Consider the following 57,671-nt stretch of genomic DNA (forward strand, 5'->3'; position numbering starts at 1 on the left):
TGTTTTCACAAAATATGCGGATTTATTTGCGGAGCTGGACATTAATCCTAATAATGGTTTGCAGGATCTGTTCGACAAGATTGCAGGTAAAGAACAGGAAGCCGAGATCAAATCTGAAATAGAAAACATCATCGCGAACGGACCGGCAATAGCCATGGTGAATTCCGATAAAGGTATCACGAATTTCCATGTGCCGTCTGACATTATTGTGGACGCCTCGATGGCAGCTCTTATCCGCGGTGGCGGTAAGATGTGGAACAAAGCGGGTCAGGAAGAAGATACCATCGCGATGATTCCAGACCGCAACTATGCCGGCTTTTATCAGGCTGCGATTGATGACATGAAGAAAAATGGTGCATTGGATCCCCGTACGATGGGTTCTGTGCCGAATGTGGGGCTGATGGCGCAAAAAGCCGAAGAGTACGGTTCGCATGATAAGACTTTCCAGGTGACTGCTGACGGTACAGTGCGTGTAACCGATGCAGACGGAAATATCTTCATGGAACAAACTGTGGAAAAAGGGGATATTTTCAGAATGTGCCAAACGAAAGATGCTCCAATTCAGGATTGGGTAAAGCTGGCGGTAAACCGCGCAAGACTTTCAGCTACACCGGCGATTTTCTGGTTAGATGAAAAGCGTGCCCACGATAATGAAATGATCAAGAAAGTAGAAAAATACCTTAGAGATCACGATAATGAAGGTCTGGACATCCGAATTTTGAATATTGAGGACGCGATGACCTTGACGCTCGAAAGAATCCGCCAGGGACTTGATACGATTTCGGTATCCGGAAACGTACTGCGGGATTATCTTACCGACCTCTTCCCTATCCTTGAGCTCGGAACTTCTGCAAAGATGCTTTCCATCGTTCCTTTGATGAATGGCGGCGGTCTATTCGAAACCGGAGCCGGAGGATCTGCACCGAAACATATTGAGCAGTTCATTGAGGAAGGTTACCTGCGTTGGGATTCTTTGGGTGAATTCATGGCACTGCAGGCGAGCCTTGAGCATGTTGCACAGACTCAGGACAACAGTAAAGCGCAAATTTTGGCTGACGCGTTAGATTCTGCCAACGAAAAGTTTCTGGCTGAAGACAAATCGCCGGCAAGAAAAGTGGGCTTTATTGATAACCGTGGTTCGCACTTCTATCTTGCGATGTATTGGGCAGAAGCCTTGGCAAACCAAACACAGGATCAGGGCATTGCTGGAACTTTCAAACCTGTAGCGGACGCAATGATGCAAAATGAATCAAAAATCAATGAGGAACTTATTGGTGCACAGGGCAAAGCACAGGAAATTGGCGGATATTATCACCCCGATTCTTCTAAAACTTACGCTGCAATGCGTCCGTCCGGAACATTGAACCAAATCATCGATTCTATTTGATGCTTTCAAAAAGATAAACAGCAAACTTCCTGCATACCGCAGGAAGTTTTTTTGTACATTTCCTGCAAATAATTTACACAAATCATGAGAACCTTAACTCTTCTTACTGTGCTGTTTTTAGTGTGTTCATGCAGTTCAGCGCAAAATTTAAAAATTGAAAATGCGTGGCACGAAGTGAGTTTGGGAGGCGTTCGCGGTGCAAGAGCTGAGCGTTTTACAATTATCGTGAAAGAAAACGGAACGGTGAAGCCGCTACATTTAATGATTGATAATATTAAAATCCCTTTGAACAGGTCAAAACACGACGGTAATTGGGTATTGACGGGCGCTTATTTCCCCGAAACCCATCCCACAGTAACTGAAAGCGGAACAACTGTGCATACGGACGATAATTTTGATGTGAATGCTGCCTATTTGGTCTCCGAAAATATCACTTCAAAAACTGAGATACGCCAGAAAATCATCTTTAAAAATAAATCAAATGGCGCCTCTTCACCGGAAAACGAGGACGTCCCTGAATAAAGAACAGCGATTTTGAAACTTCCTTAGAAATAACATCGCGGAAACATTAAAAAAACATTAAAAACATCAACGTTATACACTTATATTTGCAAAAATTAAATCCAAATACCATGAAATTTAAATTTATTCTAGGAATTGGGCTCACAGTAGCCTCTCTGCACCTCAATGCGCAGGTTTCGCCCATAAACGCTGCACGAAATAATAAGGTAAATAAAAAATACCTTAAACACGTCCGCGAAATCATTAATTCTTATCAAAAAAGTGTCGCTTATGCGAAAGAGCATAACCAAAAACCACCTGACGAGTACTTCCTGCACGATTATATCGCAACCATGGACCCCGAAACCGGCGCGGTACGAAACCAAAATTATGTAGCACTGGAGCAGGCAGTTGCTGCCGGGAAATATACACCCAAACAGTCACTTAAAATGTTTGGGGGCGTAAAAGACATGAATGCCAAAGACGGAATTTCGAACCAATGGGTTGAACGTGGCCCTTATTCGGTGGGTGGACGTGTACGCGGCATCATGTTCGACCCAAATGACGCGAGCGGTAAAAAGGTTTGGGCTGGAGGTGTTTCCGGCGGATTGTGGTACAACAATGATATCACCAATGCCAACTCGGAATGGACACTTGTAGATGCCTTTTGGTCTAACACTACCGTTTCCTGTATTACATCGGACCCAAATAACCCGATGATTTTCTATGTAGGTACGGGTGAAGTGGAAACCGGAGACTTCAGCGGTCTCGGAATCTGGAAAACTAGCGATGGTGGCGCAACCTGGCAGCAGGTCTTCACCCTGGAGAACGGATATAATGGTAATGTAAAACGAGGAATGTATAACATTCCAACCATTAAAGTATTGAACAACAACGGTGCATCAATCGTACTTGCCGGCGTTGCCGGAACTTATTTCGGTGATGCGCAAACTTTTGCCGGACTTTACGAAGCGGGCCTTTATAAGTCAACTGACGGTACTAACTTTACCTTAATGCCAAGTTTGATGGCCACCAGCACTCGTGGCTACGATATTCAGGACATTGAGATCGGCGCAGACAATGCCATCTGGGTAGCCACGCGAAGAAGCTATTTTTCCGGTAGTAACTCCGGCGGGAAAATCTTTAAATCAACTGATAACGGTACCACATTTACAAACGTATATGATGTAGGGAACGCCAGTTCAAGAGTGATGGTGGAAGTTTCAGAAACCAATCCGCTGAAAGCGTACGCGCTGATGCAGGGCGCCAATACGAGTTCCGAACCGATCCGGATGGCGAAAACCATTGATGGTGGGGTAACCTGGAGCTCCACAAATGTTCCGCTTTCTGGGATTACCTTGCCAAACCCTATTGACACAGGCCAACCGGACAATGACTTCACGCGCGGCCAGGCTTTTTACGATCTGGTGATTGAAACAGATCCTACCAACGACCAGATAGTTTACGCCGGTGGCGTTGATTCTTATAAAAGTATCGACGGAGGTCTTACCTGGGCGCAGATTACGAAATGGAGCAATAACAACCTGATGGCTGCCGCTCCAATCTCACTGGTACATGCCGATCAGCATGCATTGGTTTTCAACCCAAAAAATACCGATCAGTTTGTAATGGGAAATGACGGCGGGATCTTCTTCGCCGCAAACAAAAACAGCCTTGCAAGTACTTCAGCAATCGCAATGCGAAACCGAAGATTCAATATCACCCAGTTTTATCACGGTACACTGAATCCAACTGCCACTACAGCAAATGAGCAAATGATTTTGGGAGCTCAGGATAACGGTACGCAGGAACTGTCAGGTTCTGCACTATCAAACGCTTTCTACAATTCATCCGTAGTATATGGTGGTGACGGAGCGTACACAGCCTTTGACGACCAGGACAAATATTTGATTGCTTCTTACGTTTACAATTTCCACTATTTGTTTAACAGTCAGGGGATGTATGCACTGATTAATAATTCAACACAACAAAATGCAGGTCAGTTCATCAATCCGTTAGCTGTGGACCGAAATCTTGATATCGCCTACACCAACGCCACAGGAAGCGGCACTTCCGTAATCCTGCACAGAATCAAAGGGCTCGATACATTGCCTTTTTCACCAACCCGTTCGCAGCTCAATATAGCTACGGTGACCAGTGGCGAACTGATTTCGGATATTTTGGTTTCGCCCTATTCCACCACAAGTTCTACATTGTTTGTAGGTCTGTCGTCCGGAAAACTGTTTAAAGTTACCAATGCAGATACAACGCCTGTGACAAGCCTGTTCGCTTTAAATTTTGGCGGTTACATTTCAGATGTCAAACTTGGGGCGTCGGAAAATGAAATTATGGTGACGGTTTCCAATTTTAACAAAACCAGCGTATTTTACAGTACCGATGGCGGTGTAAACTTCGTTTCAAAAGAAGGAAACCTACCTGATATCCCTGTAAAAGCGATCTTCATGAACCCTGAAGATAATAATGAAGTGATTCTTGGAACTTATTACGGTGTTTGGGGAACATCCACCTTCCAGAGTGAGACTCCGCAGTGGGCACTGTATTCTGACGGTTTAGGTAAATTTAAAGTAAACCATTTTGATTATAGACCTTCGGATAAGACCATCCTGGCAGTAACGTATGGCCGGGGAGCGTTCACTACAAAGATAGACCGTACGCTTGCCACATCAGACGGGCAGCACAGTTTACTTTCGAACGTAGTATATCCGAATCCTACGCGCGGTCCGATACAGTTGAAATTTGACACGAAAGGCGGTAACACTGCAGATATTGAAGTGTTCGACGCGGCTGGAAGACTGGTTTTCACGAAGAAAAATATAAAATCAAATGAAGAATTCAGCATCGAAAGCCTTAGCAAAGGAAGTTATGTGCTGAAAGCCAGCCAAAACGGTACGATGATTTACTCTTCTGTCGTGATAAGAAAATAGATATAATCAAAACTATATAAAAAGGTAAGGCTGTGCTTTACCTTTTTTTTCGGTTTAAGATTTAAATAATTAAAATATGCTTAAAAATTATATTCTTGCGGCAGCATTGCTTTCTGTGGTCGCAATTAAAGGACAGGAGGGTACGGAGAATATTGAAACGGTGAATATCCACGCCCGAAAGAAAGTACAGAAAGAACGTGATGAGTTCAAGCGTCACGCACAGGCCACCGAGGTAGTTTCGGAATACGAAATTAACAGAAACAACCCTGCATTTATAGAACAGAGCCTGAATACGATGGCTGGCGTGCAGGTAGAAAAGCGCACGCAGCTCGGCGGCCAGCGCATCATCCTTCGCGGATATGGAAACGATCAGAAATTCAACAGCTGGGGCGTCAAGATGTATCTCAACAACGTACCGCTTACAGGCGCAGACGGCGTAACGGTGTTAGACGACGTAAACTTTGCCACGGTCAATCAAATCGAGGTGATAAAAGGTCCGGCGGCAACGCTTTATGGTGGCGGGTCTGGTGGTGCGGTAAGATTTTACGTTCGGCCTGAAACCAAAATGGGAACTTCCGTTTCTGAACAGTTTACTACCGGTTCGTTTGGGCTTTTCCAGTCATTGACGGCCTTAAACAACGTGGGTGCAAACCATTCGGTAACGGCAAATTATGGCCACATCGGAAGTGACGGTTACAGACCAAACGGTAAAACAATCAAAAATTTTTATAATCTGACGGGCGAAGTCAAGCTGAATCCTTCCCAAAAAATAACGTGGCTTGCTACACACGGCAATTCTTTGGAGCAGGTATCCGGACAAATCTCATACGACGATTATTATAATGGTATTGATAACGGAAACTTCGCCTACATCCGTCGCGGCGCGAAAACCAAATTCATCACCAGTCGCGTAGGTTTAGGACACACTTGGGATATCACAGGGGACTTGCGGAATAACACCACCTTTTTTTACAGCGGGACAACAAGTGACCGGATCGCAGCGGGCGCCAACGAAACCTCTTCTACGCCAAACTATGGCTTACGTTCGGTTTTTAATTTTGAAAAAGACTGGGAAGAATTCAGCAGCCAAACCGAGTTTGGAGTGGAAATGCAGCAATCACGACCGTTGGTTACAAATTATCGGTACAAAGGCGTAAAAAGCACAGAACCGCCGGTCTTGAGACCGATCTATGAGGGATCTTACTTTAAGAATGAAAACAATCAGTCAAATTTTTTCATTGTCGAAAAAGTGACATACAAACCTTGGGGCCTGCTGCTTTTAGGTGGCGTAAGTTTAAATAAAATCAGTTACCACCGCGAGGATCTGCTTGCGCTGCCTGGACTCTTCGTGGTTAATGGAAAAGACCTCTATAACAAAAATCTTTCGTTCGGGAAAAGTTTTGACCTTGTGGCTACTCCACATTTTGCACTCCAAAAAAGCTTTAACAGACACATCTTTAACCTTAGCTACAGCGAGGGATATAATGCGCCGACGTCAGCCACGGCTTTTATTGCCGGACTTAATCAGACCAACGACAATCTGACTCCCGAAAAGGCCAAAATGTGGGATTTCAGTGTGCACGGACTTTTTGCGGACACGTCAGTAGATTACCAGTTTTCAGTTTTTCAAATTGATATTAACGACAAACTTACCCAATTGCGCGGGCAAATTCCGGATAACCTTACGACGGCCTATACCTATTGGGCCAACACCGGAAACCAGCGGAACCGCGGTCTGGAATTCAGTATCGGCTACCTGCTGCAACCCGTGAAATCAATTGTGAAAAACTTTCAACCATTTGCAAGTGTTACGTACAGTGATTTTAAATATTCTGATTTTAAAACTTATTTAAAAGAGAGCGGCAGTCCTGCAGCGGTGATGAATTATGACGGGAAAAACGTGCCCGGAATTCCCAAATACAAGTATTCCATCGGTTTCGATATCGAGACGAACCCTGGATTGTACTGGCAGAATACATTGAATTACATGGGAAGCGTGTTCACCGATTTTGCAAACAGCAATGAGGTTCGGAGTTTCAGTCTTTTGAATTCAAAGATCGGCTACAAACACAGCTTCAACAAAATAGATGCAGATATCTTCGTGGTCGGCAACAACCTGTTGAACCAAATCAATTACACGTTTTTGTTTTATGGAAACAGCATCAATGATACCGATGCAGACAACCAATACAACGATCCAAATGTTTTCACGGACGTGAATCCGGGGCCTGGCAAGGCTTATTTCTTTACAGGACTTAACTTAAAATACCATTTCTAAATAAAAACTTCCCGCAGACAGTCTGCGGGAAGTTTTGGTGTATTTTAATAAATGACTACATCATCTTAAGATTATTCACTTCCAAATCGGTAAGGATCCGCCAGTGTCCGCGTTTGATGTTTTTCTTCGTCAGACCTGCAAACATCACACGGTCCAGCGCTTCCACTTCATAACCTAATTTCTGGAAAATTCTGCGTACCACACGGTTCCAGCCGATGTGAATTTCAATACCGATCTCGTTTTTTGGTTTTCCTTCGATGTATGAAATGCTGTCAACTTCGGCGATACCTTCTTCAAGACGGATGCCTTCTGCAATCGTGTTGAGATCAGCACGGTCAAGTTTTCTGTCCAAAGTGACATGGTAGATTTTCTTCATGTTAAATGAAGGGTGCGTGAGTTTCTTGGTCATGTGACCATCATTGGTCAGCAAGATGACACCTGTCGTAGAACGGTCAAGCCTTCCGACCGGGAAAACTCGGTACGGGGACGCGTTCGCCACCAGATCCATCACTGTTTTTCTGGCTTTTTCGTCTTTCGTAGTGGAAATGTAACCTTTAGGTTTATTCAGCAGTACATAAACCGGCTTCTCAGGTGTGATTCCCTGCCCGTCAAACACCACTTTATCGGTTTTTTGCACCTGGTAACCCATCTCTGTCACAACCTGGCCATTTACCGTTACCAAACCTTGCGTGATGAGTTCATCAGCTTCGCGACGTGAGCAAATGCCGGAATTGGCGATGTACTTGTTAAGGCGGATTGACTCTTTCGGCGTTTCTTTCGCTAGCTTATCAAATCGTCTTTTTTGCACAAAAGAGCGTGTTCTTTCGCCTTCATCTTTCCTGTCGAAAGGTTTGAATGGCTTTTTAGGTCCTGACTTACTGTCGCCTTTTTCGTATTTGTCGCGTGTATCGAAAGATTTTCCGGTGCGTTTACCGGCAGGTTTCCGCGAGGCAGGTCTGTTTATGTTTTTCTCGTAAGACCTTGCTTCAGATTCGGACATCAGTTTTGGTTCACGGGCTTTCTCGGAGCGTGCAGTCTTTTTGGCTTCGGGCTCGTCGCTTTTCTTTGGAGCTCTGGCGCGCGATGCAGCGGGGCGTGAACTACCGGAATTTGAAATTTTGGAAATTCGTGGTCGTTTCGGTTTATCGTTGCTGTTTCGGTCTCGGCTCATTATATTTAAAAATTTAGGGCAAAGATAAAACTTTATCGCTGATAATCTGCTACCTGTTGCAATTGGCTGCGCAGGATTAAAATATTAAAGTATAATTATTAACGGCTAGAACTGGGTATAAATTCCGTCCAGAAGCATCGCAATGATGCCCGCAAAAATCCAAATCCTCAGCATATTCAGCGCATAAAAATTCGATTTTTTGAAAGACTGCAGTGACAGAAAGATGACTGCGACAATCACCAATAATCCACTGGCGAAATAAATATCCATAATACTGTGAATTCCATTCAGTCTGATGATCAGTGCCGAGCAGAGCATGAGTGAAAGACTAAGGAAAATAATGACTGCACGGCTGACTTTATTTCCAAAAAAATTAGGAATGGTGCTGTAACCGAACATTTTATCGGCGTTTTTGGTGAGTGTATCTTTGAGGATGTCTATCAGCAGCAGAATTACGAAGATAAAAAGCGCCATCAGGAAAACATTTAGCGAGAAGGTCCGGTAATAAACCATCATCCCGAAAAAGGGGTAAAGTGTAAGACTTACGAATGTCAAATTGTTCACAATCAACACCTTGCTAAGTTTATGGCTATAAAACCACATAAAAAACTGGTAGATTATAAAAAAGAAAAAGACGCGTGGTGAGATAAGAAATGAGAACAGTAACGAAGCCACCAGCAATGTAAGATAGGCGTACAGGAAGTATTTTTGCTTTAAGAAGCTTTGTATTTTTGTGCGGAAAGGTTTGGTGAGCTGGTCCTTTTCAAGGTCATAAAACTGATTGATGATCCCACCGGCCAAAATGCTCAGAACGGTGCAAAAAATAATGCCGTGGACGCGGAAATCAAACACAAAATCGGCCAGACTTTCCTCCTGGTTAAAGAGGAAAAAGGTGGACACATACAGCGCGAAAGTGAGCAGCAATGCCACGAAAATCCGTGCGCCAAGCAAAAAACCTACGAGTTGTGAAAAACGGTAAAATAAAGGGTTTTTCATTCGAAAAAAACCGAAATCAATTATGAAAATTAGTTCGCGACCGAATGATTAAAATCTGTAAATAACTTCTTTTTCAAAGCCCGCAAGCATCTTTTCAGCTTTTCCGTAATCTCTGGTAAATCCCAAAATATAGCCACCGCCACCGCTACCACAGAGTTTAAGGTAGTAAGCATTGGTATCAAGACCTTTTTTCCAGGCGTTGTACAGGCTTTCAGGAATCATTGGTTTGAAATGTTCATATGCCCATACCGAAAGGTTTTTAAGATTCCTGAACAGCGGCGTCATTTCTTTTTTAAGGAAAGCGTCGATACATGCATTATTGTAGCGTATGAATTCTTCTTTTAGTGTCTTGCGGAAGCCTTCGGTCTTCATTTTTTCAAAGAAAATCTGCACCATCGGACCGGTTTCGCCGGTCATACCAGAATCGATAAGAAAAATCGCTCCTTTTCCCGCTTCACCTTGGGGAATAGAAACCCGGTCAACGTTTTCGCGGTTTTCGATAAGGATCGGAAGATTCATGTAGCAGATCAGCGGATCGATACCCGAACTCTTGCCGTGAAAGTAGCTTTCGAGTAATCCAAAAACTTGTTTAAGTTCCTTTAGCTCGTCTTTTGAAATACTTTCAGGCTGATAATCTAGAACCGAATATCTTTCAAAGATCGCGGCCACCAAAGCGCCGGAGCTCCCTACACCATAGCCTTGAGGAATATTAGAATCGAAAAACAGACCTTTAGCAATGTCTGCTTTGAAGGCGCTTACATCAAGTTCAAACTTTTCGGGAAGCGTAATATCTGTGAGATAATCAGCATATTTGTCAAGGGAAGTATTCGATTTTTTTTCGAAGTCGGTATTTAAATCTGAGAACTTAAGCGTGCCTTTATAAAAACTGTAGGGAAGCGTAAGTCCTTGAGAATCCTCAATGATACCGTATTCACCGAAAAGGAGGATTTTAGCGTAAAATAGAGGATTTGTCATTAGCTCAAAGAATTGATTTTCAAATGCAAAGATACGAATTTGTTTGCTAAACTCTTACTACCAAAAATGCAGCCAAAACGGCACTTTGATTCTTATCCCTTAGGTTTAAAGATTGAAAGTTTCACAAACCGGATTAATATTAAACCAACCGCGAAAAACAGTGACATCGAAAGCGCTGAATACCGCATATTGTGGTATTTATCAATCATTGTCGCGAAAATAAAGGTTCCGAGAATGATCGCCAGTTTCTCGAGCACGTCATAAAAGCTGAAAAATGTGGTGTTATCCATTGAATCTTCAGGCAGCAGTTTCGAATACGTGGAACGCGACATCGCCTGCAAACCGCCCATTACCAGGCCGATAATGGCTGCGATTCCGTAAAACTTATACTCCACGTACGGATTCTCTTTGTTTAGAAAATATGCAGACAGACACGCAACGATCCAAAGGATGATCGCGATTGAAATCACATTCTTGTTCCCGATGACGCGTGAAAGTCTTGAAAAGATAATCGCTCCGATGATGGCTTCTATCTGGATCACCAAAAGTGTCAGGATAAGTTTATCCTGCGCCAGATTGATCTCACTTTTCCCAAACAGTGTCGCCATAAGGAAAATGGTCTGCATCCCCACACTGTAAAAAAAGAAACTCGAAAGGAAAAATTTCAGGTTTCGGTCAGCAAAAAGCTTACGTCCTACTTTGAAAAGTTCATGAAAACTCTCGTTTACTACATCTTTATAGAAACTGATATTATCTTTCAGAACCATCCAAAATCCGCCCTGTTCCTTATGTTGTTTAAAAATGTTCTTATAGTTGAGCAGCACTAAATCTTTTGGCAACTGGGAATGTACTGCGCCAAATTGAGGCAAATGCTTGAAAGTGTACTGCGAGAAACCAAACCACCACGCACCCGTCAGCAGAAACGAAATCCGGGTATAAAGTTTGGCGTCTTCCGGTGTTTTGGCGAAAACCTGAATCAATATCAAACAGATCACAACCAACACCACAGACCCGATGTAGCCATAAACATAGCCTTTCGCGGAAAGCGCATCCTGCTTGTCGCGCGATGCAATATCGGGCAGGAAAGAGTTGTAAAAAACCAAACTACCCCAAAATCCTACACTGGCGGTTATGCTGAAAAGCAAACCCAGAAACACATTCTGCATCCCTGTGAACATAGCTAAACCCATGCACGAAGTGGCTCCCAAATAACAGAAAAACTGCAAAAACGACTTCTTATTCCCGATTGTATCGGCCAGCGAAGATAATATCGGCGACAGCAAAACAACGATTAAAAATGAGATCGTGAGTGAATAACCATAGATTGCGTCCGGCTGATAATCTTTTCCGAATATCGTAATCATATGACGCACCGGCACTTTGATCCACTGTCCGGTCTCCTTCACATACTCTGCTTTTTCTGAAGCAGTGGTAAGAATTGAATAATAGATCGGGAAAATGGTGGACGTTATTACCAGCGAATACACCGAATTTGCCCAGTCATAATATGCCCAAGCCCGCATGATTTTCGGGTTATTTTTGATTTGAGACGTGGGCAATTGGTCGTTTTCAGGCATGGTTGAAGAAATTAGTAGCGCAAAAATAAAAAAACCATTAAGAATCAGATGAAAACTTCATGCATATTACTTAATGGTTTCGGGCTGTAAATCGTGTTTATTATATATTTTCAATCACTATTGCGGAAGCACCACCACCGCCGTTGCAAATGGCGGCTGCGCCATACTTTCCGTTGTTTTGTTTTAAAACATTGATCAGTGTAACGATAATTCTTGAGCCTGAACTTCCCAGCGGATGTCCCAAGGAAACTGCACCGCCGTTCACATTTACCTTTGCGGCATCAAGTCCTAATAATTTGTTGTTGGCAAGTCCGACAACGGAGAACGCCTCATTAAATTCAAAATAATCGATATCTGAAACCTTAAGATTGGCCTTTTTCAAAGCGATTGGTAATGCTTTTGCAGGTGCGGTAGTGAACCATTCAGGCTCGTGTGCAGCATCGGCGTATGAAATGATTTTGGCTAATGGTTTCAAGCCAAGTTCTTCCATTTTCTCTTTAGACATTAAGACCAAAGCAGACGCACCGTCATTCAAGGTTGAAGCGTTTGCAGCCGTTACCGTACCGTTTTCTTTCTGGAAAACCGTAGGTAAAGTCGGGAAACGGTCGAATTTGGCAGTTTTATACTCTTCATCTTCAGCGAAAATTATTGGGTCTCCTTTTCGCTGTGGAATTTCTACAGGAACCACTTCATCTTTAAATTTACCTCCTTCCCAAGCTGCAGCTGAACGTTTGTAGGATTCTATCGCAAAATTATCCTGGTCTTCACGCGAAAACTGATGTTCTGCCGCACATTTCTCAGCGCAGACACCCATGTGAACTTTTCCGTAAACATCAGTGAGGCCGTCAAGCAGCATTCCGTCCTGCATTTTCACGTCGCCCAGTTTTGTAGCATTCCGTGCATTAAAATAATGCGGAACCAAAGACATGTTTTCCATACCGCCGGCAACAATAACGTCCTGATCACCGGCTTTAATAGCCTGTGCAGCCATCATCACCGCTTTCATTCCGGACGCACATACTTTATTGATGGTAGTTGATGGCGTATTATTTGACAGGCCAGCTCGCAACGCAGCCTGACGGGCAGGTGCCTGGCCCTCGCCTGCCTGCAGCACATTGCCCATATATACTTCCTGCACCTGCTCCGGAGCCAGGTTTATTTTTTCTAATGCACCTTTGATGGCTGCTGAACCTAATTTTGTGGCCGGAACACCGGACAAACTTCCCATAAAACTTCCTATCGGTGTTCGCACGGCTGATACGATGAATACTTCTTGCATAATATTTTTAAATGGTTTTTTATGAATGGCAAATTACAAAAAAAACACACGCCGTAGGGAATGTGTTTTTAAAATAATATCAGCGTATTTTCTTAATGTTTAATTTGTGCCATCCTGGCCGGATCATGCTTGTGCTTGAACATCAAAGCAAAAGCGAGAGCCACAATCAGCGCATAAACTGCGAAAACCAGCCAGATATCCGGCCACATCTTGCCGCCGTCCACCGTGGTGTAATAGGTGCTGATCAGCCAGCCACTTGCCGCACTTCCCAATATTGCACCGAAACCATTGGTCATCATCATGAACAGCCCCTGCGCTGAGGATCTGATTTTGCTGTCTGTAGTACTTTCAACGAAGAGTGAACCCGAAATATTAAAGAAATCGAAGGCCATACCATAGATAATATTACTGAAGATAATAAGCACCAAACCAAAACCTTCAGGTCCACCCAATGAGAAAAAGCCAAAACGCAATACCCACGCAAACATCGAAATAAGCATCACTTTCTTTATACCGAATTTGTAAAGGAAAAACGGGATCGCAAGGATGAAAAGAGTTTCAGAAATCTGCGAAATCGAGATGATCATCGTTGAGTACTGCACCACCGCAGAATCTTTAAATGCCGCTACATTTCCAAAATCTTTAAGGAAAGTGTCGCCATACATATTGGTAAGTTGCAACGCCGCTCCCAGAAACATCGAGAAAATGAAAAACAAAGCCATCTTCTTCTCTTTGAACAGCTTGAACGCATCAAGACCTAATTTTTGAGCCAAAGTAGACTCCTTGCCCATCAAACGTGGTGGCGGACATTTCGGAAGAAAGAATGCAAAGATTCCCAGGACCACGGCAAAAATTCCGGCAAAATAAAACTGGTTCGCATTTAGTGAATTGCCAAAAATATTGGCAAATGTGTTACCGATGCTTATACCGGTTTCCGAAAATGAGCGTTCGTCACTGAAGATATTAGTACACCACATCGCGGCAATAAACCCAATGGTTCCCCATACACGGATCTTCGGAAAAACTTTCACTACATCGTAATGACTGTCTTTGAGAAGTTTATAAGATACTGAGTTTGAAAGCGATAAGGTTGGCATATAGAAACACATACCAATGAGCAAGATCCAGAAGAATGTGGTTGGATCATCGGTTCGGGCCAGAAGGAAAAGTGTAATACCGTAGAGGATGTGTAGTGTACCGTAAAGTTTTTCTGCGTTCACCCATTTATCGGCGATGATTCCCATCAATGCGGGCATGAATATCGATGCGATGCCGAGGGTGGAAAATACGGCGCCAAATTCGGCACCACTCCATTGTTTATAAGAAAATCCGTAGGTTCCAAGGGTTGTGAGCCACGCACCCCAAACAAAGAACTGCAGAAAGCTTAGAAAAGTAAGACGTAATTTTAAGTTCATAGTTTATTTATAACGTTATTCTATTTTGCGGTTTCTGCGCTTTATTTCTTTCTGAAGCTCCAGCGCGGCATCAAAATCTTCATCCTTCACAGCTTCATCCAGCAATTTCTGTAATCCTTCAAGCGGAACCATCGCAAGATCACCTTCCATCACAGCATCAATATCTTCCTGCGCAGGTGTTGGCTCTTCCAGTTCGAGCAAAATACCGGCTTCACTGAGCACCTGAGGCGTGGTGAAAATGGGCGCATCAAACCGCACTGCCATTGCAACGGCATCGGAAGTTCGTGCATCCAGAATCAGTTCGTCCCCGGTCTCGTTATTTTTGAAATTCAGATTAGAAAAAAAGACGCCGTCGAGGATCTGATAGATGATCACTGAGGCGAGTGAATAATTCGCAGACCGTACAAATTTTGCAAACAGGTCGTGCGTGAGCGGTCTTGGTGGATGAATATCTTTTTCGAGGCCTAAAGATATGGCCTGCGCTTCAAAGTTGCCGATCACAACAGGAAGTTTTACGTTCGTTTCTTCATGCTCCAAAAGCAGCGCGTAAGCACCGGATTGAGTCTGGCTGTAAGAAATTCCGCGAATCGTTAATCGTTGGTAATCCATGGTTACAAATATAATTGTTTTTTTAGATTTCGGATTTAAATAAAAGCATATTAAATGAAAAACCTGCTTTAAAACAGGTTAATCACGGGCTTTTGTGAAGAACTGATATTTTGGTGTCTTAAAAAAATATTCAGTGCAACGAAACTTTTTTTTAAATCTTTAAACAAAAAAAGACCGAAAAAATTTTCCGGTCTTCAACTATTAAACTACAATGTTGGCTTATCCTTTCAAAGCCTTGATTTTCTGAGTCAATTCAGGAATGATCTGGAAAGCATCACCCACCACTCCATAATCTGCTGATTTATAGAATGGCGCTTCCGCATCACTGTTTATCACCACAATGGTTTTAGAGGAGTTAACTCCCGCCAAGTGCTGGATCGCACCTGAAATTCCAACCGCAATGTAAAGGTTCGGAGCGATTGCTTTTCCGGTCTGGCCCACGTGCTCGGAATGTGGTCTCCAACCGATATCTGAAACCGGTTTCGAGCAAGCTGTGGCTGCGCCCAGAACTTCTGCAAGTTCTTCGATCATGCCCCAGTTTTCCGGACCTTTCATACCGCGACCCGCCGAAACTACTACTTCAGCTTCCTTCAGATCCAGTTTTCCGGTGCTTTGTTCATGCGAAAGTACTTTTGTATCCTCATTGCTGACGGTAAGATCCTTTATTTCTTCGCTACCTGCCGCAGGATTTTCCTTTATACCAAATGCATTTTGCGAAACTGTAAATATCGCACCCTGAGCCTCAGCTTTTGCATGCATAAATCCTTTACCGGAAAATGCTCTTCTTTTCACCTGGAAAGGCTGTGTGCTTTCCGGAGCTTCCAAAACATTGGTGATCAATGCAAAATCTTTCATCACAGCCAGCATCGGCGCTACTGACGAAGCGTCTGTAGTGTGTGGAAAAACGAAAACATTGCCGTCAGATACTTCTGCTAACGCCTGAGCGTAAGCTTTCGCACTAAAGTTTTTAAGGCCTTCATCTTTAATATTCAGGACTTTATCAGCGCCATATTTATAAAGAAAGTCTGATGAATCTGTCGGGTTTATTGCAACTGCCGTCACGGTATCGCCTGTCTGGCCTGCAACAGCCTTTGCGTAAGAAACCGCCTCGAATGCTGCTTTTTTGTAAACACCGTTTATATTTTCTGCATATACGAATACTGCCATTTTATGCTTTTTTAAGTTTTTTGAATTTGTATTAAATTACTTTTGCCTCTTCATGGAGCAATCTCACAAGCTCATCCAGATTATCCGGTGAAACCATCTTTACAGATGCACGCGGCGGCACAGCGTCATAAGAGACACCCTGAACTTTCACATCTGAAGCTGTAGCTTCCTGCAAGTGAAGTGGTTTCGTACGTGCAGACATGATTCCGCGCATGTTTGGAATAATCAGATCTTTTTCATCTACCAAACCTTTCTGTCCTGCGATAACCGCCGGAAGTTTTACCGAAATGGTTTCTTTTCCACCTTCGATCTCACGGATAGCCGTAGCTTCCGCCCCATTTACTTCAAGACCTACACAAGCGTTCACGAAAGGCTGGTTAAGAATTTGTGCCACCATTCCCGGAACAGCGCCACCATTATAATCAATTGATTCTTTACCGCATAAAATTAAATCGTATCCGCCTGCTTTCGCCACATTAGCGATTTCGGTGGCTACAGAAAAACTGTCTTTAGGCTCCGTATTCACACGGATTCCTTCAGAAGCACCTATTGCCAACGCTTTGCGGATTACCGGTTCGGTCGTAGCTTCTCCGATATTCAAAACAGTAACTGTCGCGCCCTGCGTTTCCTGCAGTTTCACTGCTTTGGTAAGCGCAAACTCGTCAAGCGGGTTGATCACCCACTGAATTCCGGTTTTATCCAGCGCAGTTTTATCTGCCGTAAAATTAATTTTGGAAGTGGTGTCTGGAACACTACTGATGCAAACTAATATTTTCATCTTAAAGTTTAAATTTATTTTTTGTTTAAAACTGTCTAATACGTTCAGGCTAAGATAACATTAAAATATTATGCATGCATAGCATCGCCTGCATTTTTAATATTTCATACATAATTTTAGCTGTTTGGTTTTGTAGGTCTGATCTCTATTTTGCTCGTCAACGCCCGCGGATTCATGTTGAAAACATTCATTATCACGTCGCCAAGGTCTTCCGGCTGAATTTTCCAGGCGTCTTTTTCAGAAGGTTCATTCCCGTTAAAATGAGTAGAAACTGAGCCTGGCATGATCGTCACTGCTTTGATGTTGTATTTCCGCAAATCGATCATTGCCGCCTGTGTGAAACCTACTGCACCAAACTTCGACGCGTTGTAGCCTGCTCCACTTTCGAAAAAGTTGGTTCCGGCCAAACTGGAAATTGAGATATAATAACCTTCAGATTTTTTAAGTTCTTCTACAAACGCCTTCAGTGTGTGAAAAATACCGGTAAGATTGGTATCAATCATGCTGTTCCAGTCGTCAAGCGATAGCTGGTCAACCGGTTTGAACACACCAAGTCCCGCATTTGCGATAACACTGTCTACCCGTCCGAATTTCTCTACTGTTTTCTTAGCAGCGTTTACTTCATCCTCAAAGTTTTTCACATCTGAAACCACACCCAAAACGTCCTCAGAGATCTGAGACAACTGCTCTTCAGCACGCTTCACATCTTCTTCTTTTCTTCCGCTGAATGCTACCGCGTAGCCGTTTTTCAGCAATATTTCAGCTACTCCGTAACCGATTCCTTTAGTTCCGCCTGTAATGTAGATTGTTTTCTTATCTGTCATTTTTAAAAGTACTTATTCTGTAAAATTAACATATTTATCGTGATCAGACGCTTTATATTAGATTTTTAAATGGAAAAAGACGATATTATTAGCGCAAAATTTCGCGATTTAGAGGAAATTTTTAAACATAAAAAAAGCCCGCAACAGTTTGCGGGCAATCTTAGCAACTGAATTAAAATCAGTTTCCGTTCGTATAATTTTCAAAGAAAAGCGGGATACTCTCGATTCCTTTATAGAAATTGAATAGACCGTAATGCTCATTCGGTGAGTGAATCGCATCGGAATCCAATCCAAAGCCCATCAATACAGATTTTGCGCCCAAAACCTGCTCGAACATCGCAGTAATCGGAATGGAACCACCACTTCGGTATGGCAAAACTTCTTTTCCGAAAGCAGTTTCCATCGCCTTTTTTGCAGCTCTGAATTCTTTTGTATCACTCGGCAAAACGTAAGGCATTCCACCATGGTGCGGCCGCACGGTCACTTTCACATTATCCGGCGCGATTTTATTGAAATATTTTGTGAACTTCTCCGTAATCTCGTCCGGCGTTTGATAAGGCACGAGACGCATCGAAATCTTTGCAAATGCTTTACTTGGAATCACCGTTTTCGCTCCTTCGCCTGTGTAGCCACCCCAGATTCCGTTGCAGTCAAGTGTTGGGCGTATGGATGTGCGTTCCAGCGTGGTATAATCTTTTTCACCTTCGGTGCCTTTCAGACCGATGGAGTTTTTGAAAGCTTCAGGATCATCTTTCAGCTTGTTCATTTCTGCGCGGTCTTCGGCAGAAACCACTTCTACGTTGTCATAAAATCCGTCAATTGTGATGTGTCCGTCATCATCAATAAGCTTCGCGATCATGCGAGAAAGCACGTGAATAGGGTTTGGCACCGCGCCGCCGTAAAGGCCTGAGTGCAGGTCACGGTTCGGACCTTCCACCTCTACTTCCACGTAACTCAGGCCACGCAGACCAGTTGTCACAGTCGGCTGCTCATTAGAATAGATGTGCGTATCTGAAATGAGGATCGTGTCGCAACTCAGTTTTTCGGTGTTTTGTTTCACGAACGCTTCCAGGCTTTTTGAACCGACTTCCTCTTCACCTTCAATTAAAAATTTAATATTGCAAGCAAGAGAATTTGTTTTCATCATCGCCTCAAATGCTTTCACATGCATAAAAAACTGCCCTTTGTCGTCCGCTGCTCCGCGCGCAAAAATGGCACCCTCGGGATGCAGCGCAGTTTTTTCAATGTAAGGCTCGAAGGGTGGCTTGCTCCACAAATCAAGCGGATCCGGCGGCTGCACGTCATAATGCCCATAAACCAGTACTGTAGGTAAATCAGCGGATATGATTTTCTCACCGTAAACAATCGGGTAACCTTCAGTTTTGCAAACTTCTACTTTGTCAGCACCGGCATTGGTAAGATGTTTTGCTACTTCATCGGCGCAGCGCAGCACTTCCGCACTGTAAGCGGGATCTGCCGAAATAGATGCAATCTTCAAAAGATCAAAAAGTTCATCTACGAAGCGCTGTTTATTCTGCTGAATGTAATTGAGGGTTTCTTGCATTATATTTTATTTAAATAATTAAAAAATTCGAATCTTGTAAAAATAAAAAAAATGTCCTGCATCAGCAAGACATCGTGTTTTTATTATAGAAGGCTTATTACTTTACGTCAGCCTGTCCGGAGGTTGGCTGCTCTGTAGAAATCTTCGTGCCCTGAACTTCAGTTGTAGCGGTAGAATCGAGTTTTACGCCTATTGCAGGTGTTTCTGCGGCTACGGGTTTTGCGAGTTGTTTCTCTCTTTCACCCTGAGCATCTGCGCTGTACGGGAAACCTTCGTGCGAAACATTGTTCATGCGGAGAACAGATTTGTTGGAACCTTCCTGAACCTTGTGGCAGCTCATTAGCAAACCTAAAAATGACAGCGATAAAAGTATTTTTTTCATATGAAATTTTTGATGGGTCAAAAGTAAGAAATATTATGAGTTTTGGCAAAATGAACGCGTGTTTATGCGAAAGATTTTAAAATCACTTTACCCGAGTTGGTTTGCGTGAAAATAAGATATTGCCCGCCGCCATCACTTATCTTATATTTTGATTTGATCTGGTCTGGTGAAAGCGGATGATTTTTAGAGATGATGTTGAATTTCTCTTTTTTCCTGATTTCTTTTGCTTCAATTTGTTCAACTTTCAAAACGCGTCCCGGAAAGCTTTCGATTAAGCGGTCAGAAGTGTACAAATGCGAGTTCGGATGCAGTTTATTAAGTGCAAAAACACTGCTTATCAGGGAAAAGGCACCGGCTTTAAGCACAGCAGAGTTCGGGATGCAGAGGTATTGCTGAACTTCCGAGTACGTCGCCGCGGCCGATTTTTCATCTTTAAATTTAAAGCTAAAGACCGAATCTGCACTTTCCAGATTTACGCATTGGATCTGAACGTCACTTGAAGTAGAATTCGGCAAGATGGTCAACACCAACTCTTTAACCTCATTCCGGACAGCAATAATCTGAATCCTCTCAAGATCTGAAATTATAGAAATCAAATACGAAATATCAATCAGCGGGGATAGTTTCACCATTATTTTGGCCGAAATCTGCCGAAGTTGAGGCAGGATTTCGAGCAGGTTCGGGGAAAGGTCTTCAAGCAGAAATTTTTTGTTTTTGTTCACGTCGCGTCGTGCCGGATCGAGATAAATAAGATCAAAAAAGACCGAATTTTTGGCCAAAAAGGCTTCCAGATTGTCCACAATGAAGTTCGCCTGCTGATTGAGGTTAACCCAGTTATGCTCCACCGTTTCAGCTAATTGTGCATTTTGTTCAACCAGGAAAACTTCTTCGAAATTCCTGCTTAGAAAATAAGCGTCAATTCCGAAACCGCAGGTAAGGTCAACAAATCTTTTACCGGAGAGTCCCTGCGTTTTAAACTCTGCGGTGGTTTGTGATGAAGCCTGTTCCAGATTGAGGTTTGGCGGAAAAACAATTCCGCGTTTTTGCAGAAAGGGAAATTTCTTGGCGGCAACCTTGCGGCCTTTAATCTGTTGCGCAATTTCATTCATTGCCACATCCGCAAATGGCGAACGCTTTAGCAGAAGTGCATGCAGATCAGCATTTAAGTTTTTTTCGATGAAATTCTGTACGTCATCTGAAAGCAGGTGCCGGTTCATGCCTGAAAACAATTTATTCAAACATTTCGGCGAGGCGTACAGCTTTTATACGTGATGAATCGTATAACTGTTCGATGCTTTTTGTAGCTTCTTTTGCCGGATAAAGATTGACGCCGATCAGTTTTATTTTTCCTTCTGCAACCCAACGCTGTTCTTCCGTAGCCTGATCATAGACCATTTTTTGGATTTTACCAGTCGATATAGCAGTGATAAATCCACCATCAGCCTCTAAATCCAGAAATAATTTCCACGCCTTCTCAGCAAATTGCCGCGTGATTTCTTCCACATAATAACTTCCGTTCGCCGCGTCTTCGAAGACGTTTACAATGCTTTCGTAAGCCAGTACAATCTGCTGTTTAAAGGAAATTTCGCGCGAGAGACTGTTTGCATTTTCTATTCTAAAATCATGACTGTAAACCGCGTCTGCACCGCCAATCATAGCAGCAGAAATCTCAAGCGTAGAGCGGATCAGGTTGTTTTCGGGGTCACTTATCGATTTGTTCCGTTTGGAAGTTTCTGCAAAAATATAGGGCCATAGATCAAGACCGAATTCTTTCGAGAACTCATTAAATAAAAGTTTAAACGCGCGGATTTTAGCAATTTCAAAGAAATAATTAGCGCCCACAGCAAACCTGAACGAAAGTTTTGACAACACTTCGGAACCAAATTTTTCGGTAAGCTCTTTAGCTTTAGCCAAAGCAAATGCCAACTGCTGCACGATAGATGCGCCCGCGTTTTGGTGAAGCGATACATCAATACAGATGTTGCGTTCGAAGTTTTTAGCCAAAAGTTCCCTGGTCAGTTGTTCATCCAATCCAGCATGTTGATTATCTTCAATCGGGTCTACCAGCGAGATATACCGGTTGTTCTCTTCAACCAGGATGTGTTCCGCAAGGTCTTTATTGTTGATAAAGACTAGCTTTTCAGACAGATTTTCAACGTTTTCATCGAGCAAAAAAGCAAATACTTCACTTTCAAGATTTTCATCATAGTAAGAAACCAATTGCGTGGACTCTTCTATTTTAGGCAAAACCGGCAACGAAGCTCCTCCGGCTCCATAATAAGGTTTTACGCTGATGCCTTCTAGGTTTTCTTTCTGCAGCACGGCATAAATATCATCGGTTTTCCGCTGTTTCTGAACCAGATTTTCCCAATCTTTAAGCGTTGTTTTTTCGAACATCTTTACTGCGTTTTATTGACGTTTGTACTGTCCACCACCAGAATGAAGATTTCTTCATTGGGTTTCTTCATGAAATAGTTTTCGCGCGCAAATTTTTCCTTCTCCTGCTTATCATTCATTAATTTCTTGTAGAAATCGTCGTTTTTCTTGTACTCATCTTTGTAGTACGCAAGTTGTTTTTCGTATTTGCGTATCTCGCCATTCATCTCATTGATTACCAGGAACGATGTACTGTCAAAAAAAACCATCCAGCAAAGGAAAAGCGCAATGGTAATCGCATATTTATTGAGCATATATTTGCGAAACCAGCGCAGCGCGGGCGACTTGGGCTTTATTTCTTTAATTAGTGTTTTCATGGAGCGTCTGCTTTTTCAGCGTATTATTGATGACAGTGGAGAGAAAATCAATGGCCACCGTATTTTGCTTCATATTGGGAACGATAAGATCTGCCTCATTTTTCGAAGGCTCGATGAATTCCTGATGCATAGGTTTCAGCGTTGTCTGATAGCGGTGAAGTACCTCCTGCAGATCACGTCCTCTTTCCTGTGTATCGCGACGAATACGCCGGATTAGCCTTTCATCGGAATCTGCGTGTACGAAAACCTTTAAATTATATTCTTTAAGCAGCTCGGCATTGGTGAGAACTAAAATACCTTCTACAATAAGTACATTTTTCGGCTCGATGAGCAGGTGGTCGCCCGTGCGGGAGTGCGTTACGAATGAGTACAGCGGCTGTTCGATAGACTCACCGCGTTTGAGTGCTTTTACATGCTGGATCAGCAGGTCAAAATCGATTGATTTTGGATGATCATAGTTCAGTACCTCGCGCTCTGATAATGTAAGCTGCTGATTATCATGATAATAATTATCCTGAGAAAGCACATTTACACCTTCAGTATTCAGTTGTTGAAGAATTTTATTCACCACCGTGGTTTTTCCGGAGCCAGTTCCGCCTGCGATTCCTATTACGAGCATATCCTTTTTTGTTTGTGCAAATATAATACTATGCGCGGTTTCTATCCGAATCTTTGGCAAATAAACAGCGTCGCTACCCTTTTCGCTCGATCCCGAAAATGTAGTAAATCACCGCTACCACGCGTGCCAGAAACTCCCGCGATTGGTTTCTGTAATAACTTCTGTTCGCCAGCACGTCCTGCGCATCAAAGCCAAGGGCATTCATATTATTGTTACGTGCATAAAAAAGCGCGCGCAAATTGTGAAATCCCTGCGAAACAATGATGATATCGTTCTTTTGGAAGACGCGTTTGCAGTTTTGGATGCTGGCCTGCGTCTTGAAGCCTTTTGGGTCTTCCGTAATGATGCTTTCCGGCACGCCCTCCTGGTACACAAGATAGTTCTTCATCGCGTAAGGTTCATCATAACCCGGACTTTTCTCGCCACTGACAATGATTTTTTTTATTTTTCCGTGATGATAAAGCAATGCGGTGGCATCCATCCGCGCAGTGAAATACGGATTCGAAGCACCGGATTTCATTCGGGGTGAAGTTCCTAAAACCAGCGCAGTTTCACGCGGCGGAATTTTGGAGATTTTGGTGAAAGTACGTCCATTCGTGAGGGCATATACCCAGATATTAGCAAGAATCATCAGCAATACCGCGATCTCAACCAGCGTAAAAAAAGTTCTGAATATGTCTAAAATCTTTTTTACCACGGCAGCTGGATTTAAGCAACATCAAAATTTACTTTCACCTTTTCACTTAAGACGACTGACATACACGCAAGAATCTTTCCGGCCGATTCTTCTTTTTCGGTCAGATATTCGTTTTCAAGCAGTTCCACGTCCCCTTCCACAAGCTTACATTCGCAAATACCACAAATCCCGGATTTACACGAATACGGAACTGGAAAGCCTTGTGCCAGTAGCTGCTGCAGCAATCTTGCCTTATTATTTGGAAGCGTAGAATGATAATCTCTATTAAAAAGTTTAAAGTCAACCGCTATATTTTGCACGAGCGGAAACTCCTTTTCTACAGGGTAGATATCTTCATTAAATGTTTCAAAAAGTTCAAAATGAATGTTCTTTTTTGGAATCCCGTTGTTATAGCAGGCGTTAGCGAGTGAGCGGATCATCTCACCTTTGCCGCAGATCAGCACTTCATCTACGGCATCCCAAATGGTGCTTTCTTCATCAGTATCATCCAAATGCAGGATCTGATTGATGATAAGATGAAGTTTCTTTTCATCCAGGCGACCCTGAAAAAGATGGTCAGGTGTGTTTTCGCGCGAAAAGAAATAGTAAACCTGAAGTCTTTCACTATACTTTTCAGTTAACTCGTCTAGATCTTTTTTAAAGGCGATTTCTTCCGTCCGGCGGTTTCCGTAAAACAGAAAAAGCCTTGTGCGCGGCTCAGAATGCAGAATATTTTTGAAATGGCTAAGCAACGGCGTAATCCCGATTCCGCCCGCAAAACCAATTATTGTGCGGAATTCATGCGGTTTTGAGGTGATCGTAAATCGCCCTCTAGGTTCGGAAACTTCCAGAACATCACCCACTTTGTAATCATTAAACAAAACATTTGCAGAACTGTCATCCGACGAAATCTTGATGCCAAGTGTTATTTTCTGCTCGAATGGCGCCGAAGTCATCGAATAATCGTTTTGGAAAACGGTATCGCCGGCCTGATATTTCACTGTGACGTACTGACCCGCCTCAAACTGAAAATTGCTCTTCAAATGCGCCGGTATTTCAAATTCGAGCATGAAGGTGTTTTTGTTCAGCTGCTCTTTTTTTGCTACTTTTAGCGGATGAAATACGGCCTGACGCGGCTTTGTAGAAAGTGTTTCCATATCAATACTGTTTCAAAAATACTAAAAATAAAATGAAAAATTTACTCCTGGTTTTAATGCTCGTCGGCGCACTTTCGTCTTGTAAAAAAGAACATACTACACTGGACAGCAGCACAGAAACCGAAACTTTAAATACCGATTCCTCGTCTGCACATGCGACGCCGGAAAACTTCACGCCCTTCAGACAAATAGAGCTCTCACCCGACCAGGCATCCGCTTTACTTGCAAAAAAAGACAATGACACGCTGTACATCACCAACTTTTTCGCCACATGGTGCGGACCGTGCATGCGCGAAATTCCGCACTTCAAGGAAAAGATGCAGGAAGTGAAAGGTCAGCCGGTAAAATTCACCTTCGTGGGCATAGATGCTAGAGAAGACTGGCCAACGAAAGTAAAAGATTTCGCTGAAGAGAATAATTTGTCTAAGAACATCTTGCTTGTAGATCCGGAAAAGCTCTCCCTTGAGTTTTTCCCCAAAAATTTTGATCAGTGGGACGGCGGCAGCATTCCGTTTACGCTGATGCGCAAAGGCGAAAAGTCTGATGAAACCATCGGTATGATGACGAAGGAGATTTTGGATGAGAAAATAAGTTCATTCAAATAATCCTGGTTTTCAAGAGTTTAGAAACGATACCGAATGGACAGGAAATTTAAAATTCTTTGTGCCGCCATTTCGCTTGCGATCATAACGGTAATCGCCATCAACCTGAATATTGGGTTTTCAGATTTAAATTTCCGCGATTTTTTCACGGATACAGCAAATTCACAGATAGCAGGCCTTCGCATCAACCGTGTCGTAGCGGTCGTTCTGGCGGGATTGGCAATTCCTACATCCGGATTTTTACTGCAGGAGTATTTCCAAAATCCGCTCGCCGGGCCGTCTGTACTTGGAATCACGTCTGTGGCGAGCCTGAGCGTGGCTTTTTATCTTTTCTTTTCGCAGTACATCGTTCTGCCGGAGATTTTGCAGGACAGCTTTATAAGCGTTTCGGCAATCGGTGGAAGCCTTGTCCTGATGTTGCTGCTTCTGGCATTTTCGCGCAGATTTAGCGACAGAGCATCGATCATCATCTTCGGATTTCTTGTTTCGGCGCTGGCCGGCGCGGTAGTTTCGGTGCTGCAGTTTTACGCGGAAAGCCAAAGTTTAAAAAACTATGTTCTGTGGAGTTTCGGAGCAAACAACCAGGCTTCCGGACGGCAGTTGTGGATTTTAGGAATAATTGTACTTGGAGGACTTTTCGCAGCCTTCAAAAGTATTAAACCTTTGCTTGGCAGCGCTTTAGGCAGCGCATATGCGCAGAGTTTGGGTGTGGATCTGCATAGGCTCAAAATGCTCATCATCATTTCGTCTTCGGTTTTAGCGGCGTCGGTAACGGCCTTTTTAGGACCGATTCTGTTTGTCGGAATCGTGGTTCCGCACTTCTGCAGACTAATCTATAACCCCGCAAAACTTTGGCATCAGTGGATTTTGAACCTTTTCTTGGGTACTTTTATAATGCTGTTTTTTTCGGTCATTTCAGAACTCACGCTGTTTCCATTAAATGTGATTACCTCTGTTTTTGGCGTTCCTGTAATTCTGGCAATGATGCTCAACAGCCGGAAAGCAAATTTTTAATTGTAAACTTGAATCAGCCCAGGTTTAAATACACGGAATTATGTTTTTAAATATAAATAAAGCAGCCTTTGGATACCGGAAACCGTTGATTAAGAACGCAGATACCGCATTGCACACCGGTGAAATCTGCCTCATCATCGGTAATAATGGCGTGGGAAAAACCACTTTGCTAAAAACTTTGTTAAAACAGATCCCAACGTTAAGCGGTGACATCTTCCTGAACAATCAAAATCTAAAAGCTCTTTCCCACGAACAGATTGCGGAACAGATTGCGGTCGTTTTCTCAAAATCCGAAATTCCGGCACACTTCAAACTTCGTGACCTGATTTCCTTAGGCAAATACATCCACTATCCGTATTATTTCGAATTAAATAACCACGATAAACTTCACGTTTCGAAAATCATCGATGATCTCGGTCTGCAGCAATACGCGGATTTCCCGCTGCGCAACCTCTCAGACGGTAATCTGCAGAAAGCCTTCATCGGGCGCGCCCTCGCACAAAACTCGCCGATGATAATCCTGGATGAACCTACGACGCATTTGGATGAAAAAAATAAGATTACGATTCTGAAGATACTTCGGAATCTAGCGAAAAAGCACCAAAAACTCATCCTGTTCAGCTCTCATGACTGGCGCCTGGCAAAAGAATTCGCCGATAAAATCTGGCTCTTGCACGACGGAAAACTTGATACCGGGATTGCGGAAGAGATCTTAATGAAACATCACGAACTGCTTAATCCACAACTTTTTAACCTCGAGAAAGGTTTTGTAGCTCCACAAATTGACGCTCCGGCTTTACAAAAGGAAATGCTGTATTCTTTGCTGCAAAAAAATTACGCTTTCGATATCTCTGCAACGAAATTCTCTTACTCTCGTGATATTTGGACCGTAAAAACTGAAAATGAAGTTTTTGAATGCAAATCATTTGAAGAAATAGTAAAAATATTAAATAATATCTACTAAAAATTTAAAATAGATTAAGATATAATAATAAGGTGCACTTTTACGGTATGTTTTGCATACTATTTAATTGACTGAAAACCAACACATTATTACACTTTCATCCAGATACTATGCATGCATAGTATTTTTTTGTTATATTTGGTTTGAAGAAGATTAAGGGCTATGAAAAACAAAATGAACGAGAAAGTAGATAATATAGATCTGGTACTGAAATCTACGTGGCTTGCCGTTTCGAAGATGTACTCTGATTTGGCGCAGGATTATGATGCTACTGCGGTACAGGCACTTACACTCCTTAAAATTGATCCGAAAGACGGTACGCGCAGCACAAATCTGGGTCCCAAAATGGCGATAGAACCTACGTCGCTCACGCGGATCATCAAGCTGCTCGAAGACAACGGCTATATCTATAAGGAGAAAACCACAAATGACAAGCGCGAGGTGATCATTAAACTTACAGACAAGGGCCTGAACAGCCGTAATCTTTCGAAGGAAGTGGTGCTCAATTTCAATAAGACCGTCATGGAAAAAATTCCAAACGAAAAACTTGAAATTTTCAAAGAAGTGATGGGCGAAATCCTGCAGATTGCCAATCAGCTCAATAACAAAAAATAGTGCAACGAAGGTTGACACTGTTATCAAAATAGTAATCAAAAAATTAATAATGAAAAGAAGAATCAAACACGTTACGGTTCTCGGTTCAGGAATAATGGGTTCGGGTATTGCAGCACACTTTGCCAATATCGGCGTGCAGGTGCTCTTACTCGACATCGTTCCATTTGAGCTAACTGAAGCGGAACAGAAAAAAGGCCTCACGCTCGACGACAAGAACGTGCGCAACAGGATTGCAGCAGAAAATTTTGCGAAACTGAAAAAAGCCAGTCCTGCCCTGCTCTACACACCAAAATTTGCCGAAAGGATTACCGTAGGAAATTTTGATGACGACCTGAAACAGATTAAAAATACCGACTGGATCATTGAAGTGGTAGTTGAAAGACTCGACATAAAGAAATCTGTTTACGAAAAAATTGAACAGTTCCGTAAACCGGGAACTTTAATCTCTTCCAATACTTCTGGTATTCCAATCCATCATTTGGTGGAAGGCAGAAGCGAGGATTTCAAAAAGCACTTTGCGGGAACCCACTTTTTCAATCCGGTAAGATACCTTCCTTTGCTGGAAGTTATTCCTACTTCAGATACCGATCCCGAAATCGTGAAGTTTTACATGGATTACGGTTCTAAATTCCTCGGAAAAACCACCGTTCTTGCCAAGGACACACCCGCCTTTATCGCAAACAGGATCGGTGTCTTCTCCATGATGAACCTTCTTCACGAGGTAAAAGGTTTAGGCCTGAATGTGACGGATATCGACAAACTGACAGGACCGGTAATTGGCAGGCCAAAATCCGCTACCTTCAGAACCGCGGATGTAGTAGGTCTGGACACGCTTGTGATGGTAGCCAACGGTGTGAGCGCAAGCGGTACCGAAGCTTCCAATTCTAACGACGTATTCAAGCTTCCCGAGTATATCCAGAAAATGGTAGATAATAACTGGTTAGGCTCCAAATCGCAGCAGGGTTTTTACAAAAAAATCAAGAATGCCGAAGGCAAATCTGAGATTCATGGTCTGAATCTGGAAACAATGGAGTACGAACTTCAGGAAAAAACCAGTTTCCCTACGCTTGAGCTTACCAAAAACATTGATAAGCCTATTGACCGTTTCAAAGTTTTAATTGAAGGAAAGGACAAAGCGGGTGAACTGTACAGAAAATCACTCGGAGCGCTGTTCGGATACGTTTCGCATAAAGTTCCTGAGATTTCCGATGAAGTTTATAAAATAGACGACGCTATGCGTGCTGGTTTTGGCTGGGAAAACGGTCCGTTTGAAATCTGGGATGCGGTAGGCGTACAGAAAGGAATCGAGCTCGCTGCTGCTGCGGGTTATGAAGTATCCGATTGGGTGAAAAAAGTAGACACTTTCTATAAAGTTAATGAAGAAGGTCAATCCACCTATTTCGACAAAAATTCCGGAAACTATCTGAATACTCCCGGAAAAGAATCGTTTATCATCCTCGACAATATCAGAAAAAACAAAACCCTTTGGAGCAACTCTGGATCTGCAATTCAGGATTTGGGTGACGGTATCATCAACTTCGAGATCCGTTCCAAGATGAATTCGCTTGGCGGTGAAGTTTTAGATGGTTTAAACAGAGCCATCGACCTTGCCGAAAAGGAATACGACGGTCTTGTAATCGGTAACCAAGGTGCCAACTTTTCGGTCGGTGCCAACCTGGCTATGATCCTGATGATGGCGATTGAGCAGGATTGGGACGACCTGAATATGGCGATTGCTTATTTCCAGAAATCGATGATGCGGGTACGATACTCTTCAATTCCTGTCGTTGTCGCACCTCACGGAATGACACTCGGCGGAGGTTGCGAAATGACCATGCATGCAGATCGCGTAGTTGCGGCTGCCGAAACTTATATCGGACTGGTTGAAACCGGCGTTGGTGTAATTCCTGGCGGTGGCGGAACGAAAGAATTTGCACTACGTACCTCGCGAGAATTCCAGAAAGATGATGTAAAAAACAACAGACTTCGGGATATGTTTATGAATATCGCGATGGGTAAAGTAGCCACTTCAGCCTATGAAGCTTATGACATGGGCATTTTGGAACAGCACAAGGACATCGTAGTTGTCGACAAAAACCGCCAGATAAAAACCGCAAAAATGCTAGCATTAAGTTTAGCGGAACACGGATATACCCAACCTATCGAACAGCACGTAAAAGTATTAGGCAAAGATGCTCTCGGAATGTTCTTAGTAGGAACTGATCAAATGCTTACCGGAAAGTACATTTCTGAACACGACAAACTGATCGCCGATAAACTTGCGAACGTGCTTGTTGGCGGAAACCTCTCAGAACCTACAGTTGTAACAGAACAGTATTTACTGAACCTTGAAAGGGAAACCTTCCTTCAGCTTTGCGGCGAAAGAAAAACCCTCGAGAGAATACAGTACATGTTGCAGAAGGGGAAACCGCTGAGGAACTAGAATGGAGAATGTGAGACTGGAGACACGAGATTTTTAAAGTAGAAAAACCATAGAACCATGCATAATATTAAGAAACTAAAAATATGGAACGAGTCGATTGAACTGTGCGTGGAGGTTTATAAAGCCTTAGCAAATATGCCTGCGGATGAAAAGTACGGATTATCATCTCAGATCAAAAGATCTTCGGTATCCATTCCTTCAAACATCGCTGAGGGCGCAGGACGACAAAGTGAAAAGAATTTTATCATTTCTTGAATATTGCATATGGTTCGGCGTACGAATTACAAACCCAACTTATTATCTCTGAAAGGTTAGAATTTGTTTCTTATGAAATCAACCGGCCCCTTTTAGAGAAGTTGGAAGAGATTCAGAAAATGATCTATGTCTTCAAGGAAAACATTAAAAACAAATAATTAACCGCAAGAGTCTCATATCTCTTGTCTTATAATCTAAAATCTAAAATGAAAACAGCATACATAATAAAAGGTTTCAGAACGGCTGTGGGCAAGGCGCCGAAAGGCTCGCTTCGTTTCACCCGTCCTGATGTGATGGCCGCAACGGTTATTGAAAAACTGATGGCCGCGGTACCGCAACTCAATAAGAACCGGATTGACGACCTTATCGTCGGTAACGCAATGCCGGAGGCCGAGCAAGGCCTGAACGTGGCACGGTTAATTTCTCTCATGGGCCTTCATACCGACAAAGTTCCCGGGGTAACGGTAAACAGATACTGTGCGTCCGGCTCAGAGGCGATCGCGATTGCCTCCGCGAAAATTCAGGCCGGTATGGCCGACTGTATTATCGCCGGCGGTACGGAATCCATGAGTTATATCCCGATGGGAGGTTACAAACCGGTGCCTGAAACCGATATTGCTAAAACCAACCCGGATTACTACTGGGGAATGGGCTATACAGCAGAAGAGGTGGCTAATCAGTATAAGATTTCACGTGAAGAGCAGGACCGGTTTGCTTATGAATCTCACATGAAGGCATTGAAAGCCAACGAAGAAGGCAGATTTAAAAATCAGATTGTGCCAATTCCCGTGGAATACAACTTTCTGGACGAAAACCAGAAGATGCAGACCAAAAAATTCGATTTCTCAGTGGATGAAGGTCCGAGAAAAGATACTTCACTGGAAGGCTTAGCCAAACTGCGCCCGGTGTTTGCCAACGGAGGTTCTGTAACTGCCGGAAATTCTTCTCAGATGTCAGACGGCGCGGCATTCGTGATCGTGATGAGCGAAGAAATGGTGAAGGAATTAGGCCTGGAACCTGAAGCAAGATTGGTTTCCTACGCAGCGGCCGGCCTGGAACCCCGAATCATGGGCATGGGACCGGTATATGCTATCCCAAAAGCGCTGAAGCAGGCAGGTCTGGAACTGAAAGACATCGAACTGATCGAATTGAATGAAGCATTCGCCTCCCAGTCGGTGGCAATTCAGAAAGAACTGGATCTGAATCCGGAAATACTGAACGTAAATGGCGGCGCCATCGCGCTTGGTCACCCCTTAGGCTGTACCGGTACCAAACTCACCGTTCAGCTTCTTGACGAAATGCGCAGGCGCGGCAATAAATACGGAATGGTCACCATGTGCGTAGGTACGGGACAGGGAGCCGCTTCGGTATTCGAATTATTGTAACCAAAAAATGTACAATGTACCATGTACAAAGTACGATGACAACTTAACAAATTTTAATCAACCTCATGTACATTGTACTTTGTACATCGTACACAAATACAACAAAAGCTATGAGCGATACAACTCAAAAAACCCTAATCGGCGGTGATTTCCTTATCAAGGAAACACCTGCTGCGGAGATTTTCACTTTAGAAGATCTTTCTGACGAGCAAAAGATGATGCGCGATTCTGCAAAAGAATTTATCGACCGCGAAATCGTACCGCATCACGAGAGATTCGAAAATAAAGATTACGCTTTGACGGAAGAAAGCATGCGCAAACTGGGCGAGATGGGCTTCCTGGGCGTTACCGTACCGGAACAGTACGGCGGTCTCGGGATGGGCTTCGTAACTACGATGCTTGCCTGCGACTATCTTTCCGGCGGTAACGGATCTTTGGCTACAGCTTTCGGTGCACACACCGGAATCGGAACTTTACCAATCCTTCTTTACGGTACTGAAGAGCAAAAAAACAAATATCTGCCCGACTTAGCTACAGGCACTAAATTCGGGGCTTACTGTTTGACAGAGCCGGATGCAGGTTCAGATGCAAACTCTGGTAAAACCAAAGCAAGACTTTCTGAAGACGGCAAACATTACATCATCAACGGCCAGAAAATGTGGATTTCAAATGCAGGTTTTGCTGAAATTTTCATTGTTTTCGCTAAAATTGATGACGATAAAAACATCACGGCTTTCATCGTAGAAAAAGAAGGTACAGAAGGACTTTCTTTCGGCGAGGAAGAACACAAATTGGGCATCCGCTCCTCTTCTACCCGCCAGGTTTTCTTCAACGACATGAAGGTGCCGGTTGAAAATCTTTTAGGTGAAAGAAACAATGGTTTCAAGATCGCCTTGAACGCACTTAACGTAGGCCGTATCAAGCTTGCTGCAGCCAACCTCGACGGACAGCGCAGAATTATGGCCCACGCTGTGAAATATGCAAACGAAAGAAAACAGTTTGGTGTTTCCATTTCAACATTTGGTGCAGTTCGCAAGAAAATCGCGGAAATGGCAACCGGAATTTTCGTTTCGGAAGCCGGATCTTACCGTGCAGCAAAAGATGTTCAGGATAAAATTGACGAACTGGTTGCAGGCGGCATGGATCACCAGCAGGCAGAACTGAAAGGCGTGGAAGAATTCGCAGTGGAAGCTTCTATCCTTAAAGTTTTTGTTTCCGATCTTACGCAGCAAACTGCCGACGAAGGTTTACAGATTTACGGAGGTATGGGCTTCAGCGAAGATGCCCCTATGGAAGCGGCCTGGAGAGATGCACGTATCGGCCGAATTTACGAAGGAACCAACGAAATCAACCGTCTTCTTGCGGTAGGAATGTTGATTAAGCGCGCCATGAAAGGTCAGCCAGACCTGATGTCACCGGCAATGGCTATCGGCAAGGAACTGGTGGGAATCCCGTCTTTCGAAGTGCCTGATTATTCTGAATTGTTAAGCGAAGAAAAAGCCGTAATCGCGAATCTTAAGAAAGTGTTCTTAATGGTTTCCGGTGCTGCCCTGCAGAAATACATGATGGATATCGAGAAACAGCAGCATTTGTTGTTGAACGCGTCTGAAATTCTGAACCAGGTTTACATGGCAGAATCTGCCATTTTAAGAGCAGAGAAACATTTCGCGGCAGACTCAGTGGAAGTGGCCATGGCTCAGCTCAACCTGTACAAAGCCGCAGAAAAAATTATCGCCGCTGCCAAGGAAGGCATCATATCATTTGCAGAAGGTGATGAGCAGCGTATGATGCTTTCAGGCTTGAGAAGATTCACCAAATACACCAACCAACCGAATGTAGTAGCACTTACCGAAAGAATTGCCGCGCATTTTGTGGAGAAAGGTCATTACTAAAACAGTTTTAAATTAACTGTTCAAACGCCTCGGGAAACCGGGGCGTTTTTTATGTATCCGTACTGAAAAGCAGATCAATAAAATGATGACGGGAATAAAAGAATTGGGAAAGAATTGATGCTGCTGGAGATTGCTTAAGCTTTAGCTGCTTAAATTATCAAATAAAATATTCCATCCTTCATAATGTCTAGGTAATTTAAATGGCAAATCTAAATTACTCCCGTCGAAGGGATATTCTCTTTTATTTTTTATCACTACCAGGATCCATCTTCCATCTTTCTGTAATACTTTAAAATGACTGTCTGAGTTTTTCAACTCATACACTTCATCCTTTTTGGTGATTTCAAAAAGATAGTTTTTCCCCTTTACGAAACCTTTCGCGTGCATCTACCTCGTCAACAGCCCCCTCAAAATCTCCAGCTCCTTCTCCATCTATGCAATTCGCGGATCTTTTTTTACCGGAAAATTTTCCGGGTAACAGGCAACCAGATCCGAAAGCAGATCATAATTCATCGCCATCGAAAGTTTCCAGAGAATGCCAAACTGAAGAGAAGGCTGCTGAAAATAACCGCGGACAGTTGCCGAAGTTACGCCAAGCTGCCGCGCAACTTCGGGCGAAGCCAGATGCAGCTTATACATTTTTCGGCGTACAAATTCACCAATATGTGGGTAAGGATGGCTACCCTACTTTAGATAAGTGTGGGTGGAATGCATAATTCGATCATTTTGTGTACGTTAAAGTTACACCAGAATTTGCTTAAATACACTGTGCGAGGTTTAAAACTCCAACTTTGAGGTTTTAAACCCCACTTTTGTTATCTTAGAACACAACCGTGAAATCTTAGCAACCGGTTGCGATGTCTAAGCATACGGGATTGCTGTCTAAGTTTACTCAGGTGCTGTTTTAAACAGCGGCCTTAGGGTCTTAGACTGCAAAAAATGGGTGCCACACAAAAACAGCGCGCTGTTGCTGTAAAAATTTAAAAAAAATAAATCCTTTGAAAAACTGATGCATTTCCTTATTTTTGGGAAAATACACTGTTAAACAATAATGGGACACTTACCGAAGTTAATTGAAGATTTAGCCTTAATACTGATTGTTGCCGCTTTTGTGGTTCTTCTTTTCCGTAAAATCAAGCAGCCGCTCGTACTTGGTTATATTATTGCCGGATTTCTGGTAAGTCCGAACCTCAATATTTTCCCGTCAGTGGTAGACAGCGCGAACATCAAGACGCTGGCCGAAATCGGGGTGATATTCCTGCTTTTCAGCCTCGGGCTCGAGTTCAGTTTCAAGAAACTGATGAATGTCGGCGGTTCCGCCTCCATCACCGCCTTTGTAGAGATCATTTTCATCACCATCGCGGGTTACTATACCGGGCGCTGGCTCGGCTGGAGTGTGATGGACAGCATGTTCCTCGGCGGGATGCTCGCCAGTTCGTCCACAACCATCATTATCAGAGCGTTTGACGAGTTGGGCGTGAAGACGAGAAACTTTGCAAAGACCGTTTTTGGCGTCCTCGTGGTAGAGGATATCGTGGTGATCTTGCTGATGGTTTTACTTTCAACTATAGCCGTTACCAAAGAGTTTGAAGGCACCCAAATCCTGTTTACCGTCGCAAAATTGCTCTTCTTCCTCATTCTGTGGTTCCTGCTGGGTATTTTCCTGATTCCTACTTTACTGAAGAAAATAAAGCCTTTGGTTGACGACGAGATCCTGCTCATCGTCTCCATCGGACTGTGTTTGGGAATGGTACTGATTGCAGTGAATGTGGGGTTCTCAGCGGAACTTGGGGCGTTTGTAATGGGTTCCATCATCGCCGAAACCACCGTGGCTGAAAAGGTGGAACACACACTGAAATCGGTGAAAGATCTGTTTGCGGCCGTATTTTTCGTATCCGTCGGGATGATGATTGATTACCAGGAAATGATGGTTTACGCCTGGCCGATCTTCATTGTGACAATACTTACCATTTTCGGAAAACTGTTCAGTTCTGCACTTGGCGCACTGCTCTCGGGGCAGCCGCTCAAACAGTCGATACAGGTCGGCATGTCTATGGCGCAGATCGGTGAATTCGCGTTCATCGTGGCGACACTGGGACTTTCGTTGGGCGTAATCTCGGACTTTCTGTTTCCGGTTGCAGTAGGTGTTTCAGCCATTACCACGTTCACGACGCCGTATCTGATCAAACTTTCAGAACCATTCTACAACTGGCTGGTAAAGGTGGTTCCGCCTAAATATATTAAACGAATCAACCAATATTCATCGAATACGCAGAACATTCAGGCTGAATCTACCTGGAAAACCATACTCACGCTTTATGCCCGCATTCTTTTGATCAATGGGATCATCATTCTGGCGATTTATCTGATGTTCTCGAATTTCATCATTCCGGCCATCAACGAAAATCTGGACAGTAATGATATCAAAAACATCATTGGGAATGCACTTCCGGTGCTTTTCATCCTGCCATTCCTTTGGGCGCTGATGGTAAAACGCCCCGGAACTGTAGCTTACAAAGAACTGTGGACAAAAACAAAATACAACCGCGGACCGCTGCTCATCATCGAGATTACCCGAATCATCCTCGGAATTGTGATCCTTGGTTTTTTCCTCGACAGGTTTGCGTCGACCACCGTATCATTTTTTATCACAATTCCGGTGGCGATCGTCTTCATGTTCATGTTTTCAAAAAGACTCAATAAATTTTACGACAGACTTGAAAAAAGGTTTATCACGAACCTTAATGACCGGGCTACCAACTCTGATGATGCTGCACTGACGAGGCTGACCGGAAACACGGAAGTAATCAGCAATCTTGCTGCGTGGGATGTACACATCGTAGAGCATCAGGTGAAACCTTTGGCTGAATTTGTAGGCAAAACCTTGCTTGAGCTGCAGTGGCGCGAGAAGTTCGGCATCAATATCGGCTATATCAAACGTGGCGCGAAACTCATTCACACACCGGACCGTAACGAGGTGCTGATGCCATACGACAAAGTGGGAATCATTGGTACTGATGAGCAGTTCCAGGTATTTCGTCCGGTTTTCGACAGCGAAGAAGTGGTGCCGGAAGAAAACGCCGATCATATTAAACTCGGAAAGATCCTAATCAATCACCACTCGGTGAAAAAAGGCCTTACGATACGCGAGTCGGGAATCCGGGACAAAACTGACGGTCTTGTGATTGCGATCCGGCGTGGAAATGAGCGGATATTAAATCCGGAATCATCCGAAGTGCTTCAACTTGATGACATTGTGTGGGTGGTAGGTAACCGTAAGAAAATCGAGAAACTGAATGTAGAGATTTAATAGAAAAACGGTGGATGATTAGTCCACCGTTTTTTCTGAATCTTGAAGAAGTGCGTTGAGTTCGGCCAGTTCTTGCGCCGTTAAATCGCGCCACTTGCCGATGGGTAAATCGAGTTTAATGTTCATGATGCGGATACGTTTCAGTTTTTTCACTTCATAGCCGAGATACTCGCACATGCGGCGGATCTGCCGGTTGAGACCCTGCGTAAGGACAATTCTGAATGAGAGTGTATCGATCTGTTCCACTTCACATTTATTGGTGACAGTACCTAAAATCGGAATTCCGTTGCGCATTTTGTGCAGGAACTGTGGCGTAATGGGTTTGTTTACGCGTACAATGTATTCTTTCCCGTGATTGTTTCTGGCGCGAAGAATTTTGTTGACAATGTCGCCATCTGAGGTCAGCAGAATAAGACCTTCGCTCGGTTTATCGAGGCGCCCGATCGGGAAAATCCGTTTCGGATGATTGACGAATTCAACGATATTGTCCCGCTCGCGTTTGGTGTCGGTGGTACAGACGATGCCAACAGGCTTATTGAGGGCAATGTAAACGTGCTCTTCCTCAACTTTCCGTACTGAAACACCATCGACCAGGATCTCATCCGCGTCTGAAACTTTTGTGCCGAGTTCGGGAATTTTGCCGTTCACGGTAATTCGGCCATGCTCGAGCATTTTATCGGCTTCGCGGCGGGAGCAAAAGCCTATTTCAGACAGATATTTGTTGATGCGCGTTTCCACGTAAATATTTTTAAATGTTTAATCCTCCGCATTGAAGCGGAAATCATTTTCAAGATAAGCAGAAGATGCATCTTCCACTGAAAATTCACCGATCTTCGTACGTCTCAGGTTGGTGAGGTACGCTCCCACTGCCAATTTCTGCCCAATATCGTGCGCCAGGCTGCGGATGTAAGTGCCTTTCGAGCAACCCACTGTAAAACGCACGAATGGCAATTCGATCTCGATATCATTAATATAGTGAATCGTGGTTTTACGCGATTTCATTTCCACTTCCTCGCCTTTTCGGGCTAAGTCGTAGGCGCGCTTTCCGTCAATCTTTATGGCTGAAAAAACCGGTGGCGTCTGATCGATCTCGCCTACAAATGTATTTAAAGTTTCGCAGATGGCTTCTTCTGTAATGTTTGAATAGTCGCAGTGTAGGATCTCCGGTTTTTCTGTATCATACGATTCGGTTTGTACCCCGATCTTTATCTCGGTGAGGTATTCTTTAGGTGCGTCCTGAATGGCCGGGATATTCTTGGTGAATTTGCCTGTACAAACAATCAAAAGCCCGGTTGCGCGCGGATCCAGCGTTCCGGCATGACCGATCTTAAACTTTTTTGGGAGGTTGAATTCGTTCTTAAGTTTGTATTTCAACTTATTCACAGCCTGAAAGCTAGTCCAGTCCAGCGGTTTGTCGAGTAAAATGATCTGTCCTTCTAGGATGTCCTGGTCTGTCATTGTGATAAGCTAAATTTGAAAGGTGCGGAACCTGCAGCCCGACCTGAGTGGAGCTCTTTTTGCTGAAACGCAGTGAAAGCAGAAAAGCGGGAACGGAGGGCGGAAAAGCTGCCCAAATAAAACACTAATTAAACTGCGTGAAATAGATTAACAACACGATTCCCACGATGATTCTGTACCATCCCCACGGCTTGAAACCATATTTTGTAAGCACGCCGATGAAGAATTTGATGGCCACCACCGCAACTACAAATGCGACGATGTTCCCAACGATAAAAAGCATCAGGTTGTCGCCCTGCATCAACATTTCGAAGCCTTTTTGTTCTACGCCTTTGTAGTTCCAGTCTTTCACGAAAATCGAATACACAGTGACCGCGAGCATCGTAGGAACCGCCAGGAAGAACGAAAATTCGGCCGCCGCCTTGCGCGTAAGTTTCTGCTGCATACCTCCGATGATGGACGCGGCGCTCCGACTGGTGCCCGGCATCATTGCAAGACACTGCCAAAAGCCGATCATCAGCGCACTTTTGTACGAAATATCTTTTTCGTCATCGATGGTACTTACCTTGAAAAGCCTGTCGATGAACAGCAACACCACGCCACCGAGGATTAATACAACGGCAATTGGCACCGGGTCTCCAAGCACGGCTTCAATCTTGTCATCAAACAGTTTTCCGAGCACAAGTGCCGGAATGACGGCCACGGCGAGTTTCAGATAAAAATTGACATTTTTGAAATCAAAAAACTTCTTCCAGTACAGAAAAACTACCGCCAGAATGGCACCGAACTGTATGGAAACCTGAAACATCTTTACAAACTCATCTTCCTGAATCCCGAAAACGGAGCTTGTGAAGATCATATGAGCGGTGGAAGAAACGGGCAGATATTCGGTTAAACCTTCGATGATAGCAATGAGAATTGCTTTGAATAGATCCATCTAAATAAATAATGGGTGATGATTAATTGGTAATGTTTGGGCCTTAGTCCTGCTTCGGATTCCGTTTTAGGATCGCGTACACTTCTATAACGAAACCGGCAATCACAAGCAGTGGTGCGATGCGGATGCGGCGGATGGAAAAAATATCTTCATTCCAGGCATTTGGATCATATTTGCCATCCACAGTGTTCGCACCGGCTCCCATCATCAGCAGAAAACCTACCACGATAAACGCGAGGCCGATCAACATCAGTCTGTAGTTTTGCGGACCGAAATAAAACGGCTTCTTCGCCACAACATCTGCATCCTTGGTACCGATGGAATCGGCGGAAAATTTCTTATATTTTTTGGACATTTGTTAAGAATAATAGAGGTCATCTACATTTGAACGAAGGAAACGCCACGTTGCGAATATAGTGGAGAACACGGTAATCAGCACTCCGAGCAAAAAGATACCAACCACCAAAATGATCAGTTTGTCGTTATCCTGTGCGAATGGCGTCCCGATCTGCGTAATGAAATAATACCACGCTCCGAAAAGCACCGCCAGTCCGAGCACCGCGCCGATAACTCCGAGAATTACGGCTTCTTTGATGAAAGGCTTGAGGATAAATCTGCGCTTTGCTCCTACGAGTTGCATCGTCTTGATAATGAAACGTTTGGAGAATATTTTTAAACGTATTGAGTTGTTGATCAGCACCACAGCCAGGATGAGGAACAGTACAGAGAAACCAAGGATCCACTTCAGCAGATTTTCGAGGTTGTTGTACACTTCCACCATCAGCGTACTATTGTTTTTTACGTCCACAATGCCGGGTGTAGCCTCGATTTGTTTAATGGCTTCATCTATCTTTGTCGGATCCACAAATTCGGGTTTCAAGGCAACTTCTACAGATGAAGGGAAAATGTTTTCTTCGAAAAGCGCGCTGCTTTCGATGCCCATACTTTTTTTAGCTTCGGCCGCAGCCATCTCGCGCGAGATATAGGTAGCACGCTTCACGGGTGCCAGGGCCTGGATTTTTTTAAATGTTTCCGCCTCCATCTTCACCGTTTTAGCGGAATCTTTGGCATCAAAATTCTCATCAAAATAAGCATTCACCACGAGCTGCTCTTTTATGTAATCTGAATATTTTTGGGCATTAATCAATATCAAACCCATCAATCCGAGCAGAAACAATACGAGCGCGATACTCACCACCACCGTAATATTGCTGGAGCGCAGGCGTCTCTTGTTAAAATCTTCAGCTGTCTTTGCCATTAAATAAAAAATTTCTGCTAAAATAGATAAAATCTTCCGTAATTTGCGGCCAAACCCTTATAAATAGCTGTTAAAAAAAATCTAAAAAGCCGGCCGGCACGCTGGATTTTTTCTGATAACTTACTAATTCTGCCACCGTAAACCATGAGCGTAAAAGCCAAAAAACACCTCGGCCAACATTTCCTTACCGACGAAAATATCGCCGCGAAAATTGTTGACAGCCTGTCGTTTGAAAACTATTCACAAGTACTCGAAGTAGGTCCCGGAATGGGTGTCCTGACCAAATATCTGCTCGACAAAGACACGGAAACTTTCGTGGCTGAAATAGACACCGAATCCATCGACTATCTTAAGCAGCATTATCCCAAAATGCAGGACGGGCATTTTGTCGGCGACTTCCTGAAAGCCGATATTGCCGCGATGTTCAGCGGTCAGGTGGCCGTAATTGGAAATTTTCCGTACAACATTTCGTCGCAGATTTTATTTAAAATCATCGATTTTTACGATCAGATTCCGGAAATGGTGGGAATGTTTCAGAAAGAAGTTGCGGAAAGGACAGCAGCCGTGCCGCGAACCAAAGATTACGGCATTCTGTCGGTTTTGGTGCAGGCACTTTATGACGTTACCTACCTGTTCACAGTACATGAGAATGTTTTCAATCCGCCACCAAAGGTGAAATCCGGCGTAATTAAACTGACCAGAAATCCAAAAGAAGGTCTGGCGGGCAACGAGGTTCTGTTTAAAAAAATCGTGAAGGCAGGCTTCGGACAGCGTCGCAAGAAACTTTCGAATTCGCTCAAAGCCATTGAAATTCCGGAAGCAGTGCAAAACCATCCGTTTCTGGATAAGCGTGCAGAGGAACTTTCAGTACAGGATTTTATAGCATTTACGAACGAATGGAAAAACGCTTAGGAAGGCGCTTTTTCGTCTGACGACTCGTCTTCAGTTTTAAGGTTTTCAAGCTGTTTCTGCAGGTTTTCAATGACTTCCCGCAATGCTTTGATCTCGTTTTTATTGGAAGAAACATTGCTTTTCAGCATCACATTGCGCGCGCGTTCGCTGTGGTCTTCTTCATCTTCTTCGTCGGCGATATCTTCGATATCTTCCTGAATATCATCAATATCTTCGGAAATCTCCTCGATATCTTCACTGATTTCTTCGATGTCGTCCTGAATCTCCTCGATATCTTCACGTATATCTTCGATATGTTCCTGGCTGCGGTTTACGGACATCTGAATGAAAATGGCGAGGTAAATGGCTTCAAGCGAAAGAACGGTGGTGAGCACGAGCAGCATTTTATCCACCGAAACCAAACCGAAAACCGGCAGCAAAAATGCCGTAAGAAAAACCACGGAATGCACGATGAGCGATGGTATAGAACCCATCCACCACATGATACTGTCTGTAACCTTCGTAAGAAACTGGATTTTCTTTTCGCGGTCTTCGCTTCGTCCCATCTGCTTATTTTCGGCAAATTTACTTAAAATCCCCGGACACGCCGAGCCCAAACAGCGCAAAATCGTAGACTGCAGGGTCTTGCGGATTCAGTTTTCGTAATACAAGATCCATTTCTTCTACGGTTTTCCAGTCGTTTTGTTTCCGTTGTATGATGTTCAGTTTACGCGAAATATTTCCGGTATGCACATCGAGCGGAATTGACAGATTTGCCGGATTAATTCGTTGCCAAATCCCAAAGTCCACACCTTTATTATCACGCCGCACCATCCAGCGCAGAAACATCATCAGCCTTTTTGCAGACGAATTCTTGTACGTTGAACTTACATGTTTATGGCTTCTGTGCATGTTTTCACCTAAAAATGCCTGGCGGAACCGCGCCAATGAATGGTAGAAATTCTGTTCACCGTCCTGTAGCAGAAAAAAGTCTTCGAGACTTTCGTGAGATGTATATAGCCGTTGCAGATTGCGCAGAAATTCAGCAAAATCTTCGCCCGAAAAGGTACGGTGAATGCTTTTGTTATCTAAAGTTTTTAAATCATTCTCTTCAAAGTTCTTTACGAAAGCGAAAGGCTCACCTTCCATGAAATCAAGCATCTTTTCAGCATCTTTGATGATTGCCTTCCGGTTTCCCCACGAAATGGTCGCTGCCAGAAAGCCCGAAATTTCGATGTCCTGTTTAAGTGAAAAACGGTGCGGAATCTGAATCGGGTCGTTTTCTATGAATGATTTTGAATTGTATAGTTCAGCTTTCTCATCGAGAAAATCTTTAAGGTCGTCAGTGGTCATTTTAAATTAAAAAAAAGAAAAATATCAGCCAATTTTTACTGCCTCAAGTGCTTTCGGCAAATAAGAATTCGGGAAAACCTGCCGCGCTTCGTCGGTGAAAACATTCAGGTCATTGTAACGGTTGGAGAAATGACCCAAGATGAGTTTCCCTACATTGGCTTTTCTAGCGATCCGCGCCGCTTCCAGAGCTGTGGTGTGTCCGGTATAATCTGCCATTTCCTTCAGATCGTGCAGGAAAGTGGATTCATGGTAAAGCACATCTACATTTTCAATGATCGGAACTACGGTTTCGAAATAGCGCGTATCGCTGCAGAATGCGTAGGAAACAGACTTAGATGGCTCAGTAGTTAAAAGTTCGTTCTTCAAAACGTAACCATCGCTCAAAACGAAATCTTTGCCGAGTTTGATGTTGTGATAATCGCAGGTTTCAATCTCGGCATATTTCGAGATTTCAGCCATATTGAGGTGACGCTCTTTCGGTTTTTCACGGAAAAGATAGCCGTTGCAGTAGATACGGTGGTTCAGTGGTATCGTGTACACTTCTACTCTTTTGTCTTCGAATATTTTCTCCGACTTCTTGCTTTCGAGTTCATGATAAACAAGTTCGAAACCACGGTGCGTCTCCGTGATCCTGAAAATAGTTTCGAGCATTTCCCTGATGCCTTTCGGACCATAGATGTGCAGCGGTGTCTCACGGCCCAGCAAGCGAAACGAGGCGATAAGTCCCGGCAAACCGAAACAGTGGTCGCCGTGCAGATGTGAGATGAAAATATGGTTGATTTTCGAAAAACGCGCTTTGGCTTTGCGCAGCTGAACCTGGGTTCCCTCACCACAATCGATGAGAAAATGGCGTTCTTCCATCTCCAGAAACTGCGCGGTCGGCGAAGAGTTCACCGTCGGAATTGCCGAATTAAAGCCAAGAATAGTAATATATGTGCTCAAATTTGTTGGTCAAAATGTTAACGTGCTGCAAATCTAATGATTATTTGGAGCTTATGCCTGCATCCGATCCTTTTAAACCCAAAGCCAAAAGTATTTAATCAAAAAAAATCCCGGTTAAAAAAACCGGGAATCTTATGTGATTTTACTTTTTGGTAATCGCTTTCAGTCTGAAATAAGACACGGCTGCAAGTGTAAGCATCCCTGCACTGCCGATATACACCCAGGCCGGAACCGGTATCGGATCGCCCGCCGCGTAGGAATGAAGTCCGCTCAGGTAATAATTCACACCGAAGTATGTCATCACGATCGTTGAAATAGAGAACAGCGCCGCAACGTGGAATGGCCAGCGGCCACGCAAACCTGGAACCAATCGCATGTGAAGAACGAACGCATAGATCATTACAGAAATGAACGCCCAGGTTTCTTTCGGGTCCCAACTCCAGTATCTTCCCCACGACTCGTTTGCCCAGATACCGCCGAGGAATGTGCCTACCACAAGCGCGTATAGGCCTATCGTAAGTGACATTTCAGACACAATCGTGAGTTCTTTGATGGTGGTGTCATTATGAATTTTAAAAATTCTTTTGTTTGCGAAAATGTAAAACATCAGCACGATGATCGCAATCACCATCGACAGGCCAAAGAAACCGTAACTCGCGGTAATGATCGCCACGTGAATAATTAGCCAGTAGGATTTAAGAACCGGAACAAGCGGTGTAATTTGCGGATCCAGCGCCGAACCGCCGTGCGCAAAGCCCATCATGATCACGGCCACCATAAAGCCGGCTGCGGGAATGAGCGCATTTGAATTTCGGTAAAGTAAGAGTCCGGCCGTAATACCAACCCACGAAATGAAAATGATCGCTTCGTAACCGTTACTCCACGGTGCGTGACCCGAAATATACCAGCGTGCCACCAATCCCAGGAACTGGAAAACATAACCGATAAGTCCGATTAAAATTAACCCACGGATTATTTTGTTTAATATCCTGTTCGGTTTGAACAGTTCGATGAAACCTAATACCAAGAGCAAACCGCCAATGATTGTGTAGAAAATCAGCAAATGGAAGTTGATGTTCACTTTGTTCATGAAAACTTCCAGATCAACTTTCGACTTGGCCGGAACTACGTTTTTCCCCCAGGTTTGCTGATAATCTGATAGTTTTTTAAGCTCTTCGTCAGCTTTGCTCCAGTTTCCGGATTTCTGCGCAGCTAAAACTTCGGAGAAATAAGGTCCCATCACTTTCTGCGCTTCCATATCCGGCTCGAAACTTTGGTCGAGCCAGGAATGCCACGTGTTGTTTGGATCATTCTGTACAGGTACAATGCGCATAAACTGGCCGCTGAAGAATTCATTGAAGGCCTGTACGCGGTCATTTACATTGATTACTTCCTTGTCGTAATTAGATTGCTCTGCCGGTTTTTTACGGAAGGCTTCCTGATAATCTTCCTCTAATACATAATGCAGATTTCCCTGTGCATCGGCGGGGAAAAGCGACATCAGCGAGGTGTAGCCGTCTTCGTTGGCTTTGGTTTTCTTCTTTAATTCTTCGCCTCCTTTAGTACCAACTTTGATAATTGGCACCATCGTCCAGCTGGCCGTATCGGTGTTGATTGAAAGAAACCACTGGTTTGCCGTAAGGTGTTTACCACCGGTTCCGCGGAAGGCGTCTTTCTTGTACAGTTTCCGAAGCACATCCAGCGCCTGGGTGTTCATCGGAACAATACGTCCTTCATAGTTCTGCACCAGCAGATACGCGAATTTATCAGCGTGTTCTTTACTGATGGTGTTTCTTGCGATGATTTCGTCAGCGGTAATAGGTTTTGGTGAACGCAAAGCCAGCGAATTCTGCTGTTTTTTAGGCGCAGGTTCTTCTATAAGTAAATCTGCTTCACTTCCGTGCCCGTGTCCGTCATCTGCAGAATGGCTCTGTTGCGAAGTTTTCGGCGCTCCGTCGGTCCCGTGCGTATCAATCTTTTGTGCGCTTAAATTTAAACTCAAAAGAATAAGCAGCACTGAAACAACGCGCTTGCGGTTAACGTCTTTAAGCATCTTGTTCAGTTTCCAGAAATGTGTTCCTTTCCAGAAGAATATCACAAACATCCCGATGAACAGGAAAGCATAACCAATATAAGTGATCAAGGTTCCCCAGAAATCATGGTTTACCGACAGAACAGTTCCCTGTCTGTCCGGGTCAAAACTCGCCTGGAAAAAGCGGTAACCGCCGTGGTTCAGTACGTGGTTCATATAAATTTTATAAGGCGTCTGCGTTCCTTTATCGATGATCTGTACGTGGCTTTCATAAGCACTTGGTGATGAACTTCCCGGATAGGTTTCCATTACGAAATCGTCGAGTTTCAGCGAGAACGGCGTTTTGTAAACTTTCGGTCCAAAACCTAAAATGATATTCATTCCGTCCAGCGAAATTTGTTTGAAGGCATTCGGATTTCCCTTTTCAACCGGCAAATCGACATTTACCTTGGTTTTTGGTCCCTGTACTTCCACTGTCAGCTGATCTGAAACGTCCTTGTCTTTTTTGCGGTCTCCTTCATAAGCAATGAGTTTACCTTTTTTCAGGCCATCCGGAACTACCAGTTTAAGATCATTCACGGTATACAGGCTGCGGAGCACGAGCGGCTGATATTCATCCTTTTTCGTGGTGCCGGTTGCCTGCGTTGCCATCGTCATGTATTCAGCGTCAACCGGCGTCTTGATCATCAGAGGACCTGATGTATTGTCAAATTCTACAGCACCTTCAATCGGCCGGTTAAAACTCACCAGCGTTCCGTTGATCGATTTTGATTCACCGGGTTTTATGTAAATATTCTCACGGCCATTCTGCCCGGTAGACACGATATGTAGGAACTCTGTACCGTTGTTATCCGCTACCAGACTGTCTTTTTTCCTTTGCAGATAATCTATTGTTTTTACCGAAACTTTTTTGCCGTGATAATCGTAATTGGCGCTGAAATTTTTGTGAAGCGGCGACATCAGATAAGGAATATCCTGATAGTTCAGGATGTCACCTTTTTCTTCAATCTGTATCTTAAAGAAATTCTTATCGGTGATCACCTCATTCGAAGTTTCACCTTCGCGGATATGCATGATGCCTTCATAGCTTATGTAACGTGTGATCGCACCGCCGATAAATATTAAAATAAACGAAAGGTGAAAGACCAAAACCGGCCATTTTTCTCGTTTCCAAAGTTGGTATCTTGAGATATTTCCGATAAAGTTCAGGATTAGAAGCAGCATGACCAATTCAAACCATTTCGCTTCATAAATAAGCGCTTTTGCTGTAGGTGTGCCGTAATCGTTTTCGAGGAAGGTGGCGTAAGCCATAGAGAAAGCATAAACAAGCAACAGGACCGCCATGGTGCGGGTTGAGATAAGAATACTCTGAAGTTTTTTCATTATTAAGATAACTTACGCAGCCACTGAAAGCTGCATTAAAACTGAATAGCCGCAAAAATACGTTGTATAATCTTAAAAAGCGAATTTCCAGAATGTTATTTCCGCGTTTGCAAAAGTTTAACATTCGCGTAACATCACAGAATTTCAGTACTGAATTTTAGCCATTCGTGCTGTTCAGCATGGGCACAAATTTATACGCACCAAATTCTTCTTTTTCAAATTCCTTTTCAGAACGTTTGGTGAAACGCGTAAGGATCTGTTCATCGGTTTTGCCTAATGGAATGACCATTTTTCCACCGATTTTTAGCTGGTGCAGAAGTTCTGTTGGCAATGTCTCCGCGCCGCAGGTCACAAGAATTTTATCGAAAGGCGCAAACGTTGGCAAACCCGCGAAACCGTCACCGAAACTCTGGAATTTAGGCCGAAGATGAAGTTCACGAAGTTTCTTATGCGCAAAATCGTGCAGGTCTTTTTGGCGCTCCACCGTGTAAACCCAGGCATTCATCGCGACCAGAACTGCTGTTTGATAACCGCTGCCAGTACCTATTTCAAGCACCTTTTCTTTTTCATTGAGTTCAAGAAGTTCAGTCTGCTCCGCCACGGTGGAAGGATGAGAGATTGTCTGTTTCGCCAGGATTGGGAATGCACGGTCTTCGTAGGCATAATCTTCAAAAATACTTTCGAGAAAAAGGTGACGCGGCACTGTATTGATCGCTTCTAGTACCTTCTCATCGGTGATGCCAATTTTCTCACGAAGATATTCAACCAAGAACTTTCTCTTTCCTTTATGTAAAAATGAATCCTGCATGCCACAAAACTACTGAATAGAGTCGAGATTTCCGAATCCGGAAATGCCTCTGCGCAACAATTCTCCGCGTGAATTTTTTATCTTTACCGAAAATATATTTTCTATGCTGAAAGCAGGACTGGTGGGCGCCGGACATTTGGGTAAAATTCATTTAAGACTTTTAAAACAGTCAGAAAAGTACGAACTGATCGGCTTTCACGACGCTGACCGCGAGAACGGCAAAAAAATAGAAGCCGAATTTGGCTACCGGTATTTCGAAGATTTCACGGAACTTTTGAATGAAATCGATATGCTCGACATCGTCACGCCAACGCTTTATCACTATGATTATGCGCTGATGGCGATAGAACACCGCAAACATTTCTTTATAGAAAAACCGGTTACGCAAACCCTGCAGCAGGCCGAAGAAATCATGCACAAATGCCGCGAATTCGGTATTAAAGCGCAAGTAGGACACGTCGAAAGATATAATCCTGCGTTCATCGGTTCCAAAGCCTTCATCCAAAACCCAATGTTCATCGAGATTCACCGCTTGGCTGAATTCAATCCGCGCGGGACGGACGTTTCAGTGGTTTTAGATCTGATGATTCATGATTTGGATATTCTGCTTTCCATCGTGAAATCTAAAGTGAAAAGCATCCATGCGTCCGGCGTGGCCGTCGTTTCAAAATCTCCCGATATCTGCAATGCGAGGATAGAATTCGAGAACGGCTGCGTGGCCAATCTCACCACATCCCGGATTTCGATGAAAGCGATGAGAAAATCGAGGTTTTTTCAGAAAGACGCATATATTTCGGTAGATTTTCTCGAGAAAAAGGCGGAGGTGATCAAGATGAAAGAAGCACCTGAAAACCCGACAGACTTCGATATGATCATCGAAAATGCCGAAGGTGAGCGCAATCAGATCATTTTTGAGTATCCGAGCATTCAGCCAAATAACGCCATCTTAGATGAACTTGAAAGTTTTGCAGATGCCATTACGCAAAATAAAAATGTAGAAGTTTCACTGGAAGACGGCACAGAAGCCCTGAAAGTTGCACTCGAAATCGTAAAAATGATCAGCTGAACTTAAAATTTGAAAAATTATAAATGAAAAATATTTTCCTGTTATTTCTGTTCTGTTCTACACTCCTCTATTCCCAAGACACCATCAAACTTAAATTATACCGTGAAAAAGTGAACAACAGCGTCACGATCTACGCTGACAACGACGAATTAGCGCCTGTTTCTGTAGAGTTTTCTTTCACGGCAGATAATATGAGCTCCTCACTGGCGGATAAAAGTGTGATTGTCATTCCGGCGCAGTCGAAGAAGTTTGCGCTGAGCGATATAAAGACGGTCGACAGAACGAAACCGACAAAATTCGCCTACGATGCATACTATGTGTTAGGCGATGTAAATACAGGAAACACCGAGGAACATTTTGTGTACACTTTGCCATTTGAAATAACCAAGAAACACAGCATTTATCAAGGTTATAACGGTAAATTCTCGCATCAGGATGCAAGTTCTCTTGATTTCAGCTTGCAGACAGGCGACAAAGTGTTTTCGGCGCGCGGCGGAAAGGTGGTGACGGTGGTTACGAACAACAACCGGAGCTGCATGACGAAGGACTGCGCCAACTTCAATAACAAAATTATCATTCTTCATTCCGACGGTACTTTTGCCGAATATGTACATCTCCGTCAGAACGGTTCGGTGGTGAAAGTTGGGGACGAAGTCGGGCAAGGTCAGCACATCGGTTTCAGCGGAAATACAGGTTGGTCTAAAGGTCCGCATCTACATTTTTCAGTTTTCATTCCGAAAATGGATGGTGGCAGAAGATATTTTAAAACTAAATTTAATATTGCGGGCAGCAAGGTTCCGGTGTACCTTTCGGAGGGCAAAACGTATAGCCGAAGCCTTTAAACAAAGCTGATTATGAAAAAAACCGTTTCAATTCTGTTGATTTTTGTCTCCATTTTAGGGTTCGGCCAAAATTTAAATAAACAGATCCGGGAAATTATCAAAAGCAAGAACGCCACTGTGGCCGTTTCCATACTGGATTTTGAAACGAATAAATCTTTCAGCATTAATGGCAACAAGAAGCTGCCAATGCTCAGCGTTGTCAAATTCCATGTGGCGCTGGCGGTTTTAAGTCAGGTTGACCAAGGAAAATTAAGCCTTGATCAAAACATTTTAATAAAAAAAACAGACCTTAAAGAAGATACCTGGAGCCCGATTCGCGAAATGTTTCCGAACGGAAATTTCGAAATGCCGCTCAGTCTTTTAATTAAATATACTGTCGCAGAAAGCGATAACAACGGTTGCGACATCCTGCTTCAACTAATTGGCGGACCCCAGAATGCCGAAAAAATCTTACGCAGCAAAGGCGCAGAAGGTTTCACTATTGCAGTAAACGAAGACCAGATGCATAAAGGGTTTGTATACATGTATCAGAATGTTACGACCACCAATGCAGCCAATAATTTACTGAAAGCATTTGCAGACCGAAAAATTCTGTCGAAAAATTCGACCGATTTTCTGATGAACACAATGCTGGAAACTTCGACCGGCAAGAACAAACTCGTCGCTAAACTTCCGCAAACCGTTGTGGTTGCGCATAAAACCGGCTCTTCGGGCAAAGACAGGCAGGGCAAGACGATTGCGGAAAACGACATCGGAATCGTGACATTACCTAACGGAAAACAGTACGCGATCAGCGTTTTGGTTTCAGATTCGATGGAAAGCGAGCAGGTGAACACCGGCATCATTGCGGACATTTCGGAAGTTGTTTTTAAACATTTCAGCCAAAAAAATTAACGGATGAAGCGTATTCTTATTATTGTATTTTTAATTAGTTTCCTCAACGTTTTTGCGCAGCAGAACTGGAAGATCCGGTTCTTTCATGAAATCAGCAACCGCGAGGTTTACCTTTATGCAGACAATGACGAACCGATGCCGATGTCTGCAAAATTTAATTTTAAACTGGTCAATCTACACAATACGCTGCCAAACGGGCAAACAGTTGTCATTCCGCCGTATACCAAAAAGTTTCCGGTCGCAAAACTGAGCCCAATAAAAGTCAATGCTTCGAATGAATTTTCATACACCAACACATTCAATTTTGGTGATGCAACTTTGGAAACCTTTGATGACACGTATATTTATGACCTTCCCTATCCCACGGGCAAAACGCAGAGGATTTATCAGGGTTATAACGGCAAATTTTCGCACAGTGGAGAATTTTCACTGGACTTTGATTTAAAGGTCGGTGACGAAATCTGGGCCGCGCGTGAGGGAATAGTGACGGAAATCATCGATCACAATACAAAAAGCTGTCCTTCAATCTCCTGCGTGAAGCTTAACAACCGAATCCTCATCATGCACAGCGACGGTTCATTCGCAGACTATTCACATCTTAAATTTAAAGGTGTGGTGGTGAAAAAGGGCGATTCCGTTACGAAAGGGCAACTGCTGGGATATAGCGGAAATACAGGCTACTCCAGCGGGCCGCATCTGCATTTTTCGGTTTTCCTGAACCGGCTCGATGGCAAAAGAAACTTTATTAAAACAAAATTCAGGACTTCAAAAGGAATTGAAATCCTCGAAGAAGGAAAATCTTATCTAAAGAATTATTAGCTTTTTAAAAAAATATTAAACATGAAAAATATTGTAGTTATCGGTGCCGGTACGATGGGTAACGGAATTGCGCACACATTCGCGCAGACAGGTTTTAAAGTAAATTTAGTTGATGTTTCAAATGAAGCGCTGGAAAAAGGACTGAAAACCATCACCGCCAATCTTGACCGGATTGTGGCGAAAGGAAAGCTTACTGAAGAACAGAAATCGTCAACACTGGCCAATATTTCGACTTTCACGAAGCTTGAAGACGCCGCTCCGAATGCCAATCTGATCGTAGAAGCCGCTACCGAAAACCTTGACCTGAAACTTAAGATTTTCAGACAGATGGATGAGTTGGCACCTGAAAACTGCATCCTCGCGACCAATACGTCCTCGATCTCGATCACAAAAATCGCGTCAGTAACCAACCGTCCGGAAAAAGTGATCGGCATGCATTTCATGAATCCCGTTCCGATCATGAAACTTGTTGAGATCATCAAAGGCTACTCTACTTCGGGCGAAACATTTGAAGCGGTGTATGAAATATCCAAAAACTTGGGTAAGACACCGGTTGAAGTGAATGATTATCCGGGTTTCGTTGCCAACCGAATCCTGATGCCAATGATCAATGAATCCATCGAAACACTGTATAACGGCGTGGCCGGCGTAGAAGAAATAGATACGGTAATGAAACTTGGGATGGCACACCCGATGGGACCGCTTCAACTGGCCGACTTTATCGGGCTTGATGTATGCCTTGCAATCCTTAATGTGATGTACGATGGTTTCAAAAACCCTAAATATGCGCCCAATCCACTGTTGGTAAATATGGTGACCGCCGGCAAACTCGGCGTGAAATCGGGTGAAGGCTTTTACGACTACAGCGAAAGCAAAAAGGCGGAAAAAGTTTCAAAGATGTTTTTGCCAAAGTAAAAATTCGCAATGCGGAGAAAACTTCTTGAGAACAGGATTCACATTGGGCTTGTCGCCGCTACGCTGGTGATGATCATCCTGCGTATCCTGCTTAATGAGAAAGGCCGCGTAACGCCAGATTCGATCCGGTTTATGCGGACTTCGCATGTCTTTCCTGTTATTGATAATACCACCACGCCGCTCGGCTATCCGCTGAGTATCAAATTTTTTACGCTGTTTGGTTGGGGTGAATTCTGGGCCAGCAAAGTGGTCGGTATCCTGGCACTCATTGCGATGATATATCTTGCGAAAAGGGCCAAATTTTATCTTCGGGAAACCATCATCGTATGCAGCCTTTTCAGTTTCGTGTCCATCTTTGCGGCGACACTCAGTGAAGCACTGATGTTGCCGTTTGTATTCGTATTTCTGTATGTGGCGAGACTTCAGATAATCGGACAAAGCAGTGGTTTTCAGTCATTTATTCAGTTATCCGTTTCATTAATTTTGCTTTATTTGGTTAGATATCCGGCCGTTTTTTTTATGGGTGGCTTGCTGTTGTTTGGGCTCATCAATTACAGGAAACATTACAGCAAAAACTTCATCGGTGCGGCATTAACAGGATTTCTTTTCGTCGCCCTGTATAAGACTCTATTTATTGATTATTTTAATCCTGATTATTTGGGGAACGCAATAGAGCCAAACATATCATCTGCCTCCCAATTGGTGAGTGAGTTTTTTTATGGTTTGGCAACTTCATTTAATCCGTTTATTCACATTTCAAATCCCGGTGGCGGTCTTGTGAATTTCGCGATCTACGGCGTTGGCTTTTTAAACATTGCTGTTGCTGCCATTCTTTTTATTAAAAATAAGCTTTCAGAAACAGAAAGGTTTTTCGTATTCAGCGGCATTATCGGTACTGCCTGCACTTTTTTGATACAGTTTATTTACGTTACAGACGCTTTGGATTACCGGTTGCTGGCTCCGTTCAGTTTTCCGCTCTGGCTGGTCTATTTTAAGAAAATTTATCAGGTTCTTGGCCGACTTTCTTATCTTGTTCCTGCATTGAGTCTTGCTACCGGTTTGGCTTTCATTCTACTTTCCCGAAGTAACTTTCTCGAAAACCGCCGTGCAGCGGCCAATTTTTTAGATCAGGAAAAACTCCGGGATGCGCCTTTGAAATTTTACCGCGGAGAGGACTCGAACTTTTCTGCCACCCAAATAGCTGAACTGCTGAGTACGGTAAATCCAAACATCCGGTTTACCGAAAACCCGAAAGACACACTGCAAAAAACCACGCTGACAGCGCACAAAGTTTTGCGCAAAATAAAAATTGACACGAATAAGTTTCAATAAAATTTTAGTATTTTTGAAAACAGTAAAAATAAATATTATGAAATTACCAAAGTTTTTATTAGCCGACAATTCAGATTTTCCTGAAGACCTTTTTGTTGTTCATACGGAGTATCCGCGCTATATCCTGAACGTAGAAGAAGAGGAAGTGGAATGGCTGGATGACCTGCAGGGTGACGATGAAGAAACCATGGCAGATGAAGCAACAAAGGTGGTAGAAGCCGGCTTCAAATGGTGCGACGAAGAACTCGCAAAATATGACGAAGAGGAAGACGCAGAATAAATGAAAAAGGAACCTGAAAAGGTTCCTTTTTTTGTGGTGTTTTGTTGTTTACTACTGTTTATTGAACTTCAGTAGCAACAAATTTCCTCTGTAAAGTTCGAGCACATTGCCATTTACAACGTATTTGTTCACTTCATTGAGCATACGGAAATAGTTGCTCTCCACGTCCATATTTTGGCAGGCCATTTTGGTAGCTCCTACATTTTTTGCGGTGAAGTTGCCGGCTGTCGGGTCTAAAGCGAGGTCACCAAAATAGCTGTTGCAGCCGCCGTTGCCGGTCACGCGGGCGGACTCGATATTCAATGTCGGTTTCTTGCCTGCCACATCATCGGCCAGAACCCATTTTGTATTTGCGATATTCGCCTGTGAACTGCCGACTCTGGAACTCGACATGGTAGTACAAGACGCGATTGAAACTGCAGCGAACAGGGCTAAAAAAATATTCTTCATAATGTTTCTTTAATCAAATTTAAGTATTTAAAAATTTACCGCGCCCTATCTTCAACGTAAAAACGGACTGAAAGCCCACTTACCTGCAAATTTTCGCCCGTTACGAACGAAGCTCAGCTCCAAATTCTTTCCTGAACGAATTGACCAAGGAGTTCATCACTTCTGAGATTTCCTTTTCTTCAAGCGTTTTTTCCTCATTCAAAAGCTCGAAACTCATTGCGTAAGACTTCTTGCCATCCGGCAGGTTTTTGCCTTCATATACATCGAAAAGATTGATGTTTCGCAGGTATTTCGACGGATTTTTCTTCGCCAGCTCAAACAGTTCCGCGTACGAAACATTCCTGTCTACCAGCAAAGCCAGATCGCGGCGGATCTTGTTGAATTTCGGAATGTCATTAAATTTAAATGTACCTGTAGCACGCAAAGTCTGGCAAGTTTCCAGTTCAAGTTCCGCGTAAAAACAATCCTGCTCAATGTCGGCATCTTTCAGCAACTGCGGTGCCACTTTCCCAAGTCTGGCAATGGTTTTGCCGCCTGCAATTAACTCCAAAGCATCAGAAAATCTGGCATCCTCCAACGATTTTTCTTCAATATTTAAACCGAGTTTATCCGTCAGCATTTTCAGGTACGATTTCATGCGGTAAAAGTCTGTCGCTGATTTCGGCGAAAGCCAGTTTTCTGCGGCATCACGGCCGGAAACCAGGATCGCAAGCTGCTTCCGTTCCACATACTTTTCCTTTTTGTGGTAGATCTTGCCAAGTTCGAAAAATTTGATGTCAGCGTTTTTACGTTTAATATTGTAATCCGCGTTTTCAAGCAAACCTTCAAGCAAAGACTTGCGCATAAACTGCAGGTCGCTGCTTAACGGATTCAGCAGTTTCACGGCATCTGTTTCATCTTTTAATGACGTCAAAGAATTGTTCATCACCTCATTGAAACCATGGCTCTGCAGCATCCTGGCCCACGCATTTTCCAGCGCATCCTGGTCATCCGGCGTAAGTTTGCCTGGTGTAAATGCAATCTTACTGTGCGAATCAATTTTATTATACCCGTAAATACGTAAAATCTCCTCGATGACGTCTATTTCGCGCGTTACATCAGCTCTGTAGGCTGGCACAGATAGTTCAAGCCCGTTCTGAATCTCATTTAAAACGGTAATTTCAAGTGATTTTAATATCTCCTTTATCTTTTCCTTATGAATTTTTGTTCCTAAAATCTGCTCAACCTTTGAAAATCTTAAAATCACATAATGACTTTCGATTTTTTCCGGATAATGTTCCAGCAGATCACCGGCCAGGGCTCCACCAGCGATTTCCCCAATCATCGAAATGGCATGCGTGATGGCTGTCCGGGTAATTTCCGGATCCACGCCACGCTCAAAACGGAATGACGCATCGGTATTAAGACCATGATATTTCGCTGCCTTACGCACCGCCACCGGATTGAAGTAAGCGCTTTCAAGAAAAATGGTGGTTGTATTTTCAGAAACACCTGAATTTTCACCGCCAAAAACACCCGCGATACACATCGGCTGCCCGTCACCGTCTTTGATCATGATCTCGGTGCCGTTCAGCGTCCTTTCTATATGGTCTAATGTCGTGAATTTCGTTTCTTTTTGGCTTACACCCACTATCACCTTGCGCCCGGCGATTTTATCTGCATCGAACGCGTGAAGTGGCTGCCCGAGGCCGTGTAAAATATAATTTGTAATATCAACGATATTGTTGATAGGGCTTAAGCCAATTGCTTTCAGTCTGTTTTTCAACCAATCTGGCGAATCAGCAACTTTCACATTTTGGATGACAGCGCCAATATAACGCGGGCAAAGCGCAGAATCTTCCACTTCAAGCGTAAATTCAGTGCTTTCGGACGAGGTTACGGTTTTCGAGTCGAGCTTCGCGAACTCCGATTTCAGCTGGTTTGAACTTAAAAATGCATTCAGGTCGCGTGCTACACCGTAGTGTGACATCGCGTCTGTACGGTTAGGTGTGAGGCCAATTTCAAAGACTGAATCATTAGACAAATCAAAATAATCAGCGAAATTTTTACCTACGTCGTATTGATCACCATCTAAGATCATAATGCCGCCGTGGTCGTCACTCAGACCCATTTCATCTTCCGCGCAGATCATTCCCTGTGACACTTCGCCACGAATCTTTGCTTCTTTTATCACCAGCGGACTACCGTCGTTCAGATAAAGCTGAGTTCCGACCACCGCGACAGGAACCGTTTGCCCGGCAGCTACGTTCGGTGCACCACAAACGATATTCAGGATCTTTCCGTTGCCCACATCTACAGTGGTTTTCTTAAGTTTATCCGCATTCGGATGCTGCTCGCACGTAAGCACTTTTCCGACCACAATTCCTTCAAGACTGCCTTTTACGGACTCGAATTTTTCGATACCCTCAACCTCAAGACCGATGTCTGTAAGATATTCCCCGATTTTCTCCGGTCTGTAATCTGTTTGAATATAATCCT

The 57,671-nt window shown here is 43.6% G+C and carries 51 protein-coding genes and 1 pseudogene (2 of these 52 cut by a window edge); 21 read left to right on the top strand and 31 right to left on the bottom strand.

The window, feature by feature from the left end; translation table 11 throughout:
• From QEP06_RS02620 to QEP06_RS02635, 4 genes are all read left to right on the top strand, one after another.
• Positions 1–1,387, top strand: partial view of an NADP-dependent isocitrate dehydrogenase gene (locus QEP06_RS02620; RefSeq protein WP_285268951.1) — the 3' portion only. 833 nt of this gene lie to the left of the window's left edge; the window shows 1,387 of its 2,220 coding nt (coding positions 834–2,220); the start codon falls outside the window, past its left edge; the stop codon is at positions 1,385–1,387.
• Positions 1,388–1,471: 84 nt separating this feature from the next.
• A complete protein-coding gene (locus QEP06_RS02625) occupies positions 1,472–1,909 on the top strand; it encodes a hypothetical protein (RefSeq protein ID WP_285268952.1) in 438 nt (145 codons plus the stop codon).
• A gap of 110 nt (positions 1,910–2,019) precedes the next feature.
• The gene (locus QEP06_RS02630; protein ID WP_285268953.1) at positions 2,020–4,833 is read left to right on the top strand and encodes a T9SS type A sorting domain-containing protein; all 2,814 of its coding nucleotides are present in this window, start codon (positions 2,020–2,022) and stop codon (positions 4,831–4,833) included.
• Between the two features lie 76 nt (positions 4,834–4,909).
• Positions 4,910–7,111 (top strand): TonB-dependent receptor, encoded by a 2,202-nt coding sequence (locus tag QEP06_RS02635; RefSeq protein ID WP_285268954.1) that lies wholly within the window; start codon positions 4,910–4,912, stop codon positions 7,109–7,111.
• Between the two features lie 55 nt (positions 7,112–7,166).
• Here QEP06_RS02635 and QEP06_RS02640 read toward each other — a convergent pair whose 3' ends face one another.
• From QEP06_RS02640 to QEP06_RS02725, 18 genes are all read right to left on the bottom strand, one after another.
• Complete coding sequence (locus QEP06_RS02640) at positions 7,167–8,111, bottom strand: pseudouridine synthase (RefSeq protein ID WP_251833716.1); 945 nt, start codon at positions 8,109–8,111, stop codon at positions 7,167–7,169.
• Between the two features lie 276 nt (positions 8,112–8,387).
• Positions 8,388–9,278: a UbiA family prenyltransferase gene (locus QEP06_RS02645; RefSeq protein WP_285268955.1), complete on the bottom strand. Its 891-nt coding sequence runs from the start codon at positions 9,276–9,278 to the stop codon at positions 8,388–8,390.
• Positions 9,279–9,326: 48 nt separating this feature from the next.
• Positions 9,327–10,253 carry a mevalonate kinase family protein gene (locus QEP06_RS02650; protein ID WP_285268956.1) on the bottom strand — a complete coding sequence of 309 codons (927 nt, stop codon included), beginning with the start codon at positions 10,251–10,253 and terminating at the stop codon, positions 9,327–9,329.
• 92 nt (positions 10,254–10,345) lie between these two features.
• Entirely contained in the window at positions 10,346–11,830 is a 1,485-nt protein-coding gene (locus QEP06_RS02655) for an MFS transporter (protein WP_285268957.1), read from the bottom strand.
• Positions 11,831–11,930: 100 nt separating this feature from the next.
• Positions 11,931–13,109 carry an acetyl-CoA C-acyltransferase gene (locus QEP06_RS02660; protein ID WP_285268958.1) on the bottom strand — a complete coding sequence of 393 codons (1,179 nt, stop codon included), beginning with the start codon at positions 13,107–13,109 and terminating at the stop codon, positions 11,931–11,933.
• Between the two features lie 92 nt (positions 13,110–13,201).
• On the bottom strand, positions 13,202–14,524 hold the full coding sequence (locus QEP06_RS02665; protein WP_285268959.1) for a nucleoside permease: 1,323 nt from the start codon (positions 14,522–14,524) through the stop codon (positions 13,202–13,204).
• A gap of 15 nt (positions 14,525–14,539) precedes the next feature.
• Positions 14,540–15,133, bottom strand: a complete 594-nt coding sequence (locus QEP06_RS02670) for a bifunctional nuclease family protein (RefSeq protein ID WP_285268960.1) — start codon at positions 15,131–15,133, stop codon at positions 14,540–14,542.
• Between the two features lie 219 nt (positions 15,134–15,352).
• Positions 15,353–16,300: an electron transfer flavoprotein subunit alpha/FixB family protein gene (locus QEP06_RS02675; RefSeq protein WP_285268961.1), complete on the bottom strand. Its 948-nt coding sequence runs from the start codon at positions 16,298–16,300 to the stop codon at positions 15,353–15,355.
• Positions 16,301–16,331: 31 nt separating this feature from the next.
• Entirely contained in the window at positions 16,332–17,078 is a 747-nt protein-coding gene (locus tag QEP06_RS02680) for an electron transfer flavoprotein subunit beta/FixA family protein (protein ID WP_285268962.1), read from the bottom strand.
• A gap of 116 nt (positions 17,079–17,194) precedes the next feature.
• Positions 17,195–17,902: an SDR family oxidoreductase gene (locus tag QEP06_RS02685; RefSeq protein WP_285268963.1), complete on the bottom strand. Its 708-nt coding sequence runs from the start codon at positions 17,900–17,902 to the stop codon at positions 17,195–17,197.
• A gap of 178 nt (positions 17,903–18,080) precedes the next feature.
• A complete protein-coding gene (locus QEP06_RS02690; protein WP_285268964.1) occupies positions 18,081–19,466 on the bottom strand; it encodes a dipeptidase in 1,386 nt (461 codons plus the stop codon).
• Between the two features lie 97 nt (positions 19,467–19,563).
• Complete coding sequence (locus tag QEP06_RS02695) at positions 19,564–19,848, bottom strand: hypothetical protein (protein ID WP_251833186.1); 285 nt, start codon at positions 19,846–19,848, stop codon at positions 19,564–19,566.
• 62 nt (positions 19,849–19,910) lie between these two features.
• Positions 19,911–21,065, bottom strand: coding sequence for a class I SAM-dependent methyltransferase (locus QEP06_RS02700; RefSeq protein WP_285268965.1), 1,155 nt, complete (start codon positions 21,063–21,065; stop codon positions 19,911–19,913).
• A 13-nt stretch (positions 21,066–21,078) separates the two neighbouring features.
• Complete coding sequence (locus tag QEP06_RS02705; RefSeq protein WP_285268966.1) at positions 21,079–22,245, bottom strand: methylmalonyl-CoA mutase family protein; 1,167 nt, start codon at positions 22,243–22,245, stop codon at positions 21,079–21,081.
• 2 nt (positions 22,246–22,247) lie between these two features.
• Positions 22,248–22,601: an FtsB family cell division protein gene (locus QEP06_RS02710; protein WP_251833183.1), complete on the bottom strand. Its 354-nt coding sequence runs from the start codon at positions 22,599–22,601 to the stop codon at positions 22,248–22,250.
• Positions 22,585–23,244 (bottom strand): uridine kinase, encoded by a 660-nt coding sequence (udk, locus tag QEP06_RS02715; RefSeq protein WP_341850007.1) that lies wholly within the window; start codon positions 23,242–23,244, stop codon positions 22,585–22,587. The genes QEP06_RS02710 and udk overlap by 17 nt, the downstream gene beginning before the upstream one ends.
• A gap of 49 nt (positions 23,245–23,293) precedes the next feature.
• Complete coding sequence (locus QEP06_RS02720) at positions 23,294–23,851, bottom strand: SanA/YdcF family protein (RefSeq protein ID WP_285269368.1); 558 nt, start codon at positions 23,849–23,851, stop codon at positions 23,294–23,296.
• Positions 23,852–23,928: 77 nt separating this feature from the next.
• Complete coding sequence (locus tag QEP06_RS02725; RefSeq protein WP_251833181.1) at positions 23,929–25,053, bottom strand: 2Fe-2S iron-sulfur cluster-binding protein; 1,125 nt, start codon at positions 25,051–25,053, stop codon at positions 23,929–23,931.
• 32 nt (positions 25,054–25,085) lie between these two features.
• Here QEP06_RS02725 and QEP06_RS02730 point away from each other — a divergent pair, with 32 nt between their 5' ends.
• From QEP06_RS02730 to QEP06_RS02765, 8 genes and pseudogenes are all read left to right on the top strand, one after another.
• Positions 25,086–25,658, top strand: a complete 573-nt coding sequence (locus tag QEP06_RS02730) for a TlpA disulfide reductase family protein (RefSeq protein WP_285268968.1) — start codon at positions 25,086–25,088, stop codon at positions 25,656–25,658.
• 33 nt (positions 25,659–25,691) lie between these two features.
• Entirely contained in the window at positions 25,692–26,669 is a 978-nt protein-coding gene (locus QEP06_RS02735) for an iron ABC transporter permease (RefSeq protein ID WP_285268969.1), read from the top strand.
• Between the two features lie 40 nt (positions 26,670–26,709).
• On the top strand, positions 26,710–27,633 hold the full coding sequence (locus QEP06_RS02740) for an ABC transporter ATP-binding protein (RefSeq protein WP_285268970.1): 924 nt from the start codon (positions 26,710–26,712) through the stop codon (positions 27,631–27,633).
• A gap of 162 nt (positions 27,634–27,795) precedes the next feature.
• Positions 27,796–28,248, top strand: a complete 453-nt coding sequence (locus QEP06_RS02745) for a MarR family winged helix-turn-helix transcriptional regulator (RefSeq protein ID WP_251833177.1) — start codon at positions 27,796–27,798, stop codon at positions 28,246–28,248.
• 49 nt (positions 28,249–28,297) lie between these two features.
• Entirely contained in the window at positions 28,298–30,691 is a 2,394-nt protein-coding gene (locus tag QEP06_RS02750) for a 3-hydroxyacyl-CoA dehydrogenase/enoyl-CoA hydratase family protein (protein ID WP_285268971.1), read from the top strand.
• 57 nt (positions 30,692–30,748) lie between these two features.
• Positions 30,749–31,104: pseudogene (locus QEP06_RS02755) on the top strand (four helix bundle protein).
• Between the two features lie 48 nt (positions 31,105–31,152).
• Positions 31,153–32,331 (top strand): thiolase family protein, encoded by a 1,179-nt coding sequence (locus QEP06_RS02760; protein WP_285268972.1) that lies wholly within the window; start codon positions 31,153–31,155, stop codon positions 32,329–32,331.
• 110 nt (positions 32,332–32,441) lie between these two features.
• Entirely contained in the window at positions 32,442–34,223 is a 1,782-nt protein-coding gene (locus tag QEP06_RS02765) for an acyl-CoA dehydrogenase family protein (protein ID WP_285268973.1), read from the top strand.
• Between the two features lie 432 nt (positions 34,224–34,655).
• On the opposite strand, the gene QEP06_RS02770 is transcribed toward QEP06_RS02765, so the two are convergent.
• Complete coding sequence (locus tag QEP06_RS02770) at positions 34,656–34,862, bottom strand: hypothetical protein (RefSeq protein ID WP_285268974.1); 207 nt, start codon at positions 34,860–34,862, stop codon at positions 34,656–34,658.
• Positions 34,863–35,274: 412 nt separating this feature from the next.
• Between QEP06_RS02770 and QEP06_RS02775 the strand changes: the two genes are divergently transcribed.
• Positions 35,275–37,533 (top strand): cation:proton antiporter domain-containing protein, encoded by a 2,259-nt coding sequence (locus QEP06_RS02775; RefSeq protein WP_251833170.1) that lies wholly within the window; start codon positions 35,275–35,277, stop codon positions 37,531–37,533.
• A gap of 18 nt (positions 37,534–37,551) precedes the next feature.
• Here the strand turns inward: QEP06_RS02775 and rluF are convergent, their stop codons facing one another.
• The 5 genes from rluF to QEP06_RS02800 all read right to left on the bottom strand — a co-directional run bounded on the left by rluF (position 37,552) and on the right by QEP06_RS02800 (position 41,186).
• Entirely contained in the window at positions 37,552–38,271 is a 720-nt protein-coding gene (rluF, locus tag QEP06_RS02780) for a 23S rRNA pseudouridine(2604) synthase RluF (RefSeq protein WP_425256170.1), read from the bottom strand.
• 18 nt (positions 38,272–38,289) lie between these two features.
• A complete protein-coding gene (gene truB, locus QEP06_RS02785) occupies positions 38,290–38,991 on the bottom strand; it encodes a tRNA pseudouridine(55) synthase TruB (RefSeq protein WP_285268975.1) in 702 nt (233 codons plus the stop codon).
• A gap of 124 nt (positions 38,992–39,115) precedes the next feature.
• Positions 39,116–39,928, bottom strand: coding sequence for an undecaprenyl-diphosphate phosphatase (locus QEP06_RS02790; protein ID WP_285268976.1), 813 nt, complete (start codon positions 39,926–39,928; stop codon positions 39,116–39,118).
• 43 nt (positions 39,929–39,971) lie between these two features.
• Positions 39,972–40,283 carry a DUF3098 domain-containing protein gene (locus QEP06_RS02795; protein WP_285268977.1) on the bottom strand — a complete coding sequence of 104 codons (312 nt, stop codon included), beginning with the start codon at positions 40,281–40,283 and terminating at the stop codon, positions 39,972–39,974.
• A 3-nt stretch (positions 40,284–40,286) separates the two neighbouring features.
• The gene (locus QEP06_RS02800) at positions 40,287–41,186 is read right to left on the bottom strand and encodes a cell division protein FtsX (RefSeq protein WP_251833166.1); all 900 of its coding nucleotides are present in this window, start codon (positions 41,184–41,186) and stop codon (positions 40,287–40,289) included.
• A gap of 144 nt (positions 41,187–41,330) precedes the next feature.
• Between QEP06_RS02800 and rsmA the strand changes: the two genes are divergently transcribed.
• The gene (gene rsmA, locus QEP06_RS02805; protein WP_285268978.1) at positions 41,331–42,098 is read left to right on the top strand and encodes a 16S rRNA (adenine(1518)-N(6)/adenine(1519)-N(6))-dimethyltransferase RsmA; all 768 of its coding nucleotides are present in this window, start codon (positions 41,331–41,333) and stop codon (positions 42,096–42,098) included.
• On the opposite strand, the gene QEP06_RS02810 is transcribed toward rsmA, so the two are convergent.
• From QEP06_RS02810 to QEP06_RS02830, 5 genes are all read right to left on the bottom strand, one after another.
• Positions 42,095–42,643: a DUF1003 domain-containing protein gene (locus QEP06_RS02810; protein WP_251833164.1), complete on the bottom strand. Its 549-nt coding sequence runs from the start codon at positions 42,641–42,643 to the stop codon at positions 42,095–42,097. The two genes, rsmA and QEP06_RS02810, sit on opposite strands and share 4 nt — an antisense overlap.
• A 19-nt stretch (positions 42,644–42,662) precedes the next feature.
• A complete protein-coding gene (locus tag QEP06_RS02815; protein ID WP_285268979.1) occupies positions 42,663–43,430 on the bottom strand; it encodes a TIGR02757 family protein in 768 nt (255 codons plus the stop codon).
• Positions 43,431–43,454: 24 nt separating this feature from the next.
• Positions 43,455–44,372, bottom strand: a complete 918-nt coding sequence (locus QEP06_RS02820) for a ribonuclease Z (protein ID WP_285268980.1) — start codon at positions 44,370–44,372, stop codon at positions 43,455–43,457.
• A gap of 142 nt (positions 44,373–44,514) precedes the next feature.
• Positions 44,515–47,787 carry a cytochrome c biogenesis protein CcsA gene (locus QEP06_RS02825; protein ID WP_285268981.1) on the bottom strand — a complete coding sequence of 1,091 codons (3,273 nt, stop codon included), beginning with the start codon at positions 47,785–47,787 and terminating at the stop codon, positions 44,515–44,517.
• Between the two features lie 157 nt (positions 47,788–47,944).
• Positions 47,945–48,595, bottom strand: a complete 651-nt coding sequence (locus QEP06_RS02830; protein WP_285268982.1) for a protein-L-isoaspartate(D-aspartate) O-methyltransferase — start codon at positions 48,593–48,595, stop codon at positions 47,945–47,947.
• A 103-nt stretch (positions 48,596–48,698) separates the two neighbouring features.
• Between QEP06_RS02830 and QEP06_RS02835 the strand changes: the two genes are divergently transcribed.
• The 7 genes from QEP06_RS02835 to QEP06_RS02865 are packed head-to-tail and all read left to right on the top strand — an operon-like array spanning position 48,699 to position 54,743.
• Entirely contained in the window at positions 48,699–49,661 is a 963-nt protein-coding gene (locus QEP06_RS02835; RefSeq protein ID WP_285268983.1) for a Gfo/Idh/MocA family protein, read from the top strand.
• Between the two features lie 23 nt (positions 49,662–49,684).
• A complete protein-coding gene (locus QEP06_RS02840; RefSeq protein WP_285268984.1) occupies positions 49,685–50,503 on the top strand; it encodes a M23 family metallopeptidase in 819 nt (272 codons plus the stop codon).
• Between the two features lie 12 nt (positions 50,504–50,515).
• Entirely contained in the window at positions 50,516–51,397 is an 882-nt protein-coding gene (gene bla / locus QEP06_RS02845; RefSeq protein WP_285268985.1) for a class A beta-lactamase, subclass A2, read from the top strand.
• A 3-nt stretch (positions 51,398–51,400) separates the two neighbouring features.
• The gene (locus QEP06_RS02850; RefSeq protein WP_285268986.1) at positions 51,401–52,216 is read left to right on the top strand and encodes a M23 family metallopeptidase; all 816 of its coding nucleotides are present in this window, start codon (positions 51,401–51,403) and stop codon (positions 52,214–52,216) included.
• 21 nt (positions 52,217–52,237) lie between these two features.
• Positions 52,238–53,131: a 3-hydroxybutyryl-CoA dehydrogenase gene (locus QEP06_RS02855; protein ID WP_285268987.1), complete on the top strand. Its 894-nt coding sequence runs from the start codon at positions 52,238–52,240 to the stop codon at positions 53,129–53,131.
• A gap of 9 nt (positions 53,132–53,140) precedes the next feature.
• Positions 53,141–54,463 (top strand): hypothetical protein, encoded by a 1,323-nt coding sequence (locus QEP06_RS02860; RefSeq protein WP_285268988.1) that lies wholly within the window; start codon positions 53,141–53,143, stop codon positions 54,461–54,463.
• Between the two features lie 37 nt (positions 54,464–54,500).
• Positions 54,501–54,743, top strand: a complete 243-nt coding sequence (locus QEP06_RS02865) for a hypothetical protein (RefSeq protein ID WP_251833155.1) — start codon at positions 54,501–54,503, stop codon at positions 54,741–54,743.
• Between the two features lie 51 nt (positions 54,744–54,794).
• Here the strand turns inward: QEP06_RS02865 and QEP06_RS02870 are convergent, their stop codons facing one another.
• Positions 54,795–55,193, bottom strand: a complete 399-nt coding sequence (locus QEP06_RS02870; protein WP_285268989.1) for an META domain-containing protein — start codon at positions 55,191–55,193, stop codon at positions 54,795–54,797.
• Between the two features lie 100 nt (positions 55,194–55,293).
• On the bottom strand, positions 55,294–57,671 hold the 3' portion of the coding sequence (pheT, locus tag QEP06_RS02875; protein ID WP_285268990.1) for a phenylalanine--tRNA ligase subunit beta. 25 nt of this gene lie beyond the right edge of the window; only the last 2,378 of its 2,403 coding nucleotides appear in the window; its start codon lies off the right edge, out of view; the stop codon is at positions 55,294–55,296.

This window comes from Kaistella rhinocerotis, from assembly GCF_030243905.1.
Classification (GTDB): Bacteria; Bacteroidota; Bacteroidia; order Flavobacteriales; family Weeksellaceae; genus Kaistella; species Kaistella rhinocerotis.

What these genes read in the sequence shown, in the direction of transcription:
- QEP06_RS02625 (WP_285268952.1), top strand. Translation starts at nt 1,472, where the DNA reads ATGAGAACCTTAACTCTTCTTACTGTGCTGTTTTTAGTGTGTTCATGC.
- QEP06_RS02630 (WP_285268953.1), top strand. Translation starts at nt 2,020, where the DNA reads ATGAAATTTAAATTTATTCTAGGAATTGGGCTCACAGTAGCCTCTCTG.
- QEP06_RS02635 (WP_285268954.1), top strand. Translation starts at nt 4,910, where the DNA reads ATGCTTAAAAATTATATTCTTGCGGCAGCATTGCTTTCTGTGGTCGCA.
- QEP06_RS02640 (WP_251833716.1), bottom strand. Translation starts at nt 8,111, where the DNA reads ATGTCCGAATCTGAAGCAAGGTCTTACGAGAAAAACATAAACAGACCT.
- QEP06_RS02645 (WP_285268955.1), bottom strand. Translation starts at nt 9,278, where the DNA reads ATGAAAAACCCTTTATTTTACCGTTTTTCACAACTCGTAGGTTTTTTG.
- QEP06_RS02650 (WP_285268956.1), bottom strand. Translation starts at nt 10,253, where the DNA reads ATGACAAATCCTCTATTTTACGCTAAAATCCTCCTTTTCGGTGAATAC.
- QEP06_RS02655 (WP_285268957.1), bottom strand. Translation starts at nt 11,830, where the DNA reads ATGCCTGAAAACGACCAATTGCCCACGTCTCAAATCAAAAATAACCCG.
- QEP06_RS02660 (WP_285268958.1), bottom strand. Translation starts at nt 13,109, where the DNA reads ATGCAAGAAGTATTCATCGTATCAGCCGTGCGAACACCGATAGGAAGT.
- QEP06_RS02665 (WP_285268959.1), bottom strand. Translation starts at nt 14,524, where the DNA reads ATGAACTTAAAATTACGTCTTACTTTTCTAAGCTTTCTGCAGTTCTTT.
- QEP06_RS02670 (WP_285268960.1), bottom strand. Translation starts at nt 15,133, where the DNA reads ATGGATTACCAACGATTAACGATTCGCGGAATTTCTTACAGCCAGACT.
- QEP06_RS02675 (WP_285268961.1), bottom strand. Translation starts at nt 16,300, where the DNA reads ATGGCAGTATTCGTATATGCAGAAAATATAAACGGTGTTTACAAAAAA.
- QEP06_RS02680 (WP_285268962.1), bottom strand. Translation starts at nt 17,078, where the DNA reads ATGAAAATATTAGTTTGCATCAGTAGTGTTCCAGACACCACTTCCAAA.
- QEP06_RS02685 (WP_285268963.1), bottom strand. Translation starts at nt 17,902, where the DNA reads ATGACAGATAAGAAAACAATCTACATTACAGGCGGAACTAAAGGAATC.
- QEP06_RS02690 (WP_285268964.1), bottom strand. Translation starts at nt 19,466, where the DNA reads ATGCAAGAAACCCTCAATTACATTCAGCAGAATAAACAGCGCTTCGTA.
- QEP06_RS02695 (WP_251833186.1), bottom strand. Translation starts at nt 19,848, where the DNA reads ATGAAAAAAATACTTTTATCGCTGTCATTTTTAGGTTTGCTAATGAGC.
- QEP06_RS02700 (WP_285268965.1), bottom strand. Translation starts at nt 21,065, where the DNA reads ATGAACCGGCACCTGCTTTCAGATGACGTACAGAATTTCATCGAAAAA.
- QEP06_RS02705 (WP_285268966.1), bottom strand. Translation starts at nt 22,245, where the DNA reads ATGTTCGAAAAAACAACGCTTAAAGATTGGGAAAATCTGGTTCAGAAA.
- QEP06_RS02710 (WP_251833183.1), bottom strand. Translation starts at nt 22,601, where the DNA reads ATGAAAACACTAATTAAAGAAATAAAGCCCAAGTCGCCCGCGCTGCGC.
- QEP06_RS02720 (WP_285269368.1), bottom strand. Translation starts at nt 23,851, where the DNA reads ATGATTCTTGCTAATATCTGGGTATATGCCCTCACGAATGGACGTACT.
- QEP06_RS02725 (WP_251833181.1), bottom strand. Translation starts at nt 25,053, where the DNA reads ATGGAAACACTTTCTACAAAGCCGCGTCAGGCCGTATTTCATCCGCTA.
- QEP06_RS02730 (WP_285268968.1), top strand. Translation starts at nt 25,086, where the DNA reads ATGAAAAATTTACTCCTGGTTTTAATGCTCGTCGGCGCACTTTCGTCT.
- QEP06_RS02735 (WP_285268969.1), top strand. Translation starts at nt 25,692, where the DNA reads ATGGACAGGAAATTTAAAATTCTTTGTGCCGCCATTTCGCTTGCGATC.
- QEP06_RS02740 (WP_285268970.1), top strand. Translation starts at nt 26,710, where the DNA reads ATGTTTTTAAATATAAATAAAGCAGCCTTTGGATACCGGAAACCGTTG.
- QEP06_RS02745 (WP_251833177.1), top strand. Translation starts at nt 27,796, where the DNA reads ATGAAAAACAAAATGAACGAGAAAGTAGATAATATAGATCTGGTACTG.
- QEP06_RS02750 (WP_285268971.1), top strand. Translation starts at nt 28,298, where the DNA reads ATGAAAAGAAGAATCAAACACGTTACGGTTCTCGGTTCAGGAATAATG.
- QEP06_RS02760 (WP_285268972.1), top strand. Translation starts at nt 31,153, where the DNA reads ATGAAAACAGCATACATAATAAAAGGTTTCAGAACGGCTGTGGGCAAG.
- QEP06_RS02765 (WP_285268973.1), top strand. Translation starts at nt 32,442, where the DNA reads ATGAGCGATACAACTCAAAAAACCCTAATCGGCGGTGATTTCCTTATC.
- QEP06_RS02770 (WP_285268974.1), bottom strand. Translation starts at nt 34,862, where the DNA reads ATGTATAAGCTGCATCTGGCTTCGCCCGAAGTTGCGCGGCAGCTTGGC.
- QEP06_RS02775 (WP_251833170.1), top strand. Translation starts at nt 35,275, where the DNA reads ATGGGACACTTACCGAAGTTAATTGAAGATTTAGCCTTAATACTGATT.
- truB (WP_285268975.1), bottom strand. Translation starts at nt 38,991, where the DNA reads ATGACAGACCAGGACATCCTAGAAGGACAGATCATTTTACTCGACAAA.
- QEP06_RS02790 (WP_285268976.1), bottom strand. Translation starts at nt 39,928, where the DNA reads ATGGATCTATTCAAAGCAATTCTCATTGCTATCATCGAAGGTTTAACC.
- QEP06_RS02795 (WP_285268977.1), bottom strand. Translation starts at nt 40,283, where the DNA reads ATGTCCAAAAAATATAAGAAATTTTCCGCCGATTCCATCGGTACCAAG.
- QEP06_RS02800 (WP_251833166.1), bottom strand. Translation starts at nt 41,186, where the DNA reads ATGGCAAAGACAGCTGAAGATTTTAACAAGAGACGCCTGCGCTCCAGC.
- rsmA (WP_285268978.1), top strand. Translation starts at nt 41,331, where the DNA reads ATGAGCGTAAAAGCCAAAAAACACCTCGGCCAACATTTCCTTACCGAC.
- QEP06_RS02810 (WP_251833164.1), bottom strand. Translation starts at nt 42,643, where the DNA reads ATGGGACGAAGCGAAGACCGCGAAAAGAAAATCCAGTTTCTTACGAAG.
- QEP06_RS02815 (WP_285268979.1), bottom strand. Translation starts at nt 43,430, where the DNA reads ATGACCACTGACGACCTTAAAGATTTTCTCGATGAGAAAGCTGAACTA.
- QEP06_RS02825 (WP_285268981.1), bottom strand. Translation starts at nt 47,787, where the DNA reads ATGAAAAAACTTCAGAGTATTCTTATCTCAACCCGCACCATGGCGGTC.
- QEP06_RS02830 (WP_285268982.1), bottom strand. Translation starts at nt 48,595, where the DNA reads ATGCAGGATTCATTTTTACATAAAGGAAAGAGAAAGTTCTTGGTTGAA.
- QEP06_RS02835 (WP_285268983.1), top strand. Translation starts at nt 48,699, where the DNA reads ATGCTGAAAGCAGGACTGGTGGGCGCCGGACATTTGGGTAAAATTCAT.
- QEP06_RS02840 (WP_285268984.1), top strand. Translation starts at nt 49,685, where the DNA reads ATGAAAAATATTTTCCTGTTATTTCTGTTCTGTTCTACACTCCTCTAT.
- bla (WP_285268985.1), top strand. Translation starts at nt 50,516, where the DNA reads ATGAAAAAAACCGTTTCAATTCTGTTGATTTTTGTCTCCATTTTAGGG.
- QEP06_RS02850 (WP_285268986.1), top strand. Translation starts at nt 51,401, where the DNA reads ATGAAGCGTATTCTTATTATTGTATTTTTAATTAGTTTCCTCAACGTT.
- QEP06_RS02855 (WP_285268987.1), top strand. Translation starts at nt 52,238, where the DNA reads ATGAAAAATATTGTAGTTATCGGTGCCGGTACGATGGGTAACGGAATT.
- QEP06_RS02860 (WP_285268988.1), top strand. Translation starts at nt 53,141, where the DNA reads ATGCGGAGAAAACTTCTTGAGAACAGGATTCACATTGGGCTTGTCGCC.
- QEP06_RS02865 (WP_251833155.1), top strand. Translation starts at nt 54,501, where the DNA reads ATGAAATTACCAAAGTTTTTATTAGCCGACAATTCAGATTTTCCTGAA.
- QEP06_RS02870 (WP_285268989.1), bottom strand. Translation starts at nt 55,193, where the DNA reads ATGAAGAATATTTTTTTAGCCCTGTTCGCTGCAGTTTCAATCGCGTCT.